We start from the raw sequence: 55573 nt of genomic DNA on the forward strand, positions 1-55573 counted from the left end.
AGCGTCACCGACCCGGTGGCCAACATCACCGCCGCCGCCAACTACGCCGCACACCGCTACGGCTCCATCGACAACGTCAACTCCGCCTACTGACGTAAACCTTAGGGCCGGGGGCCGACCGCGGTGACCGACCCATAGCCGGGCCGGCACCCAAGGCAGCACCGGTCGGCCTTTCATGTCCGGTGCGCGGGCCTCCCGCCCGGCCCGCCCGGCCTGCCACTGCCCCTGCAGCCGGTCCTGCTCCTCTTCACCTTCTGTGGCGGTGGATGAGACCTTCCGGATGATCTAGGTGTCGCGGGCCAAGACGTTGATGTCAGCGGTCACTTGCTACTGATCAAGGGCTACGGTCGTCGACCGCGAATTCCTCACATCGGATGATCAAGGGTCGCGGACGAATGTCGCGCAGTCCGCGCACTCCTCGAGGTACCGATGGCGACACTCGACGGTGTGCCGGAGGAAGGTGATCGCTTGCTGTCTGCTGCGGACCTCACTTTCGAGCGCAGCGATCTTCGCGCGCACGACCTCCTGCGCTGCGGACTTCTTCGGGGACATCGCGGCGGTGACCTCCGGCAACGAGAGCCCGACTTGTCGCAGTTTCAGCACGGTTCGTGCCTGCTCCAGGACGTCGTGGTCGTAGAGGCGGTAACCGTTCGCGTCCCGGCGCACCGTGAGTGCTCCGACGTGCTCCCAGTGCCGTAGGACATGGGCCTCGACTCCAAGCTGCGCGGCCGCCTCGCCGATCGTTATCGCCATTCACCCTTGCCTTGATGTCGACCTGAACCTTTAGCGTCCCCAGCATGCCTGACAGTTCTCCCACCCCGCCTACTCCTGCTTGTTCCCGATCGATCCTGGTCACCGGAGCGACGGGCAACCTCGGCCGTGAGCTCCTCGCCCGGCTGCAAGCGCGCGCAGCAGCTGTGCGGTGCCTCGACCGTCGCCGTGTTGGCCCGCGACCCGGCATCGAGTCGGTGCGCGGTGACCTGACCGACGCCGACTCCGTCCGTGCGGCGCTCGACGACATCGACACCGTCTTCCTCATATGGCCGCTGCTTGACTCCGCCCCCGCCGAGCCTCTGATCGCAGAACTCGCCGCAGCAGCGCCGCGCGTCGTCTACCTCTCCTCGACTGCGATCGATGACGCCTCTTCTCGCCAAAGCGACCCGATTGTGCAGGTACACGCGGACATGGAACGCCGGCTCCGTGATGCCGGCCTGCATCCCACCGTGCTGCGCAGCGACACGCTGGCGTCCAACACTCGGGGCTGGGCCGCACAGCTGCGCGCAGGCGACGTGGTCAGAGGTCCGGACATAGCGCGCACAGCAGTCGTGGACGAGGGTGATGTCGCGGCCGCGGCCGCGGAGGTGCTCCTTCGACGCCAGGACGATTCGGATCGCACCCCCTACCTGCTGACCGGGCCCGAGCCGCTCAGCAGGGCCGACCAGGTCGGAATCCTCGGTGCCGCACTCGGACGAAACTTGCGCTTCGAGCCGGCCCCCGCGGATATCGCGCGCGCACGAATGCTCGCGGACGGCCGTCCCGAGCGGCTGGTCGATGCCCTCATCACGGCGTCGACGCGGCGACCGGAATCACGCCTTGTCACCGATGATGTCGAGCGCCTGACCGGCGTGCCGGCCCGCCCCTTCGCGCAGTGGGCCATCGACCACAGCACCGAGTTCGGCCAGCAGCCGTGACCACACACATCAGTCAGCCTCTGACCGGTGTGATGACCGCCGAAGATCGCTTCCCCGCCAACTTCGTAGCCGCCACGGGAAACTGCCCATGAGGCACGCCAATGCTCCACTGACCGTCGAAGGTCGACGCCGACTTGTCGAGCGCTGCCGGACTCGTCCAATAGCGCACGTCGCCGCCGAGATGGGGATCTCCCGCGCCTGTGCATCGAAGTGGGTCAACCGCTACCGCCGCTACGGGGAAATCGGCCTGCTCGACCGTTCTTCGACACCACACAGCCAACCCGCCGCGACAGACACCAGGGTCGTGGCCCGAATCGCAGACCTCCGGCGCAGCCAGAAGTGGTCAGCGTCGCGGATCGCGTTCGAACTCCAAGCTCAGGGCATCACTGTCGGCCGCCGCACAGTGACCCGGCACCCGGCGAGGCTCGGGCTCAACCATCGCAAGTTCATCGACCCGAACGTCGAACAGAACCGGGAGCCCCGCAGGATCAGCGCCAGGTGGCCAGGCCACATGGTCCACGTCGATGTGAAGAAGGTCGGCCGGATCCCCGACGGCGGAGGTTGGCGTGTCCACGGCCGTGGGAGCGAGCGGGCCAAGAACGCCGACCGGCTGAAGAAGAAGAGCAAACGCGGTGGCTACGTGTATCTCCACTCCGCAGTCGACGGGTTCAGTCGGCTCGCATACACCGAAGCGTTGCCCGATGAGAAGGCCGTCACCGCGATCGCGTTCATGCACCGTGCCCGCGCACGGTTCGCCGCCCACGGCATTACCCACATCGAGCGGATCGTCACAGACAACGGAGCGTGCTACCGCGCCGACGCATTTGCCCGAGCACCACTCGGGTCACGCCACCAGCACGCCCTACACGCCGCGGCACAACGGCAAGGTGGAGCGCTACAACCGGATCTTGGCAGAGGAGTTCCTTTACGCCCGCGAATGGGACTCCGAAGACGAACGAGCAACCGCCCTCGGCGTGTGGAACATCCACTACAACTACCACCGGCCTCACGGCACCGCTGACGGCCAGCCACCAGCGTCACGACTCCAAAGCGGTGTCACCAACGTGCTGGCCTCCTACATCTAGGCGCCCCTCAATAGAATTCACCAGCACTGCAGCCGGCCTGGAGCCGGGCCCGGGGTTGCGCACAGGCGTTCAGTCAAGGGTGCGGCGGTAGCGCAACTTGCTCAGAGATGCTCCACCGGTGGTGTCCTCCACGACTGCGCCGTCCGCGCGCCAGCCGGCTGCTTCGTAGAAGCGCCGGGCTCGTTCATTGTCTTCCAGGACCCACAAGGTGGCTTGCGCGTAGTCGGCCTGTTCGAGAGTCGCCATCGTGGCCTGCATCAACTGCTTTCCGATCCCAGCGCCCCAGACTTCGGGTACCGCGTAGAGCGTGCCGATCTCCGCGATGGCAGGGGCCACCTCAGACGGACCGAAACCTGCCAATCCGACGATGCCCGCCTCGGTCTCGGCCACCAGCACTCCCGACGACGGCCACCGTGCTTCCGTGATGCGTGCCTTCCACTCGGGCTCTTCTCGACCCGGGGTCATGGCGTCGAGGTAGTGCTGGGGAACAAGACCGGAAAACGCCGCCTGCCAGGAACGCACGTAGACAGCAGCAACCGCTGCTGCGTCATCAGGCCATGCCTGCCGAGTCTGCATGGCCGTCATTCTTCAAGTCTCCGCAAGGCGGGCCAAGTTCTTTTCCCAGTCCGGCAATGGGTATCCGCCGGGGCTCAGGTGGTCTCACAGGATGTCGCACAGTGCTGCCGACGCAAAGACTCGGCTCAACGGCTCGGAAACAGGGCCGGGAGTCTGAACATCAGGAGAGCCTTGGTGCTCGCTCGCCCAGGCAGGAACGCATGCCCTCCTCGGCCCGTCCTCCTCTCGGGACCAGGACGATCATGCCGGTCCCTCTGTGACCACGCCTCGTGTCGACGACCGCGGTCGCACCGCACCGCAAGCCGCCGCAAGACGAGGAGAATCGACCATGGCCACCGACAAGCACAATCAGGCTGACGGCCCCCACCCCCAGGCGCCGTGGTGGTGGGGGATCGGCCCGGTGAGTGCCCTGGCCCTTGTCCTTGTCGGGGTCGCCTTGGCGCTGTGGGCATTCTTCGGTCCGTCCGAGGCCGCGGATCACCCGATGATGGGCTACCAGGCGAGCAAGGCCATCGCCATCGGTCTTGTCGTGCTCGGCAGCGCCCTGTTGGAACGCCTGCGCAGCCGCACGTCGGCCACAGACCAGACGAACGACCAGGACAACGGTCAGGGCCGGCGTCGTTGAAGGCGTCATCGCGCGCGCCCACCAGTTGGCTACTGCCCGCTACTGCACCACTTGGTGACGAACCGTTCGACGACACTGGCGTGCTCGCACAGGACTGCTTTCTCACCGCTTCAGTAGGCTGACCGGATGACTGATCACGGCATCGAACTTCCGGCTTTTCGTCTGCACGTGGTGCCGGCGGTTCTCGCCCTGGCCAGTCCTGCTCGGCAGCGCGATGTGTGGCTGCAGCCGGAGGAGTTCGAGGACTTGGACTACGTGGTCCATGTCCTGTTCGATGACTTCTGCAATGCTGACGACCCCGCTCCGTGGCTGGGCAAGAGTCTGCGGACCGAGCAAGAAGTGGAGCTCATGAAGGAGCTGGGCACGGTCTACTCGGCAGTGCAGGAGTCCGTGGGCCGCCGCGCCCCGGACCAGGCCTATCTCGATGCTCCGGGGTGGGGCAACGTGATCACCGTCGCTGCCGAACTGGCTCAGGTGATGGTGAGCAACGACCTTCAAGCTGCTCACAGCCCTGAGGGCGGCGTGCATTGGCCCGGGCCCCAGCCTCCGGCGGCACGACGCGGCGGCGGTGGTTCCGTTCAACTGACGAGCAAATCCACGCGATGAACCGTCTGGTGAGTGACGAGACGAGCTGGTACCAGATCGTCGTCCCGGTAGGACCCGAGCGTGAACTCTCCGCCATCCACCGCAGGTACGTGCGCAACGCGGACCGTCTGGCCGACGCACTACTTGATCCCGAAGTGTAGAGCGGCGTCATTCCGATCCGAGTCCTCAGGGGCCGAGGGGGCTCCAGTCGAACCATCCACGAGAGGTGTCGTAGACCGTCGTGGGCTCGTCGCAGGTCTGAGATGCCGAAATCTGGGCGGCGACGGCATCCGCGCGCGCCGCGTACCCGTCCGCCGAAATCACCAGGACCACAACCGCAGACAGGGCGAGGACCGGAAAGATCCGCCAGCGGCGTACCCGCGAGAGGACCAGCGCCGCCACGGACAGCACCAGTCCCGCCAGTAGAAGCCACCGGCTCGTACCCGTCTCGCGGTCGAGCCTTTCCGAGAGCCCGACAACGTCATCGCACAAGACATACGTCTGCGGGCCGCCCGTCACCGACAGGAAGCGCTCCAACAAGGCCGCCAGCACGACGAACATCCCCAGAACGGGGAGAAGACTCGGATCCTGGCGCGGCTTGGCTCTCATCTCGTACGCAAACCCTCTCATACCGACTCAGCGGACTCCCGCGCGACGTATGACTCGGGCACGTCGAGCTCGCACGGGTCATCACGCGGCCCGCGCCGACGTGGTTCCAGCACTTTGCAGCACGGGTACGGCTCCGCCCGCACCCGAACGACTCGCAGCGGTCGGCGGTGGCGACCAGGCGATGAGGTCGCCGACCAGGACGGGCGCGCCTGGCGGTTCGACGCAGCCTGGGACTGGCACCCTTTCGACGAAGCGCAGCCCAGCACCCCGGCCTGGCCACTTGCGCTGCTCTCCCGCAACGGCGAGCCCACACCCGAGGAGGCCGCCGCGATCGCCCGGGCGACCGCGGCGGGCAGCCATGTCGAGGAACTGCACCGGTGGACCGAACTCACTCTCGCCGGGCCGGCCACCAGTAACCTTGCCGAGACCGGACAAGATCGGGTGGTAAGGAGCCGCCAGCACGATCTCGGGGTTCCAGTCAGCCAGGCGATCCGCAACGGTGATCATCGTGGACCCGCGGGACGGGCTCGGCGTGAGCGGCGTAGGGAACGGCCGCCGGTTCCACCTTCACGGACCGTTCGTTGACGACGTCGGCGTCCGCCTGTTCGGATATGCCCCGGACTCTCCTGCATGGAGCCGGCCCCAGCGCCCGGACGGACTCCGTCGCGCTGCCAGCGCCGGACCGCGCATCGCGGCCGCCGGTTTCTTCGCCGGGGGTTTCGTGCCCCGCGCCCAGCGCGAGGAGGCCCGGCAGGTCACCATTCCGCTGCAGTTCCTGCTGCAGTGGGACGACGAAGGGAACGACCGGCAGCTGGACCCTGGACCTGTTCGACGCCTTCGCCACCAAGGAGAAGACGCTGCACGCCAACATGGGCGGGCACGCCGGCACCCCGTGGTTCGAGGTGGACGACGGGAACCGGTTCTTCGCCCGGCACCTGAAGTGAGACCGGGCCGTCAGGCCCCCAGCAGACGGTAGGCGGTGTGGTCGTACGCCTCGTGCACGGCGAGTCCGGGACCGAGCCTCCCACGGCTTCCCGCTGCCAGGATGCCGCTCATCGAGGACAGGCCCCGCCCCCTGGATGGCGGCCGCCAGCAGACGCACAACCGCCCCGATCGCAGCGGTACCGGCCATCGCTGGTACCGCTGCGATCGGGCGCGGCGCTCGGTCGTCGTGGTTGTCGCGTACCGATGACCAATCGACTCCGTGGAGATGCAGCAGGGACTCGTACACGGGCAACGCCGGCGCGCCGGAGAGGCTCGAGCGCGTGCGGTGGACAGGAACGCGGTCGTACGAGGCCTGCTCCGTCGGGTGGTAAGGCGTCGCTCAAGTGCGGCAGAGGGCCGGGACACGCGCGGGGAAAGCGGTGCCCCCTTGCGCCGTGCCGACTCCGCGGCCACGGCGGTCACGCTCTTGTCCGACCGCACAGGCCGTCGGTTCGGTCCCGCACCCCTGGATCAGGCCGTGGCCTCGACCAGCCGCTTCATGTCCGGCTGGTCGGTCACGCAGCCCACCAGGCCCAGCATCCGGGCCAGCGCCAGGTCGCGCTCGTCATTGACGGTCCAGGCCATCACGTCGATGCCGGCGGCGCCGCACTTCTCCACGATGGCCCGGTTCAGCTGACGCAGCTCCACGCTGACCAAGGTGGCACCGACCTTCTGGGCGCGGCCTACGAAGGTGTCGTGATGCGCGCTGGGGCCCGCCACCAGCACGGTGGGAACGTGCGGCAGCAGATTGTGGATCTCGATCAGCGCCACGTCGTGGAACGACAGCACCGAGACCCGGCTCAGCAGGTCCCGGTCGGTGAGCACCTCGGCCAGCGACCGGGCGGCGGCCACGTCCTTGATCTCCGCCTGGATCGGCAGCGTCGGCCCGACGGCGTCCAGGACCTCTCCGAACGTGGGGATGCGCTCGCCGAGGCCGGCGTCGAGCTTCTTGAGCGTCCGCAGCTCCTGGTCGGCGATGGGACCGGAACCGTCCGTCGTGCGGTCCAGGGTCTCGTCGTGCATGACGACCAGCTCGCCGTCCTTGCTCAGGTGCAAGTCCAGTTCGATGCCGTCCAGCCCCTCGCTTTCGGCCCGCAGGAAGGAGCGCAGGGTGTTCTCCGGCTCGGCGGCCATGACGCCGCGGTGGCCGATGGTGAAGAAGGACACTCGGTTGCACTCCTTGAGTGTGGTGGTGCGGGACCGCCGCGGGCGGCGGGCGACCGCCCGTCGCAGCGTCCAAGCCTAGTCCGGCTGCGCTCCGGTCCCCAGGATGCGCATGAGAAGAAGGCCGTCATGCACCTCACGGGATGGCGAGGCTACGAGCGCAAGGTGTTCTGTCCGGCCCTCGAGGCGAGCTCCGACTACCCCACGGTCGACTACGGAGCCGTCGACGACGGGGGCTTGAAGGAGGAGTACAAGAGGCTGGGCCTGGAGAAGCAGTCCCAGTACATCGCTGAGGCCTTTGCGGCTTGGTGGAAGAGGGACGAGACGGCGACCATCCAGGTCTACGACCGTCGTGGCGAGTACGCCGCCGGCACATCCTGCATCCAGCCTGACACCGTGAAGCACGAGGGAGCCTGCCCGCTCCTTGTCTGCCAGAGCGTCGGCCTGCAGGCGCCGGCCGAGGGCCCGGCCGTGGACTGCGAGCCGGGTGAGGAAGGCGTCGGCCTGGGTGATGTGCCGGCGGACATCGGCGGTGTGCGAACGTCTCAGCGGTCCGGCGACGGCCTTCGCCCGAGGACGCCGCAGGTCGATGCCGGGTGGCGAACCGGTGCAGGAGCCGTGGGTCATGCTGCCCATGCCGAGCGGAAGCGGTACTCGCCTGCTGCATCTCTTCGCCAAGGGGCGTCGCGCGAGCATGTCGCGTCCTGGATGTCCGGGCGGAGAGCGCCGTCGAACGGTCTGGTCTATGCCTCCTCGGCGAACATCCGGTCCAGGAAGCGGCCCGGGTGGTTGACGAACGCGCGGGTCAAAGCGACGGGCTCGGCCTGCTCATAGTGCACCTGCTCGATGGTGCCGTCGCTTTCGATCTGCAGGATGCGTGCGCCGGGCATGGCCAGCAGGATCGGCGAATGCGTGGCCACCACGAACTGACACCCTTGTTCGAGGAGTTCTCGGATGTGGACCATCATCGCCAGGCATCCCTGCACCGACAGGGCTGCCTCCGGCTCGTCCAGCACGTAGAGACCGTTCGGGCCGAAACGGTGCTGCACCAGGTCGAGGAACGACTGGCCGTGGGAGCGCTCGTGCAGGGACCGGCCGCCGTAGGCGTGCAGCAGTTCCCCCGAGCCTTCGTCCAGCCGCTCGATCTCGGTGGCCACGTTGTAGAAACTCTCCGCGCGCAGGAAGAAGCCGTTGCGAGGTCTACGGTTCCAGCACACAGTCAGGTGATCACCCAGATCGGACTCGTCGGCCCGGCTGGCGAACCGGAAGGACCGGGAACCTCCCTCGGCGTTGAACCCGGCGGCCGTGGCCAGCGCCTCGATCAAGGTGGACTTGCCCGAGCCGTTGTCACCGACCAGGAACGTCACCGCCGGGTCCAGATCGAGCCTGTCCATTCCGGCAAGGCGGGTGACGACCGGCAGGCTGAAGGGGTATCGGTCGGTCGCCACGCGCGAATCGAGCGCGATATAGCGGACAAATCCCCGGTCACGGCGGGTCATCGGGTCCCCGTCCTCGTCCAGTCCGAGGCAGCAGGGTCTGTCGAAGTCATGCCCTGACCATAGATCCAGGCACTGACAGCCTGCGGACTACGGCAGCATCCCGACGCCGCCTCGGCAGGAGACCCGCGCAGGAGGCCGGCTCCGCTCGTCCGGCCCCTTGGAACCGATCACCTAGGCTGGAGCGGTGACTGATGAGCAGGAGCAAGTGCAGCCGTCGGGAGTGTGGGCCACGGCGGTGGGGGTGGCCAGGGTGCGGGCGCTGGAGACCGAGCGGGAGAACGCGCTGTTCCGCGACCCGTTGGCACAGGCCTTCGCCACCGCCGGCGGCCTGTGGCCCTCCTCGCCGCCGCTGCCCGACGACGAGGCCGCGCGACGCCGCCGGCTGGCCGTGTCGTTCTCCATCGTCATCAGGACGAAGTTCCTCGACGACCTGTTGCAGCAGGCCTCCGCGGCCGGGGTCCGGCAGGTCGTGCTGCTCGGCGCCGGCATGGACAGCCGGGCCTTTCGGATGGACTGGCCCGAGGGCACCCGGCTGTTCGAGGTCGACACCGCCGTCCCACTGGACTTCAAGGAATCGGTGCTGCGTCAGGAGCGGGCCGTCGCACGCTGCGAGCGGATCACCGTCGCGGTGGATCTGCGTGAGGACTGGCCAGGCGCGCTGGTTGCCGCAGGGCACGACCCGGCTGAGCCGACCGCGTGGATCGCCGAAGGACTGCTGATCTATCTGCCCGAGGACGCGGTCGAGCTGCTGCTGGCCCGGATCAGCGCGCAGTCGGCGGCAGGCAGTCGGATGGGGCTGACATTGGGCTCGCGCGGCGTGATCGAGCGCTTCGGTGCGGACGCCGAGCCGGGATCGGCGGCGTCCATGTGGGTCTCGGAGATGCCCGACGACCCGGTGGGCTGGCTGGCCGGGCACGGCTGGGAGGCCGAAAGTCACACTTTGCGTGAGCGCGCTGCCGCCTACGGCCGCCCGATCAGCACCCCGCCGCAGCGCGAGGAGCGGCCCGGTGGACTGATCTCTGCGGTCCGCCGGTAGAGCGCCTCCCGGTTCCCTGGATGATCGATCCCAAGGGGGCCTGGTGAGTGGAGCCAGGGTCATGCGCGGCCAGCCAGTCCTGCGCACACTGACCGCCTACGACCAGATCGGTCGAGGTGATGGACAGGGTCGTCCGGGCCGAGGCCTGTACGACGCAGGGCGGGCGGCCTGTCCGGGTGCGGGTGCCGGCCGGGGCGAACACACGGCTCGTACCTGCGATCCGTGGCTGCTTGCGTCCCGCGCCGGCCCAGCCCTGAGGAACCTGCCGCGGCGGGTCGGCCGGTCACTGCTGGAGCCGACCGACATGGAGAGCCGTCCCCGTCTCGATGAGGACGGCGCACGTTTTGCACGTCTGCTCCAGGCAGACGGAGCCCCTGCCCGGTGACCAGGGGCTCCTCCGTTCTCGCAACACGAGCGCGGGAACGAGGGTGGCCGCCCTGCTCACGCGCCGGCCTTCCACCGGATTGAGCCGCAGTCATGACGAGGCCGGTGTCTACCAGCGCACCGGCAGCTCTCGCAGGCCCCGCATGAGACTGGTGCGCCACTGCGGTGTGCCGTCACCGTCGAAGGCCAGGCGGGGGAACCGATCCAGCAGGATGCGCAGGGCCAGAGTCGCCTCCAGGCGGGCCAGCGGGGCGCCCAGGCAGTGGTGCAGGCCGTGCCCAAAGGCGAGGTGGGCGCGGGTCGCGGCCGGGTCGCGGCGGATGTCGAACAGTTCGGGGGCGGGGAAGCGGGCGGGGTCGCGGTTCGCGGCGGCGATGGAGAGTACGACACGCGCGCCCGCCGGTATCCGGACGCCGCCTAGGGTGATCGGCTCGGCGGTGTAGCGGTAGGTGCCCGCCGGCACGGGCGACTCGAAGCGGAGCGTCTCCTCCACGGCGCCCTTCACCAACTCGGGGTCGGCACGGAGGGCGGCTAGTTGCCCGGAATGGCTGAGCAGCAGGTGGACGGCGTTGGCAATGAGGTTGACGGTGGTCTCGTGCCCTGCGACGAGCAGCAGGAAGGCCATGCCGAGCAGTTCCTCCGGGGTGAGCCGGTCGGCGCCGTCCCCGTCGTGGGTGCGGACCAGGGCGTGCAGCAAGTCACTCTCCGCCGCGTCCCGCAGCCGCCGTTTCTCCTCCGCCAGCCCCGCGAGGTACGCGGCCATCTCCTGGCTGGCGCGGGCGGACTGCTCGGCATCGTCGAGGGCGACGACCTTCGTGGACCACGCCCGGAAGGCAGCACGGTCCACCTCGGGCACACCGAGCAGTTCACAGATGATGGTGAGCGGCAGCGGATAGGCATATGCAGCCACGAGGTCGGCACGGCCGTCGGCGACCACGGCGTCCAAGAGCGCACTGGCCGCCTCCTGAACGCGGGGCCGCAGTGCTTGGACGCGGCGGGCGGTGAACTCACGGGCCACCAGCGTCCGCAGGCGGGTGTGATCGGGCGGATCGACCTGGAGCATGTTGCGGCCCACGGCGTACAGGCCGTCGTCCTCGAAGTCGGCGGAGTGCCGCACGTCATTGCGCAGCCTGGGGTCGACGAACGCGGCGCGCACTTCGTCGTGCCCGAGCACCAGCCACGACTCGTCCCCGGTGGGGAAACACACGTGGTGGACAGAGCCGCGGGAACGCAGCGCGGTGAAGGCGGAGTAGGGGTCGGCGGTGAAGTCGTCGGTCAGGTCGGAGAGGCGGACGGTGGGGTGCTGGGTGCGCATCGGCGGCTCCCGAACAGAAGTGGGGATGATTCCCCGTTTAGGCGTCAGGGGTGACCGTAGCACGAAGCGGGGAATGGTCCTCGTTTTGGACTGGGGCCTGGACGGTGTGGAGTGAGCCGACGCCACCTTCCGGCGGTCGGCCCCTCGCGTCCTTCCGAAGGTGGAGGGCCGCGTGCCCGTCGCCCGACCGCGCGCTGTCACGCGGCAGGGCGTCCAGTGGGTGATCAGAATGGGAATAGTGCTCCTGACCTGAAACGATGGGACTTGTCCAGGGTCCAAGTCGTCGCAAGGCGGCCCGTCGGTGCTGCCGTCCTGCGGTGGGGCCCAGTGCGGCGCCGATGGGGCCGAGCCGGTGGACGCCGGCCCAGTCCAGCGCACCCTGGCCGACGACAGGGGCGATGGAGGCCCCGACGTAGAGCGTCGCGGAGGGGAGGCCCGTCAGCATCGGGGCAGCCGCCGGCATCACGGATGCCGGTTACCAGGGTCCGGGTGCGCGGACCGGCGGGCGGCTCGCGACACCACCGCACCGCAAGTTCAAGAAGAACGCCCGGGACCGGTACGAGGAAATGCACGAGCGGCAACGCAAGGCCCACTCGTCACGCCGCCTCCGAGTCGACCACGGCATCGCGCAGTTGAAGAACCGCGGGCGCCGGCCCCCCCACCTCGGCCGCCGCGAGCGCATGAGCGACACCGTCCAAGCCATCGCCGGACGGCGGTCCCCCCAACAGACCATGGATCTGAGCTCGCACGGCAGATGTGACCACCGAGCCAGATCAAGGGCCTCGACGCCTCACCGTCAACCATGCACGGGCTCGTCAGACGGCCATCGCTTCCTGGAGCCATCGGGCGACGCGGTAGGGAAGCCACCACACGAGGTCGCCGGCCGTCAGGACGAGGTGCTCCGCGGTGAGTTCCTCCAGGATGTCCGCGGCGACGTCCGAGCGGTGGGCGCCCCGGTCGAGCCGGGCGACGGCTGCGGGATAGCGCGGGTCGTCCGCGGTGAAGCGACGCAGATCGCCCCAGCGCCGGTCGCGGATCTGCAGGAACCCCGGGCCCTTGCGCCACACGAGTTTGCAGAGGTAGTGGCGGGTCCGCCAGGCCCGCAGGGCGGTCTCGGGGTCGGTGAGGCCGCTGGCGGTACGGGGCGGCTGGAGGTGGGACAGGACCTTCCAGGTCTCATCGCCGTGGCTCGCGGGCAGGCGCAGGTCCCAGTCCACCTGGACGGCCCGTGCCGTCAGGTCGCGGACCAGGCAGAGTCGGTCGATCGCCGCCCGGGCGGCCACGGGCCCGGACGTGACGAGGTCCACTGGGCTGTCCAGTTCGGCTCGGCGCGCGCCCATGGACCACAGGCGCTCGGCGGCGCCGGGTTCCGGGGCGAGCGGGATGCGGCCGAGGGACATGCCCGGCAGTGTCCGGGCCTGGGCGTCGTGGTCACGCCAGGCCAGGACGGCCGGGGGCGGGGTGCTCGGGGGCATGGCGGCTCCTTGTGGTCGGCCGGGAGACGGTGCGGCGTCGGGGCGTGAGCGGCGTGTCGGTCTGCGGCGGGCGTCAGGGCAGCGCGGGAGCGGGGGCGGGTCGGGCCGTCGGTACGGGGTGCGTGGACGGTTCGGCGGCGGGACGGCCGTGCAGGTGGTTCATGTAGTCGAGGCGCAGCAGGTCCTGGTTGACGGCCGCGGGCGCGATGTGGACGTACTGCCCGACGTCCGTGAAGGTCACGCCCAGGACCGTCCACTCGTCCAGCAGGGCCTGCACGTCCCGCAGGGTGCGGTCGGCGAAAACGGGGTCGGCCGTCGCCTTGCGGTGCAGGGCGGTGGGGGAGTGGGGCTGGTCCAGGAGCCGGAAGAGCGTGACGCCGAACGGGTCGGTCAGGCGCATCGTCCGCCACTCGAACGACTGCCGCCGGCTGACCAGGACGATCTCGTCACCGAGGTCCGTGTGGGTGAGCCGGGCGTCGGTGTGGTGCTTCTTCCACGCCGCTATGGCGTCGTTCAGCCGGGTCACCGTGTCGTCGCCGATGCCGCGCTCCGGTGCCTGGAACACGTAGGCCATGTCGTGCAGTTCGGCCTCCGGCAGGTCGTACGTGAACAGGTAGTGCTCCTCCGGGCGCAGTCCGGTGAAGCCCAGTTCGGGCTGGTTGAAATAGGGGCTGAAGCGTTCGATGGCGATCCGGGCGGACAGGTCGACCGGCGGGTTCAGGTGTTCCAGCGCGGGCAGTTGGCGTATCACTGGGTCGTAGTCGGCGGCCGTCTCGCCGGGGAAGCCGTGCAGATAGTTCCAGGACACCGACAGTCCCGTCTCGGCCGCGTCCCGCAGCATGCGCACGTTCTGACAGCCGCTGACCCCCTTGTCCATGAGGTCGAGCACCCTGCTGTTCAGGCTCTCTATTCCGGGCTGGACGTAGATGAGCCCGGCGTCGGCGAGGGTCTGCAGCTGCGGGCGCCGCATGTTCGCCTTGATCTCGATGTGCATGCGCAGGTCGTATCCGCTGTCGATGATCCGGGGCAGCACCGTCGAGAGATAGCGCATGTCGAGGATGTTGTCGACGACGTACATGTCGAGCACCCGGTGGCGCTCGGCCAAGTCCATGATCTCCTGGTAGAAGGTCTCGGGGCTCTTGCTGCGGAACTGCATGAACGAGCCGTTCAGGCCGCAGAAGGTGCAGTGGTGCTTCTCTCCCCACCAGCAGCCGCGGGCGCCCTCGACGACCAGCTTCGGCTCCACCCAGTTGCGTGCCACGGAGGCGGCGAGGCGCTCGAAGTAGCCGCTGTAGTCGGGGGGCAGGATCGCGGCCGGGGGCAGCGGGCCGGTGGGCATCGGGTTGGCGACCGAGGTGCCGTCCTCGCGGTGGCACAGCCCCGGGACCCCGGCCAGCGCGTCGGGTCCCGATCCGTCGCGCAGCGTCTCCAGCAGCCGGGGGAAGGCGTCCTCGCCCTCACCGCGTACCACGAAGTCGACGAACGGGAAGTTACGGTGCACGGCGGCACCCTGTTCGGCGTCGCAGTTGGCGCCGCCCATGACCGTCACGATGCGCGGGTCCAGCCGCTTGATGTGCCGGGCCGCCGCCAGTGCGGCGGTGTTCTGCTGGAAGGTGGACGTCATGCCCACGACGTCGGGGGCGAGGTCCACCACGCGCCGCGCGATCAACTCCACGAACTCGGGGACGACGGCGTGCAGTTCACGGGTCATCCGCAGCCGTGAGGAGCGCAGCTTGCCGGACATCGACGCGGTGAACTCGTCGTCCATCCACCGCGGGTCGTCGTACAGGGCGCTGGAGAACACCCAGTCTCCGCAGCCGAGGAAGTAGGAGGACAGCGCGTAGTACTCGTAGTCCTCGGCCGAGAACTCGGTGCGCCCGGTGATCCAGTCGGTGAACTCGAGGTTGGCGTGCAGCACTTCGCACGTCGCGCCGTCGACCCGCTCGTCGACACTGCGCTTCAGGATGCCCAGCGCCAGCGAGGGCAGATCGATGGGTGACCACGGCATGTTGAGGAGGAGAACGCGCACGGACGGCTCCTTGGATACGCGCGAACGAAGGGGCGGCAGGGCGGGCGAGCCCGGCCGGCCCGCGAGCACGCGGACCGGCCGGACCGGGAGTCACTCCTCGTTGTCGTCGCCCTCGTCGGCGTTGCGGAACGGGACGGTGATGGTGATGCCGATGCCCGGCTTGCGGTTCTGCTCGTCGCCCGCGAGCGGGTCGTTGTGGATGATGTCCTTCTGCACGGTGCCTCTCCTTCTGTGAGTGGTGTGGTGCTGTGCACACCCGGTCCCGCTGTTGCCTCAGTGGGACCGGGGCCCTCCCGACGGTGTGGGAGGACGTTCAGGGGCGCGGGGCGCCGGTCGGGGCAACCGCGCGCGCAGGAAGGACAGCGAGCGGCGCAGGACCGCGACGTGCGCCGCGCCGTCGTAGCCGTCGTGACCGGTGTCGAGCCACATGGCCTCGTGCGGCACGCCCGCGTCGGTCAGGGCGTCGAGGTAGCCGCGGATCTGCCCGGGAGGGCATTTGGTGTCACGGGTCGCGCCGACGACGAGCAACGGCGCCGTGACCGAGGACGCGTAGGTGAGCGGCGAGGCGCGTGCGTAGCGTTCGGGCACCTCGTCCGGGGTGCCGCCGAACATCCGCACGTCCAGGGCCCGCAGCGCCGGTGTCGTCGCCCGGTGGGCGGCCGCCCAGTCGGCGACCGGTTTGACGGCGACACCCGCCTGCCACAGCCCGGGGCGCAGGCCGAGGGCGAGCAGCACCAGGTAGCCGCCCCAGGACACGCCCCACAACGCGGTGGCGTCACCGGCGATCAGCCCTTCACGTACGAGGTCGGCGCGCACCGCTTCCAGGTCCGCCACCTGGGTGTGTCCCACCCCGGCTGGGAAGGCGTTCCGCCAGCGCGGCCCGTAGCCGGTGGAGCCGCGGTAGTTGACGCGGACGACCGCGTAACCCGAGGCGACCAGTGAGTGCACCGTGGCGTCGTAGGCGTCCCGGTCGTGGTCGGCCGGACCGCCATGGACCAGGAACACCGCGGGCGGCGGCGCCGCGCCGCCCGGTTCGGGCAGGCTCAGCAGGGAGTGCACGCGTCCCGAGCCGGTGGGCGTCCAGCGGTCGGTGTGCCGGCCCGGGACGAGGACCGGGGGGCCGGCCGGGGGGAGGGCGATGCCGTCAGTGGCGCGCAGGAGAGGTGGACGGTCCGTGCTGGTCCACAGGTAGTCGACCGCTCCCGAGGCGCCCGGCGCCGCGTCCAGGACACTGCCCGCGGGTGTCGGTACCCGGTGGCGCCGCCGGGACCCGAGGTCCACGCGGTGCAGCAGCGAGCGGCCGTGGCGGTCCTGGCGTACCAGCACGTGCCGGCCGTCCGGGTACCAGCGGGCGCTGATCTCGGTGTCGAACGCGCACCAGTGCCGGGTGCGCAGGCCCTGCTCCGCCGTCCACGTGGCCAGGACATAGCGGTCGCCGAGATCACGGACCAGCAGCAGTTCGCGGTGCCCGGGCAGGGTGGAGAAGCCCTGGCACCACAGTCCGGGGCCGGGCAGGGTGGCCACGGTGCGGCCGTCAGGCGTGAGGACCGTGACGGCCACCGCGTCGTCGGCGGACGCGGCCAGCGCGATCAGTGCGCCGTCCGGGCTGATGCCGCCCAGCCGGCACGGCCGGTCCGTGCGCAGCACCTCGCGGGGGACCTGCCCCCGTCGGCCCATCAGCGCCACGGTCCGCTGTTCGGCGGCCACGACGGCGGCTACCGTGCCGTCCGCGGTCACGGCCAGCCCGCGGGCCTGCCCGGCCGGGGCCCCGGGCAGGCCGGGCAGCCGCGGCCCACCGTCGAAGTGCCGGAACCACCAGCGGCCTTCTTCCTCCCCAGCCCCGCCGCCGTTCCCGTCCTCGTCGAACCACCACACGTACCCGTCGGCGTCGATCGCGCGATGCGCGGTGCCCCCGCGGCTGTCCGTCACCTGCCGGGCCTGGCAGGTGACGGCGTCCCAGGTGAAGACCTCGCAGCGGCCGGCGGCGTCCGCGGTGAAGACCATGCGGCGCCGGTCCGTGGGGCACACGTCGGGCAGGGCGGCGACGAACACCTGGTAGGCGGGAGCGGTCATGACCGTCCTCCCGGGGCGGAGTCCGTTGCGGGGCCGATGCATTCGGGCCCGCCGTCGGCCCCGGCCGGGCGCAGCACCGTGACCGCGGAACGCTGGGTGTGCAGCGCCAGAACGGCGAGCAGGACAGCGCAGCCCAGGGCCGGGGCCCGATCGCCGCCCCGGTCCACCAGTGCGGCGGCGCACGCCGGCGCCACGGCGGCGGTCACCGCGGCACCGGCGCCCAGTACGGCTCCGGCCCGCGACTGCGCCTCCTGCGGTGCGGCGAGGACGGCCGCGGCACCGAGCACGACGGTGACCACGGGCAGCACGGCGCACAGTGCGGAGAAGCACACCGCCCACAACCATGGCTCCTGGGACACCGCCAGTGCGGCGCAGGGCGGCAGGAGCAGCCAGGTGGCCGCGGCCAGCGAGCGGTGCGCCCCCAGTCGCCGTACCACCAGGGGCGCCGCCATCGACCCGGCGAGTCCCGCGGCCCCGGAGGCCGCGAGCACCCCTCCGGTCACCACACTGCCCGAGCGGCCGCCGAGCACGAACACGGCGGTGTAGAAGAGCAGGGCGAGCGCCCCGCTCGCCGCGGACGACCACAGGAACACGAGCCGCAGCACGGGGGAGCGGACCACCGCGACCAGGCCGGCGCGCAGCGCCCCTGTGAACACCCGCCGCCGCGCGGCGGCGTCGACGGCGTGCTGCCCGGCCGCTCCGGCGGGCCGCGGCACGGTGGACGCCGGTGAGTCGAGGGGGCCGCGGATCGCCCGTACGCCCGCGGCCGCCACGGCGTAGGTGACCGCGTCGACGGCGAACGGCAGGAAGCGGCCCACGCCGAACAGGACACCGCCCAGCACGGGGCCCAGCACCAGCGCCGCCTGATCACCCGCCTGTACGCCGGCCACGGCCCGCGGCATGTCGTCCCGGGAGGCGAGCCGGTACAGCGCGCCGCGCGCGGCCGCCTCGTACGCCGTCGCGCACAGACGCTCGGTGAACGCCAGGCCCAGCAGGGCCCACAGCGGCGGATGCCGGAGGCAGCAGACGGCCAGCCCGGCCATCGCCAGCGCCGCCGCCACCGCCGACACGGTCATGACGGTGCGCCGATGTCCCCGGTCGGCCGGCACGGCGACCAGTGGCCCCAGCACCACGCCGGTGATCGCGGCAGCGCTGGCGAACGCGCCGGCCGTCCCAGGGCCTTGGCCCAGATCCAGGAGCAGGAGGGGGAGGACCAGCCCGGACGCCTGACTGCCGAGACCGTCGACGGCGTTGATCCACCACAGCACGGCCGTGTCGCGACGACTGCCGGTCGCGGGCCCGGCTTCCCGCCGGAACGGGACGGACACCGGCGCGGGCGACTCGCCGTCGGCGTGCCACGGGACACCTGACGTGTCGATGTCCCCCACCCCCTGACCGCCCGGCGCCCACCGCCGGCGGCGACCGGCGAGGCATGCGAAAGCACCTGGCGTCTCGGAAAAATCGATCGCCATGTGTGGAAAGTGTGTACGAAATGCGAAAGCGAGCCGGAGCCTAATCACCGCTCCGTCGTGGGAACAAGGGCCCTGAAGTCCCCCGCGGGCCGTCCGCCACCAGGAATGTGGCCGACAGTCGACTGGCCCTACAGCCCGAGGCGCCGGCGTGCGACGACGCCGGAACACCCGTCCCCGCGGGCCGTCCCGGATCGGCCGGGTGCGTCGCGACCGCGTGCCACGTAGGTGTCCGGAGCCATCCGGACGGCTCCTCCATGACACCGCGCGCCGGTGAGGACCGCACGGCTGACCTGCCCCGGCGGCCCGTCACCACCACGTGCCGACGGCCGTGTCCAGGCGGTGCGCCTGTGGACGCCGGGGCCTGCGGCCAGACGCGAGCGCCCCCTCCGGTGGCCCGGTGGAAGGTGAGCACGGCCCCCCGACACGTGCCGCCGGGGCGGCGGGGACGCCTCTGCCACTTTGGCCGACAATGCGCCCCATCGGACGCCAAAGAAGAAGCAAGCCTTCCGCCTCCGGCACGCGCCCGCGGGGGCGGCTTCAGGAGCCGAGGCTCGGTGCCGCAGGCGCCGCGACCGCCGGGGTGACCGGCATGCGGCCGCCCTCCAGCGCTGATGCTGCTTCACCGGCAGCGCGGCCACATCCCTGGACCGGACTCCGGTGCATGCCCGGCGAGTCCTTTCCCTGCTACCGGTTCCTCGGGGAGTTCCGGGAGTTGGAACTCGGAAGCCCCGACGGGCCCGCACTTCGTGGATCCGTCCGTGACCAAGCGTCCCGATCTACTCCTCGTCGTCCTCGTCGTCGTACCAGCCCTCCAGCATGCCCAACAGCCGCTCGTCGACCGGATTCCCGACCTCGTCCTCGTCGATCAGCAGACGTCGGATCATGTTCAGCGGGAACCAGTTCTCACCCGGGCGTGCTCCGGGAAGGCCCACGCACGGGGTGTCCAGCACCCCGACGGGCTCCTCGGCGGCGAAGAACGGCGCCAGTCGGCCGGTGTCGAAGTCGGGCTCGTACTTCCACACCATGCCCCTGTGGCGGCAGAACAGCTCACCGAGGTACCACACGGCGCCCTGGAGAAACGGGGTGCGGCGCTGTTCGGTGACATCCTCGGGGGTCTCGAAACCCTCCCGGATGAGCTCCTCCAGACCGTCCAGTGAGGCGGGGGAGAAGTCGAACCGGCTGCTCCCGCCGGCCTCTTCCGCCCACCGTTCGAAGCCGGCTTGCCGTTCGGTCAGCCATGCCAGCAGGTCAGGGTTGCGAGTCGGGTCGTAGGGGTTCTCCGAAGGTGCAGTCATGCCCCGCACCGTAGCCGACGCGTCCGACAACACCGCACCGGACGTTGGCGAGTTGACACACCGCCACATCAACAACCCTTTGCACATTGACCCTTGAGTACCTCTAGGGTGGGGGCCGTCGGCGGACGGAGACATGACACGGGGGCCCCACCTCCCGCCGCCCAACCAACACTCGTCCCGTGGCCCCCAGGACCAGGGACACGTACGTGAGAACACCGATGCACACCCGCCTTCCGAGGCGCCTGAGGAGCGCGCTCACTCTGCTGGCGGCCACCGGCATGATGCTGGTCGGGCTTCCCGCCACCGCACATGCCGCACCCGGTGACTACGCGAAGATCACGACGGGCAAGCGGTGCGACGAGACGCACCTGAAGAAGACCTACCCGACCACGCCGCCGCTGTCCGGGGCGCCGATGCCGGACGCGCACTGGGTCGCACCCGGGCCGGACGGCGAGTACTACTACAACAACGAGTTCAAGGGCTTCGAGAACGTCCCCGCCCCCACCCAGGCCGACCTTGACGCGGCCGGGTCCAGCCGGGCGGAGATCGATGCCTGGGACGCCAAGTACGCCAAGTCCCACAACATCGATGACATGAAGAACGCGATCTATGCGCGTTACAACCGCCACAAGAAGACGTCGGCAAGCCCCAAGCCGTTCCGGGACTGGGTTCCGCGTTACCTGATCAACGGACAGGCCAACAGTTCCAAGGGCGGTGTCTTCGAGAGGAAGACGGTCCAGGACTTCAACCTGATCGGCCCGGACTGGCTGTGCGAAGTCACGATCGAGATCCGTGACAAGGACGGCAAGCTCATCGCTTCCCGCCGCTACGACGCCTACAACCAGCGCAGTGGTGAGCTCGGCGAGTTCAAGTCGAACGGCAAGTACAAGCCGAACCAGTACAAGGCCGACCAGGTCATCCTTCGCCACAAGGACGACAAGTACGACTTCACCAAGTCGCGGATGTCGATGTTCGCCGGTGAGAAGGCTTCCGACACGACCGTCAAGCGGTACAACAGCCTCAACAACGCGCTGAAGAGCGAGCGGAGCACCGTCAGCAACCAGGTGCGCATCGTGGAAAAGCGCGCCACCGCGCGTGCCCTGTGGCCGCAGACGAAGTGGACCAAGACCTACCCGGTCTTCAACCCGCGCCCCAACACCGGCACCCAGGGACCGATCAACGACATCGCCTGGCAGTCCGGGCGCACCCCGGCCGAGGGCCAGCGCATCCAGAAGGACTTCAACAAGATCAACACCCGTAGCGCGCTCGGCCGCGGTCCGGGCGGTGTCGACTTCTCCACCCTCCAGCTCCAGTACGTCGGCAACCCGGTCAAGGGTAAGGCTCTCGACTACTCCTTCAAGGCCGACTTCACGCCCGACGAGGACACCGATCCGGGCTGGGGCGGGAAGGCCAGTCTTCAGCTCGCGAGTGATTCCATGTTCACGTGGCTGGCGCTGACGCCGGACAAGTTCTGGGTCAACCTGAACCCCGACCAGCCCGACAAGATCATGGACTCCACGTTCGCTTCCACCGATGCGGGCCGCATCCTGCTGGAAGCCGACCTCGCCATGAAGGCTGACTTCGCCCACCAGATGAACCCCGACAAGAACCCGGAGGCGAAGAACTTCTGGGACGGAGAGGTCAAGGACAAGGACGGTATCCCCTGCTTCCCCGAGGTGCGGCTGTGGATCGAGCCCAAGCCGGCGAAGGTGCGTGAGCAGGACGGCGGGATCTACATCCTGGACGCCCCGCTGAAGGTGTCCACCGAGTGGATGGACATGGCCTGGCACGCGCCGGGCGCCCGTACCTGCACCTTCACCGAGGACCAGAAGCGCCAGTCGGAGCGTCTGCTGCGCCAGTACGTCATGCCCGGCGTGGACAAGGCCGTCAACACCGGCGACGCCTACAAGGACCTGCGCCGCGTCTACGCTTCCCGGGTCGCGGCCGAGTGGATCCGTCAGCAGGACGCGAAGAAGCCGACCGACTTCCACCCCATCATCAACTCCAACAACGTCAAGCGCTGGCCGCTGCGCGCCCCCAACGCGACGTGGACCAAGCAGTCCGTCTACGACCGGTACATGAAGTCCCTGCGCGAGGGCATCGAGTGGTTCAAGCTCGAATACGGCGGCCAGGCCTACAACCAGGGTGTGGGCGGCGTCGACTTCTCCAAGGCGCCCAAGCGGAACGTGACCCGCGTCGAGTTCACCACCCAGCACCGCACGCTTCCCCGCACCACCAAGGACTCCGTACGGTCACAGACCTCTGCCCGCGACTCCGACACCACCTACCTCGGCGGGAGCGGCAGCATCGACACCAGCGGCGGAGGGGGCACGCCCACACCCCCTCCCACCCCGGCTCCGACCCACACCGGCGGCGGGGGTAAGCCCAGCCCGCAGCCGACCGGCACGTCCACTCCGGCACCGCAGCCCACGGCGACCCTGAGTCCCACCGGCGCACCGAAGCCGCCCAAGGACGATGACGGCGGCGGTCTCGCCGACACCGGCACCCAGGTGCTCACCGTCGCCGGGATCGCCGCCGCGCTCCTCGCGGCCGGGGCAGCTCTCGTCTGGTGGCGCCGCCGCCACACCACCGACAGCTGACCCCACCGTCTGACGGCACACCACGCGGCCCCCGCCCCCTCTCCCGACCGGAGAGGAGACGGGGGCCGTTTGGATCGCGACTTGCCGGTGTCCTTGGTGGAGGTCGGCTCGGCGTTCGTAGCGGGTGCGGAGGCGCTTGAACTGGTGGAGCCATGCGAAGGTCCGCTCGACGCCCCACCGCGTGCGGCCGAGCCCGGACCCGTGGGAGACGCCACGGCGTGCGATCAGGGGCTTGATGCCGCGCTTCAAACAGGAGGCGGCGGTACTTGTGGAAGTCGTAACCGCGGTCGGCGAACAGCCGTCGGGGCCTATTGCGGGGTCGTCCGCGCAGGCCCCGAATGCGGGGTATCGCGTCCAGGAGCGGGATCAACTGCGTGACGTCGTGCCGGTTTCCGCCGGTCACGGACACGGCCAGCGGCGTCCCGTGACGGTTCACGATCACACGGTGCTTGGAACCCGGCCGTGCGCGGTCGACGGGCGAGGGGCCAACGCGGTCCCCCCTTTGAACGCCCTGATGGGGGAGCCGTCGATTGCGCAATCGCCCATGTCCAGGCGGCCGTTGGCCCGCAGCTCGGCCAGCAGGGCCTCGGGCAGCTGCGGCCGGACGCCGGCCTCGGTGCAGTCCCGTAGCCGGCGCCAGGCAGTCACTCCTGAGCAGCCCACGGCGTCCGCTGGAACGTCGCGCCAGGCGACACCGGTTCGCAGCACGTACATCACGCCTGCGAGTGCTGCCCGGTCCGGGACACGCAGTCGCCCGGGATAGCGCCGACGCCGCTCGGGAGCGGGCGGCAGCAGTGGAACCACACGCTCCCACAGATCGTCCGGAACAAGATCAGCACGCGCTCGGACACCCTGCCGACCAAGATCACCCAAGCGCAAGACCCTCAGCCCAAGTCATTCGGAAACGATCAATAAGGCGGCGTACCGGCCTGTCCGGCCCTCGAGGCGATGAGCCGGCAGACGCGCAGGGCCTCCTCGATCCTGGCCACGGACCGCGGTTCCTCCTCGAACGCCGCGACGAACGCCGCGACACGGACGTGCCGACACGCCGTCACATCGTCAGCGGAGGCGGGGGGTAGCCAGGAGGTCGGTGGCGCGCCGGGTCTGCTGGTACAGGACGTGTTGTCCGGTGCGGGTGCGGGTGATCAGTCCGGTGCGGTGCAGGATGCCGAGGTGGTAGGAGACCGTGCTGGGGGAGAGGAAGTGCCGCTCGCTCAGCTCGCCGGTGGTGCGGGCGGTGTGCAGGTCGGACAGCAGGCGTGCCCGGGTCACCCCGAGCAGGGCGTGGACCGTCGGCCCGGGGCGGGTCTGCGGCCCGGGCCGACAGGGGTAGGCGAACATGGGCTGCCGCGTGGCAGGTCCCGGCACCGAGTCGATGACCACGCGCAAATCCGCGGTGAACACCGAAGGAGTCAGGACCAGGCCGGTGCTGCCGGAGATCCGGCCTCGGAAGCGGCTGACCAGACTCAGTCGGTCGTCGCTCCACAGCACCCTGGGATGCAGGGTGGTCAGCATGCCGGACAGGCCGTGGCGGGCGGTGGTCCGCGCCCGGTGGGTGATGTCCTCCTCCATGCGGGTACGCAGGTCCGTCCACCGCGGGGCGACGGCCAGCTCCCACAGCCGGTGCAGCTCCGCCGCCACCCGCTCGGCGAAGTCCCGCTCGCCCCGCTCCAGGGCATCGCGAAGGACCACGGGAACCACCCGGCCCGCCAGCCGTTCCTCGTCGACCCCCTGGGCCATGACCTGCAGCTCCCAGCTCAGACGGGCGCGATCCGTGGTGGCGACCGCGTGCAGTTCCTCCTGCAGTCCGTTCTCCGGGGCCTGCGGCTGCGGTGTCAGGAAGTCCGGCACGTAGTCCCACGAACCGCTGAACAGCGAGCCCAGCAGAACGAGCTTCCGGTCACGGACGGTCTCCTGGACCCTGCACCGCCAACCTCCGCCGCCCGGCCGCTCGTCGTCCCGCAGGAGGCGGAGCGCGCCGATTGCGGTGCTGAGCGGCGAGATCGCGAACCGGGTGTTCGCGAGTACGGCGCGGTCCATGTCGAGGTGGAGCACGACACCCCCCGAGGTCAGCTGTCGGCCGCCCGAGCGGTCGGCGTCACGAGTCTTCGAACCTGATCGAATCACTCGAGGGGCAGGCCCGTCATCCGGTTCCCTGGAGTCGGGGAACGGGCCTCGCCCAAGGACGCGGCGGTGTCCACCGCCACGCTCCACGACGACACCCTTCCCGGCACCGGCACCTGACACCTCGGGGGCTCACCCACGAATGCCCCCGGACCTCGAAGAACGACCTCGACTTCCAGAGCCCACGAGCGGGTGTCCGCACTCGGCACCCCCGGTCACGACGGGTCGAGGCAGTCAACCACCCGACACCAGGAGACACTCATGATCAGGAAGCGCACCGCCGTCCGCCTCGGCGCTCTCGTCGTCGCCACCACCGCCGGCCTGGGCCTCAGCGCCGGGATGGCGTCGGCCAGCACCACCTACACGGCCAACGTCCCCGGTTGTGCCGGGGGCATGGTGGTCTCGTTCCACGACGGGCACGACTACGTGCAGGGCTACGTGACCTCCACCACCGGTGACTACTGCAGCGTGTACCTCCGGCAATCGAACGGCGGGCACTCGGGCGCGTCGACCACCGGTGCCACGGCCTGGACCGCAGAGCTCCTGGACGCCGGAATCACCTCGTACGTCGTCGTGTGCAACGGGAACACCGGCCGGTGCGCCACCAGCGCCTCGTACTGACAGGCCCGGCCGGTCCCGTCGTGGTCCCGCCTCGGGGGCCCGACCACGACGGGACCGTGCCGCACCCCGGATGGTGAAACGCGCGCCGGCCTGTACCGGCGCTGGGCCGAGGGCCGGGCGCCGTCCGCCGAGGAGCTGGCCGAATTCAGGTCGTCGGGGCCAGGATCTCGATCCCCGGCCAGTAGGCCAGCGTCAGCACGAGGACGGTGTCGTCGAGCACCCGCCGGGGCATCGCGGTCCACACCCGGTCGGTGCGGACGTCGCGGCGCACGGCGGTGGTGCCGGGCTGGAACAGGTCCGTAGCGGTCACAGTGGCGGCCTTCCCGGCTCCGGGGCCGGGAAGGCCTGTGGAAGCGCGGCATCAAGCCCCTGATCGCACGCCGTGGCGTCTCCCACGGGTCCGGGCTCGGCCGCACGCGGTGGGGCGTCGAGCGGACCCTCGCATGGCTCCACCAGTTCAAGCGCCTCCGCACCCGCTACGAACGCCGGGCCGACCTCCACCAAGGACTCCTCGAACTCGCCGCCAGCATCATCTGCCTCCGCCGACTCCAAAGATCATTCTGAAACGATCAGTAAGACGTTTTTTCTCGTGCTACGTCGGAACACGCACGCTGGAGGGCAGCGAAGGCTACGCCGGCGGAGTCGGCAGGGAACAGCCGCAGGACGGTGGCTCGGTTCGGCGTCGTGATGATGTAGTGCCGCGCCAGGTAGGAGAGATCTCCCCAGCTTTCTCGGGCATGGGCGCGCATGAGGACCTGGCCGCATCTCACGCAGGCGATCCAGGGGACGAGGACGAGACCGGCCAGATTCTGTTCGGCCCTACCTATAGCCTCGGGGACGGTGCTTGCGTCGACTTCGATCAGCTTCAGGTGGCCCGATGTGCCGTCATCACGGCACTGAAGGATCCGCGGTGTGAGCGTCTCCCGCTCGCCCCAGGTTTCCGCGAGGACGGAGATCTGGGCCCTGACCGTCTCACTGATCGGCACCTGGTGGCCGAGGATGCCGGAGACGAGCAGGCCAAGTCCCGCCTCCTGCTCTCCGATGTCCCAGCAGTCTTTGACTTCCTGGGCCTCGGCCTCCGGCAGCAAGGCGGCGAGCTGGTTCCAGATGACGGCGTCGTCGGTCACCTGGCAGACGCTACCGGCCGGCGCTGACACCGAGACACCGCAGGCGGATGAGCATGACCGCGATTGCAGTGAAGCCATTGAAGTGTTCGCGCTTCCGCTCGTAGCGCCGGTGCAGCCGACGGCACCCGGACAGCCACGACATGGTCCGCTCGACCACCCAGCAGTGACGGCCGAGGCGGGCTGAGCCGTCGCCCCCCGATGCGCGATTCGTAGGACGATGCCCGCGTTTGCGCAGCCACTTCCGCAGGTGGTCGTAGTCATTGCCCTTGTCGCCGTGAAGCTTGGCAGGCCGCCGACGGCGCGGTCCCCGGCGGGATCGAAGGGGCGGGATGCCCATCACCAAGGGTTCCAGGGCCTGGCTGTCCTGCAGGTTGGCGCCCGAGATGGCGACCGAGTTCGGCAGGCCGTTGCGGTCGCAGATCAGATGAATCTTCGATCCGTACTTACCTCTGTCAGGCGCACGATGTGGGTCACGAACGCCGCGCGTGCGGTGCTGCAGTGCGCCCGGCGTCCACGTCGTCCTCGGCGGCGAATGCGCAGACGGCATGCCGGCCGCCTGGTCCGGTCAGCCAAGGTCCGTCGTCGGCTCGGGGGCCGCGTCTGTCCGGGCATGTCGCACAACCTTCTTCAACGGCCTGGTCCACCTCGTACCGCACGGCCTCGGCGGCTCAGGCGTGTGTGGTGACGGCTGCCTGGACGGTCTCGGATGCCGGGGGCCCGGATGATCTCCTCGGGGGCGACGCCGGGGTGTCCGCCGACCCGTCCGCGGGCGCGGGCGGCGGCGAGGCCCTCCTGGGCGCCGATCACGATGAGTTCGTGAGTGCAGGAGCGAAGATCCCACGTGCTTGACGGCCGATTCCGGACGGCCGAAAAAACCCCTTGCCCAATGGTCAAGAAGTGTTGACCATTGGGGTCATGCCTACCGATGATCTTCCAGAGACGTTCCACGTCACCACTGACGAGCAGCTACGCGCCGTTTCCAATCTCACGCGTCACCGGATCATGGCCGTGCTCCGCTTCGAGCCCGCGACGATTACGCAGATCGCCGAACGAGTGGGCCTGGCGAAAGGGAGTTCCAGCTACCACGTACGGCTGCTCGAACGGGCCGGCCTGGTGAAGGTGGTGCGAACGCGGAAGGTCCGGGGGGTCACCGAGCGGTACTACGCAATGGCCGCGCGGGCGATCGTGCTGCCGGATCCGGGCGAGGGAGGCCCTGATGTGCTGATGCGGCACGCGGTGGCGGACCTGGAGGCAGCGCCGGTGGATGCCGAGCGGCACGTGCGGATGGCCCATCTGCGGCTCACCGAGGAGCAGTTCGCGGAGCTGGGGGCGCGGCTGCAGGCACTGGCGGACGAGTACCGGGAGCTGTCCGATCCGTCGCTGCCGGACGCGTCACTCGTCTTCGCACTGTTCCACCCCGCATCGCTCAAGCCGGCCGAAGGGGACGCCAAGTGACCTCAGACGTTCGGAAGCTGCCGACCGGGTTCGGACGACTGTGGACCGCACAGGGGGTGTCCTCGCTCGGCGACGGGGTGACGCATGCCGCGCTGCCGCTGCTCGCGTTGACGTTGACACGGGATCCGATGGCGCTCGCCGTAGTCACGGCCGCCGGAACGCTGCCGTGGCTGCTCTTCGGGGTGCTCGGCGGTGCGCTGGTGGACCGCTGGGACCGCCGGCGCACGATGTGGGTCACGGACGCGGCGCGTGCCGTGCTGCTCGCGATGCCGGCGGCAGCAGCCGCGCTCGACGTGCTGAGCATTCCACTGCTCGCGGTCGTCGCCTTCCTCCTCGGCCTCGGCGGACTCTTCTTCGACACGGCCGCCACGGCCTATCTACCGGATCTGCTCGGCCGTGACCCCGCGCTCCTGGAGCGCGCCAACTCCCGCCTGCGCGGCACCCAGACCGCCGCGTCCGGCTTCGCCGGGCCGCCCGCGGGCAGCGCCCTGCTCGCGCTCGGGAGGGCGGTCCCGCTGCTCGCCGACGCGGTGTCGTTCGCGCTCTCCGCACTGCTCGTACGCTCGCTGCCTGCCGCACCCCGCCCCGTACCGCAGGCCCGCGAGTCGCTGCTGCGGCAGGCCCGGGCCGGCGCCTCGTACGTATTCCGGGACCGGTTGCTGCTCGGGCTCGCGCTGCGTCCGGCGGTCGGGAACATCGCCTTCCTCGCCGTGGAGACCGTACTCGCCCTCTTCGCGCACGACCGTCTCGGCATCGGCACCTTCGGCTTCGGCCTGCTCCTCACGGCGGAGGCCACCGGAGGTCTGCTCGGCGCGGGCATCGCCTCCTTCCTCGGCAGACGACTGGGCACCGGCGCCGCGCTGACCTGCACGGCCGCAGTCGAGGGACTCGCCATCCTGGGCCTTGCCGCCGCCCCGAACCCGTACGTCGCCGGCCTCGCGCTCGCCGTCTGTGGCGCAGGCATGGGCGCCACGATGGTGCTGGGCCCCTCCCTGCGACAGGCGATCGTCCCCGCCCACCTGATGGGCCGGGTCGCCTCCACCTCCCGCATGCTCGCCATGTGCGCCGCCCCGTTCGGCGCCTTCCTCGGCGGCTGGCTGGCCACCACCTACGACGTACGCGCCCCGCTCTACACCGCCGCCGGCCTCCTCCTCACCATGACCACCGTCACCGCGACCATGACCAGCAACCGCCGGGTCACGGCGGCGCTGCGTGCCGCCGCCCCGGCCGATGATTCCGATCACCAGGAATCCCGGGATCCCGTTCAGGAGCGTGCCCTTTAGGGCTGCGCGAGGTCGTTGAGCCAGCACCAAGCCCAGCTCGGCGATCCTCGCCTCGGCCCCGGAGCGTCAGGCGCCTGGCCTCCACGGCATGCAACGAATGGCCCAGCGTGCCGGGTGTCCGCCGTCGATCCGGCGGGCCACGTCCTCGTCCCTGATGTCCTGGCCCTCGGCGCGGAGCTGGGTGACGGCGGCATCCAGGGAGCGGGTGTTCCACAGGACGACGGCGTTGAGTACCAGACCGAGGGCGGCGAGCTGGTCCCCCTGGCCCCCCGGTACGCCTGGCGGATCTGGCCGCGGCCGCCGTGGCGGATCGCGCGGGACGGCCGGTGGCGGGACTCCTGCACGGTGAGCTGCCGGTTCATCCAGCCGCGGTGGGTGTCATCGACCGGGTCGACCACGGGATCGCCACCCGATGCATCTCGGAGCTCACAGGCCCATCCTGGGATGACTGGATTCGAGTGGTTCATGGCCGGACCGAGGCGGCGCCGAGGGCCGCGTGGTCGGCACCGTGGGGAACGGACGCACGGTCCACTCGAAACACATCGCATCGGAAAGCACGGACACCATGACCGACATCATCGCAGGGGCGGAAATACCGGAGACCTCGGCCGTCGCGGACGCCACGGACTCTTCCTTCCCGGTTTCCGCCGTACGTCCATGGTGGAGCGCATCCTCGATGCTCCCTGGCCGCGGCGACCCGGCAGCGGCCAGGTCGAGTCGATGCAACCGCCACTTCTTGCCGTACCGCCTCTCGTCCGAGCCGACGTGCCGCCTTCGTCGTGCCGACGGTCACCACCGTCGTACTGAGGGCGGCCGCGAGTGCGCCCTCACCCCTCTGCTCCCTGTGCCGGGAATCTCTCACCCCACACCCAGAAAGGAATGCTCGTGCGAGCCATCACTGTCCGGGACCGTGCGGCCGGGATCACGGGGATGACCCTCGAGGACCTTCCCCGTCCCCACGCCGCCGAGAACGACGTCATCGTGCAGGTGCACGCCGCGGGCTTCACCCGGGGAGAGCTCGACTGGCCCGCAACCTGGGCCGACCGAGCCGGCCGCGACCGCACCCCGAGCGTGCCCGGTCACGAGGTCTCGGGGGTGGTGACGGAACTCGGCTACGGAACGACGGGCCTCACCGTCGGCCAGCGGGTCTTCGGACTGACCGACTGGACCCGCGACGGCTCGCTCGCCGAGTACGTCGCCGTGGAGGCCCGCAACCTCGCCCCGCTCCCCGCCGACATCGACCACACGGTGGCAGCCGCACTGCCGATCTCCGGACTGACCGCCTGGCAAGGCCTGTTCGACCACGCTCGACTCACCACCGGCCAGACCGTCCTGATCCACGGCGCCGCCGGCGCCGTCGGCTCGATCGCAGTCCAGCTCGCTCACGAAACGGGGGCCCGCGTGGTCGGCACGGGCCGCTCCGCCGACCGGAACACCGTCCTCGAGCTGGGCGCGCACGCGTTCCTCGACCTGGAGGCCGACCGGTTGGAGGACGCGGGCCGGGTCGACGTCGTGTTCGACGTGATCGGCGGTGACATCCTGGACCACTCGGCCGCCCTCGTGCGCCCGGGCGGCACGCTCGTCACCATCGCCCACCCGCCCACCGTGCGCCCCGACGACGGGCGGGCCCTCTTCTTCGTCGTGGAACCCGACCGCGCACGCCTCGCCGACCTCACCCGGCGCCTGCGGGACGGCCGGCTTCGGGTACGGGTCGGCGCGGTTCGGCCGCTGGCCGAGGCGGCCGCCGCCTTCGCCTCACGGCAACGCGTCCCCGGCCGCACGATCGTTCGCGTCGCAGAGAACTGAGGGCGAGACGGCGAGCCGACCGAGCAGCATCACCGCTCGTCGGGCCCGCCCGCGACCGGGCACGGAGGTCGATGGACTGCCGTGCCGCAGTCGCGCCGTGCCACAGTCGCGCACTGCGACGCCGGTCCCCTGCCGGCCGTGTCCGCGTGCGTCACCCTGTACGGGCAGCCGGTCCGTGCCGGGTCGTCGGGTGTCAGAAGCCCCACGGGCTGAGTTCGACGATGGCTGCGAACAGGTGTCGCGCCGAAGTGCAGCCACGAGGCGAACTCCACCCGCGTCACCTCGGCTCCGTCGAGAATCGTGACGGCCTGGGCATAGGCCTCGCGGCCCCCTCCACCGCCCGCGGCGGGCAGGTCCCGAAGGGCCTCGGCGCCGGCAGCGAGCAAGGCCGCGGGGAGGCGAACAGCCTGTCGAGATCGTCGCGAGTCATGCGGACATGCTGCCGGCCGCCACTGACAGCATGTCCGCAGCGTCGGACCGGTTCGAGAAGTGCTGCGAGGCCGACCGAGGAAGTGCTCGGCCTTGCGCTCGTGGCGACGATGGAGGGGCGGCCGCATCACCGCTCGGTGCCATCGCGCTCCATGGCGTATCGGGGCGCTGGGTCGAACTCCCAGGCCCCACTGAAGTCCAACGGGCGGATGATCGTATCGACGCCCCCGGTCATGAGCCGACTTGTCCCGGCATGGGCACGGCGTTGGTGATGTCCACGGCCCGGCGAATGACCTTGGCGAGCCTGACGGCATCGCCGACCGCCCAGTAGTGGACGAAGAACAGGCGCGGCTCGTCGGTGAGGTTGTGGTGGTGCAACTCGACGAGTTCGACCCCACCGCGTCGAAGGGCCACGAGGACGGGCTGGACCTCGTCGGCGATCATGACCAGGTCACCGCTCAGGGCGGCTCTTCCGCCGCCGAGAGGCTGGAAGTTGACGGAGGTGGTGGCGCCCAGTCCCGGAGGCAGGATCACGGGGCCGTCGACGACGGTTTCGCGGCGGACGTAGGTGCTTTTGTAGATCTCACCGTCGGTGGAGCCCTTGACGCCCATGACGGCGTCGATCGCGGCGGTGTCCAGGTCGACGGGCGGCGAGGGGGTGGTGGGTTGGGCGGGAGGGGTGGCTGTGCAGTCGAATGCGGCGCGCAGACCGCGGGCGACGGTGACCGGATCATGGCCGTGCGCGTGCAGATGGACCCACCAGACATCCGGCTTGTGGGCGAGCAGGTGCTTGTGGATCGCGGTCTGCATGATCCCGTGCTCGTGCAGGACGTCACTGAAGTGCTGCAGTTCGCCTTCGGTGACCACGGCGTCGCCCATCATGAGCGTGCTGTGGTCTGCGTACCGGACGAAGGACACGTGCGTGCCCAGGGCGAGGGCGGGATTGATCCGGATGCCGTGGGAGAAGACCGTGAGGTCCCGGCGCGGCAGGCCCGTGTGGTACATGAACCGCTTCATGTCACCGGGTCGGCCGAGGGCCGAGCGCACATCCGCCCAGTCCGCCAGCGTGGTCATGACCGGTCGGGCCGGGGCGCGGCCCTTCGGTCCGGCGGACAGGGCGCGGGCTCCGGCCGGCGCACCGGTGAGTGCGGGCGCAAGGGCGGCAGCGGCCAGTAGCCTGCGCCGGGTTGCCGTGGGTCGGGAGTGGGTGTCCTGCTGCCGCGGGTCAGCCATGGTATGTACCTCCTGGCGCGATGGAAGCACGGGAGGGCCCGTGGACCGCGTTGAGCGCTGACCGGCGCACTCACAACCCGCCGGATGGGCTAGGGCCTGGCTCAAAGTCAGGCTCATTTGACCCTGTGGCAAGATCGCTGGATGCTACGACTAACCGACTTCATCATCGATTGCCCGGACACGATGAAGCTGGCAGCCTTCTACTCCGAGGTGATGGGGCTCCCGGTCAAGGAGGGCAGTAACGAGAACTGGGCCGGTATCCAGTTCGGCGAGATCGAACTGGCCTTCATCCAGGTGGAGGACTACCGCGCCCCGCAGTGGCCCGACAGCGAGCACCCCAAGCAGTTCCACCTCGACTTCGAAGTCGACGACATCGAGGCCGAACAGCGCCGCGTCCTGGCCCTCGGCGCGACCCTGCAGCGGGACTGCACCGGCCCCGACGGCTACGGCTTCCGCGTCTACTCCGATCCCATCGGCCACCCCTTCTGCCTCTGCCGCAACAAAGGTGTCATCTGGACCGATCAGGGCCTCATCTGGCCCAAGCGCGACTAGGTCGTGTCAGCAAAGTGCCGGCGTCGTTGGTTCGTTCGTGGTGCGTCGTCATCGACATTCATAGCCTTGATGAAGCGGGCTGCGCTGCCTTTACCTCGACCAACACTGCGCCATCATCCTCGGTCGGTCCGCCGAGCGCCTGCGGGTGCTGAGTGGATCAGGACCTGGCCGGCTTTCGAGCCGTGTCTCCCAGAGCCGTCCAGCACAACTGCCTCTCGTCGGTCATCGACTCGAGACCCTGCGTCTTCATCAAAGTCACCGCGAAGAACGTACCGGCCTCACAGAGGCGCCGCCAAAGGCGTTGAAGAGCATGTTCGGCCGAGCAGTCCCTGGAGACGCTTGTCCGGTCAGGCAGCCAAGGTCTGGGTCGCTTGGGAGGTCGCACGGCGATCCGCGCGGAACCGTTCCAGGAGGGCGTCGGCGGCAGTGAGGGCCTGCTCTACCGACTGCGTGCCGGTCATGACGCACAGCAGGTGGGAGGTGTCTTCCAGTTCTCGGCTCGAGCGGCCGGTGGGCTGCAGGTCGTGGCGGAAGCGGGCATCGGCGAAGCGGGCCAACACCGCGCGCAGTTCCCTCTCCTCAGGCAGCAGCACAGCGACAACCTCTCTCGCAGGGCGGCCCGTTTCATCGGGCCGCGACATGTACGTGAGCGCACCCCCGCCAGGTGACACCACAGGGGAGCGGGAGCACGAACTGCCTCCGGCAAGTCGTGTGCCCCCGCAAGATCGCCATATGCACACCAAGTTCCCTGAGCTGGACCGACGGAGAAGCAGCGCCCGTGAGGGCGGAGCGCCTCGAGAGGGCTGGACTGCCGAGCACGACGCGCTCGGCGTGATCAGCTCGACACCGCCTGCGAGCTGTGCACGCTGGGGACGGCTCGGCCGGTGTGTGACAGGCGAGACGGTCAATCCGCCCTTTGGTTCTACGGTCCCCGGGCCGTGCCGCTCTCGTGCCGGAACGGACGGCAACTCTCGTGCGCTGCTGTTCGCGGAGCGGTCGGCCCCCGGCCCGGCCGCGGTCATGCGGGTGGCGGCCGGCGCGGCGACGCACCCGACGGCGTCGGTGATAGAAGAGGCTGGCGCGCAGGCCGTGCTCGAAGCGGGCCGATCCGGCCAGCAAGGCGCCGAAGACCGCGACGGCGAGGGCTGCGCCGACCTGGCGGCGGTGACCGGCTTCACCGTCAACCCGGTCGTCACCTCCCTCGCCGTCCGCTTCGCCGGCGACGCCCCACCCTCACCTCGGCCCTGACACCGAGACACCAGCGACGACCATCCGCTGAACCCCCGCACCGCGCAGAGCACGCCGAACACGACGTCACTCGACTCCTGCCGCTGCGGGACGTCGGGCCTCATCCTGAGATGATCAGTCGGATACGCTGAACCACCCCGGCCGCACCTCGGTCAGAAGAGGTTGCAGCGACTGCACTGCGGACCGCACGTCCTGATCGGTGAGGTCAAGAGGCTCCGGCAGACTCAGGCCATACCAGCGCAGCCGCCAGAGGTCGAAGATCGCCCTCCCGTCGGCTGCGAAGTCCACATCGACCGCAGTGCCGTTGCCGCTGACGAAGCGGCACCCCGCCCCATGGACCTTGCAGAAGTAGGTGCCGATGTGATCACTGCGGCAGATCCGGCGGGTACGGGCCAGGCCGACGATGTCCACCAGCCGCTCAAGGGAGGGGAGCGCCACCTTCATGGCCTCATCAATCGCCTTCAGAGCGCGGACGTAACCGAGTACGAGATCTCGCGCAGACTCTGCCCGTTCCATCTGGCGTCATCCCCCCTGGGCCCGTGATCGAACGTATCGTTGCATGGGCCCGACGTCTCGGGCGGACGGCTTTGTGAAAGATCACTGGGCCGGGGCCGGGCACGTCGAGGAGGAGACCGGTCCGCAGGGAGGCGGTCACCCGTGGAGCGAGCGGGCTCCCGGGCTGTTGCCCTTGAAGCGCTGGCCCGAGGCGATCTCGTCGCCGACCACCGACCAGGCTGTCTCGTCGTCCTGGAAGGGGAGCGGGTCGATGCTGTGCGTCTCCTGGCGGATGCGTTCGACCTCGCGTTCCAGGCGCTCGAAGCCGGCTTCCTCGTCGCCGTAGTCGCCGCTGAAGGTGAACTCCTCCAGCAGGCGCTGGAACCGGAGGGTGACCTGGATGAGGGAGGAGATGTCGGTGTGGAGTTCCTGCCTGGTGTCCGCGTCCGCGTCGAAGGCGTGCACCGTTCCGGAACGGGGGTCGAGGGCGAGGTGGGCGTTGAGCAGCCAGCCGATGACGGGCCATCGGCCCGTGTCCTCCGAGGCGTCCTCGAAGTCCTCGGGGTCGACGACGTCCTGGAGGAGGGGCAGTCGGCCGGTGTCCTCGTCGGGCTCGCGCAGGTGAAGCGTGCCGGTGGGGACACCGACGGTCTGCAGGAGGCGGGCGCCCTCAGTGCGCGCGGTGAAGGGCGGGAAGGCGGCGGCGGGCAGGGTCGCGATGCGGTCCTCGCCGAAGATGTCGGCGAGTTCGCTGCGGGTGACGTCGAAAAGCACTGCCGGAACTCCGAACTCCACGGCGGCACGGGCGCCGTGGGACTCTCAGTGGACAAGAGGGGTCACGCTGACAGCGTTGCGGATCGGAGCCGCTTCCCGCGACTCCGATCCCGCGCCGCCCGCTCAGCCGCCCGCTCATGGAAGGAACTTACTGGCCCGGACGGCCGACGGCCCACGTCAGCCGATGACAGTGGGCGGTGACCCCGGTCGGCGACTTCGAGACTTGCCCGGTTCACTCCGAAGCCATGATTCACCTGGCCATGACCGGCCTGACGGCCCGCCGTATCACCAGTGGAGCCACGCCTGGCAGTTGCCATCCGGGGTGTTCTGCGGTCTGGGCGCGCACTGCGTAAGACGGGGAGAGCCTGTCTGCTCCTGCGAGAGCGGCGGGCGTACGTCTGGAGCGCCCGGGCGCACCGGCTTCGTCAGTGGCGGTAGCAGTATGAATCAGAGGAGGCGTCGCCGCCTTGCAGGCGCGTCTGGTGCACACGCAAGCCGAGGAAGTCCGAGCCGTACGGGAAGAAGCGGCTGTCGACCGAGAGCCCTCCGCGCGAAGTGTCGGCATCGAGTTTGACCATCCACGGATCAATGCCCGCGGGATAGAACTGTTCGTCCCATGCGGCGTACAGGGAGTTCGTCAGGTATACGCGCCGTCCGTCGCGGCTGAGCTCGACCATCTGCGCTCCGCCCGTGAGCGGCATGTCGGGTGCGGCGGGGTGCGGCTGCCGGCCGACGATGCCGCCGAGACGCACGGCCGCGGTCTGCCTCGGGCGGAAGGGGTCGCTCACGTCGTACTGGATCAGGTCGCCGGTACCCCATGCGGAAACGTAGAGCCACTGGTCGTCCACCGACAGGTCGATGTCGGTGATCAAGGGGGGCACGGCGCCGAACGGCTTCAGCGCCGGGGGCAGGTCCTCCGGTGGCGCGGGCTCGGCCGGGATGGTGATCACCTTGTGGACCAGGAAATCCTGGCCTTCCCGGTTCCACAGCCACACCGATGCCGACAGGTCCTCCACGTTGATCACGGTGTCGGTGAACCCCCACGTTGCCTCGGGGTCGTGCGCAGGGCGCAGTTCCAGCACCATCTGGTGCTCGTCCCCGAGGTCGACGCGCTGGAGGTGCCGACCGGAGTCGAGCTCCCAGAAGTGCAGGCAGTGGCCGTAGCGACGACCCAGCAGCAGTTCGGGGACAAGGCCGTCCTCGATCATCGCGGGCGTGCCCCACTCGCTGGTCACAGCGAGATTCTGGCGCAGATGCCACCAGACGTCGTAGGCGAGCCGCTGCGGCCCGCGGTCGCTCTCCCAGCCGCGCAGCACCTCAAAGCTCTCATGGTCCAGGAGCGCCACGCCGCCAGGCCCGTCCGCGCCGTCGGCGCCACCCAGGCAGGACAGGAAAACTCCGTCGGGACCACAGTGCAGGGTGTGCGGACGCGAATATCCGGCCTTGGCGGCCAGCTCCTCGGGCGCGACCACCTTGACGAGGCGAGGGCGGACGGGATCGGGGACGGTGTCGAAGACGTGCAGCCGGGACGAACGCAGCCCCGGAACGATGAGGTAGCGCCGCGCAGGGTGGTGATGACCGGCATGCGCCAGCGCGCTCGAACAGGCATTCCAGCCGAAGTGGTGCAATTCATTGCCCGGGTCGGGCGTCTCGGCATGGGACACCACGCGGCCGTACGTCGGGGATTCGGGGTCTGTGTCGACGGTGAACAACGCGTCCGCGTGCCGTGCGGTCGGGTCGAATCCGACGACGTAGGCGAGCTTCTCCGGGGGTGCGGCGACGGCGTCCGCCGGGGTGCGGTACAAGGTCGGGTCGCTGTGTCCGTCGCTGTCGTGAATGTGCTCGGTGGTCCTCATGGTTGTTCCTTGTTCCCGAGCGGAAGTCAGGATCGGGACTCCGGTAGACAGGCCGGCTCCCTCGTGCGCCATCGTCTGGCAGTGCAGGCCGGATGTGCCACTGATCGAGCGTTTCACAGCCCTGGGAGCTCTGCCAATGTGGCAGCGCGACGGGGGCGGCGGCTGAGCCAGGACCGACCTCCGGGTGCCGGCGGGTCCGCTGCCTCGGGCGGGTCGAACCTCACGCGGCGTCCGCGACTGCCTGCGGCGGGGGCGGCGTCGCCCCTGGCGGCCGGCCAGGACGACGACGACCTCACGGCCGCTTGGTAACAACTGTTACCATGCCGGTATGGCGAAGACACAGCTGGGCGCGCGGGTGGACGAGGACGTCGCGGAGCTGGCGAAGAAGCGCGCCGCCGACCTCGGGCTGAGCGTCGGTGACTACCTCGCGAGGCTGGTGCAGGATGACGCCAGCGGACTGCGCGTCCGTGCGCTGGACGCGGCCGCGCGCTTCCTGGCCGAACACCAGGCGGTGTTCGACGAGGCAGAGGAAGCCCAGCAGACGTCTCAGGGATCGCGCGCGGCCTGATGGAACTGCACATCGACGTTCCCTGGATCCTGCAGGTCACCGAGGCCGCCGGGGCCAACGATCCGGCCCCTGACGACTTCGGCGTTCCCATCTCGGCAGTCGCCCGCCACCGGGCCGAACTGTTCGAGCACCCCGTCTACGACGGCCCCTACGCAAAAGCCGCCGCCCTGGTGCACACGCTGGGCCGGTGCCGCTGGCTGGAGCGCTCCAATCTCGCCGTTGCCGCCGCTACCGGCGTCATGTACCTCGAAGCGGCGGGAATTCCCGTCAAGCCCGCCCGCAAGGACGCCATCGCCCTCAAGGACCTGCTCCTCGACCCCGCCTGCACCGCCGGGAAGATCGCCGCTCTGCTGCGGGCATGGCCCACCGTCACCTGACGTTCCCCGGTGTGCCCCGCTTCCCGGGCGCCGTGAGAGGCATGCAGGGCTGCATCAGCGGAGCGCCGCGGTCTCCCGGCGCGATGATGTAGCCTCAGAGCACTGGAAGTAGAAACGTGTGTTCACTGCTGGGCATCAACACCGGTTGATGGAGTAGGGGCCACACGCGCATACGCGGTCTCGGACGAGCCGCCACTTCTTCACACCGAAGGAGTGCGCAGTGAATGTCCGTCGTAATGGGGCTGCCGAGAGCGTCGGCACCGCCACCGGAGCCTCTCCAATGCCGCGCTCCCTGCGCGAAGCAGGGGTAGCCCTCGCAGGGCTTTCAGCGGTGTTCCTGTTCGAGATGCTCGACAACTCGGTCCTCAACCTCGCATTGCCGACCATCGGCCGCGAGCTGTCGGCGTCGACGACGGTGCTGCAGTGGGTCACGGGCGTGTATGCCGTTGTGTTCGGAGGGCTGATGCTGGCCCTCGGGGCGTTGGCTGACCGGGTCGGCCGCCGCAAGGTCATGCTGGTCGGGCTGGTGCTCCTGGGCGTGGCAAGTCTGGGTATCGCGTTCGTCACCACGGCGGAGCAACTCATCGCGATCCGCGCGGCGATGGGCGTCGCGGCCGCGATGACGACGCCGGGTTCACTCGCCTTGGCGTTCCGTCTGTTCGACGATGACGGGCTCCGCGTCCGTGCGACAACGCTGATCTCGACCGTGGGCCTGGTCGGACTCGCGGTCGGGCCGACGGCAGGTGGCTTCGTGCTCACGGTCGCTCCGTGGCAGGTGCTGCTGCTGGTGAACGTGCCGGTCGCCGTACTCGCGTTCATCGGCATTCGACGCGGTATCCCCGCTGACAGGGCGGACGAGTTGCACCGCGACCCGATCGACGGCGCGGGTGCCCTGCTGGGCACGGCCGCGATCGTCCTCGCGCTGGCAGCACCCACGCTGTTCGTCGACACAGGTACCGCGTCGACTCTCCCGTGGCTGACCACGGCAGCGGCCGTGGTGATGGCGCTGCTGTTCGTCGTCCGCGAGCGCTCCGCCCGCCATCCACTGCTCGACCTCGAGCTCGTCGCTCGCCCGCTCGTGTCGAGTGGCCTGGCGTTCAAGGCCGCCGCTGGACTTGCGACCGCCGGCCTCGGCTACCTCGTGACCCTGCAGCTCCAGCTCGACTGGGGCTGGACGCCCGCCGAGGCAGCTCTGGGAATGTTGCCGCAGGTCGTCGTGCTCATCGTCGGCGGCGCTCTCATCGGTCCGCTGGTCACGCGCGTCGGTCTCGACAAGGCCGCATGGCTCAGCGCCGGGGCTGTCGTGTGTGGGCTCGCCGTCTACGGACTGCTGGGCCGCTTCGGGTATGTGGGGGTCGCCGTCGCGCTCGTCCTGGTCGCCATCGGCATGCGCATCGTGGGGGTCGTCGCCGGGACCAACGTGATGCGAGGCCTCCCGGCCAACCGCACCACCGTCGGCGCGGCGTTGGTGGACACCGCCGGCGAAGTCGCGACCGGAATCGGCATCGCTGTCAGCGGGACCATCCTCTCAGCGCTCTTCACCGGCGAGATCGCCACGAGGAGGTGGAGCACTGGCCAGACGACGGCGTTCCACGAGGCGATCACCTGGGCCGGCCTCGCGCTCACCGTCTTGACTGCGGCGCTGGTGAGATGGGGCATCATGCGTGGCCGCCGCGTCGCGGACCGCACGACGCCATCGCCGGCGGCGGATGCGGTCGACGAGTAGGCGGCGACGAACGAGCCACTGGCGGAGCAGATCCAGCTCGAGGGCGACCGGAGACACTGTCCCGAAACGGGTCGGCTGCGCGGCCGCTTGTGCCCGGAGAGCGGAGGTTCTGTCACGGGCGCGCAACGGGCGCCCGCACGGCGTGCAATGCTCACCTAAAGTTCCGGTCATGAGCATGCCTATCACTGCCATGTGGCCCAGCTCGTCCGACGTACTCGCCCTGGGCGGTCGGCGCGGCGGCTACCACAGCAGCTACCACCACTACGGGAGCCACGGATCCGGCGGCGGTGGCGATGTGTGGGTCTGGGTCATCATCCTGCTCGTGGTGGTCGTCGTGGCCCTCCTGGTCTGGAACGCCAAGCGCGAGCAGTGAAACGGACGGCTGTTCACCACGGTGGCCGACAGGCTGCCTGTCGGCCACCGTGGTGAACGCTGTCGCGCCGTCCGGCGACACCGCGACCCCAGGTTCGACGTCGTAGCACAGCCGGGCCATCAGCCGTCAGGGCACCTGCGGTGAACGGCTTTTCTGCGGTCGTGGGACCCGACATCCATCACCGGTGTTCTCGGACCGGCGACCCGTCGGCATCCCTCCCGCACGGGTGACTGTCCTCATGGTGTTGGCGTATCACCGGTTCTGCGTAGCTCTGCCGGCAACCGCGGCCAGGTGGCCGCGAAACCCGGGTGCAGGCGCAGCCCGGCGATCTCTGTGGCGTCGCACCACCGGTAGGCGGTTCCTTCCCCGTCTCCACGCAGCGGGGAGAGAGGTCCCACGAGGTCCGCGACGACGGTGTGGTAGGCCCATCCGCCGTGGTCGTCCACGTGCGTCAGGAGGTGCCGTAGGGCCGGAACGGCGCCGAGTTCTTCGGCGAACTCCCGACGTGCCCCGTCCAACGGGCTTTCCCCGGCTCTCAGAGCACCACCGGGAATGCTCCAACTGCGGCCGTGGTGCACCCGCCAGGAGCGGCGTTGGAGCAGAATCCGGGAGCCCTTGCGCAGCAGCAGCCCAGCGGCACCGTGCGGACCCCAGTGACGGCACCCACGTCGGTCCCTGATGTATCCGTGGCTGCTGTCAGTCATGCGAATCCCCCTGTGCGGTGTCACCGAGAAGCCAGTGGCCGTGTCCGGCGATCACTTTTCGTCCGAGGCGATTCCACCCCAACCTGCGGTCCTGATCAATCCGTTGCCCATGGAACCCGGTGCGACGGTACGCCAAAAAGCAGCAGTCCGTGCGCCTTCCGTGTCCAGCGCATGCCGATGGGGGAGAGCTGCGCGGTCCGTTCCGGTTCGGCGTCGCGTCCCTGCTGCGCCGGTTCCCGTGCACCGAGCCGGACCTGCTGGTGGTCTGGCCCACGCAGGTAGGCTGCGGCGGTGCGTACGGTCGAGGTTCTGTTGAATGAGGCGGCGGAGTCAGCGGTTCGGGAGGCGTGGCAGCGGCTCGCGGACGCGGGGCTGCCCAGCCAGGCACGCCACCGCTCACCGAGCAACAGCCCGCATCTCACCCTGGCGGCCTGCCCAGAGTTGACCGCCCCGATCCGCTGGGAACTCGCTGAGGTGGCCGCCGGTCTGCCGCTGCCGGTGCGGTTCACCGGCGTCGTCCGCTTCGAGCGGCCGACCTCGGTGCTGGCGTGGGCGCTGGAGTGCGACTCCGCACTGGCCGACTTGCACCGCCGGGTGTGGGAGGCGGTGGCCTCGGACAGCCCGCCCGAGACCCTCAACCCGTTCCATGAACCTGGGCGCTGGAGCCCGCACATCACCCTTGGCCGTACCCGGCGCCCTGGCGCCTTCGCCGGCCGGCGGGTCCCCGAGTTGCTGCCGGCACCGCCGCTGTCGGTCCGGCTGATCACCCTACGCAGCTACGACACCGAGACCGGCGCGCTGGAGGTGCTGGAGCCCCGCCCCTGAGACGCTCCCGGCGCCGACCGGCCAGCCCCCGGGGGGTGGCTCGCGTCGTTGCGTCGGGGAGGGGCCGCGTGGGTGCCGGTTCTCCGTTCCCGGACGATCAGACTCTCGCGGTGCCGTCCGGCGCCACCCCGATGCGCCGCACGTATGCGTCCCACGGGTCCTTGCGTACGGCGCTGAGGACCACCGCCAGCATCTGCCCGGTTCCTCGGTCACGCGGAAGTCGTCCGGCTCGGCCGGGGCCCAGGCGGTGGCCGAACACCTGTCCGTCCTCGACCGGGCGGGGCCGGTACGGGCTCACCGGGCCGGGTGCGAGGTGCGCTACGAAGCCGACGTGCAACCGCTGAGCCAGGCAATGCGCTGGATGGACACCCTCGCCACCCAGTGGGGACAGCGCCCCGCCGCGATCAAGGAGCCGGCAGAAGGGACCACTCGGCCCCGAAGTCGCGCAGTGCCGCTTCAGGCCCGCGGCACGCTGCGGAGTGGCTGGAGGGTTTCTCCAGGACGGCGACCCGGGAGCGTGCCGGTCGCACCTCGACGACTGGGAAGCGGCCGGTGCTGCACCCATACGAACGACCGCCCCTGCACCCGCCTGCGACGGCACGTCACCGAGCCACAGAAAGCGCATCAAAGCCGAACGAACTGGCCGTTGACAGTCCTCATTCGTGCCGCCCTCAGCCTCCGACGTCCTTCCCCTCAACCGTCTGCTTGATCCGATCAGTCTGAAGCCTCGCGAAATCGTCGTAGGGCTCGCCCTCAGAAAGGCCCTTGCTCGCCACGCGGACCAGGGTCCCGCCGAGGCGCACGCCGCACTCTTGAGGCCATCGCGTGGAAGTACCGCACCAACTCGCCCTGGCGGGACCTGCCCGACGAGCTCGGCTCGTTCCAGACCGCTCACAAGCGGCTGATCAGGTGGGCCGTCGACGGTACCTGGGAGATGATCCTCGCCGCCGTCCTGGCGGCGGCGGACGCCGGCGACGACATCGACTGGACGGTGTCGGTGGACTCCACGGTCGTCCGGGCCCACCAGCACGCTGCCGGAGCGCTCAAAAGGGGGCGCTCTACCGCGGCGAGCCCGCCGATCACGCGCTCGGACGCTCCCGCGGCGGCCTGAACACCAAGGTCCACCTGGCCGCTGACGGCCGTGCACGGCCCCTCGCCTTCACCGTCACCGCAGGCCAGGCAGGTGATGCACCCGCCTTCGAGACGGTGATGTCGCGGATCCGCGTGCCCCGCAGGGGCCCGGGCAGGCCCCGGACCCGGCCCTGGCCGTTCTGGCCGACCGCGCGTATTCCTCACGCGCCATCCGCAGCCACCTGCGGCGCCGGGGCATCCGTGCGGTCATCCCGCAGCCGTCCGACCAAGTCGGCCACCGCCTGCAGCAAGGCCGACTCGGTGGCCGTCCGCCCGGCTTCGACAGCGAGGCATACAAACAGCGCAACAGCGTCGAGCGGTGCATCAACCGCCTCAAACAGTGGCGCGGCCTGGCCACACGAACCGACAAACTCGCCATCGCCTACCAGGCCGCACTCCACCTCGCGGGCATCCTCGTCTGGTCCCGACGCTGACCAAAGAGACAGAACCTAGCCCTGCGCGGCTGTAGCCGTCGGCCAGAGGCATGCCCTCGGGGCGGAGGAGGTGGCGCACCGTCACGTCCTACTCCTCCGGCTCCCACGCGCGCAGCAGATCGAGGAGATCTGCGTCTCCGTCGATCTGCAGGGACTCCGCCGGGATACGGTCGTACACGAAGAGGACCAGCTCACTGGCCGTGCCGCGAACGGAGACGCCAGCCGCGTTCGGGCCCTCGTCGGCAGCGGCGGCAGGCGTCGTGCCGGGCACGGAAATACGGGTGGAGCGTGCGCCGTCGCCGTCGACCGTGAGGCGCCAGGAGTGGCCCTCGGTGGCGTGGAAGTCGAAGGCAGTGGGCTTGTGCGGCCAGGCGCTCGTCGTTGCGACGCAGGTGAACAGGAACTCCTCGACACCGTCGAGTGCCACCTCATCCGGCAGCGGCTCCGGGGCACCCACAGTGACCTGGGCGTCGTAGGTGTGCACCGCGATCTGCTGGAGCTGGTGCCGGGCGACGGCGCCGCAGGTCTGCGGCGACTGGGACGCACCCCACCACGTCCAGCAACCGCGATCCGGGCCGGCCTCCCGCAGTGCGTCCAGCAACTCCTGCGTCGACGCGGCCAACCAGGCCGGCACGGCCTCGCGCTCCCGAGGCGCAGCCGGGGCGCCCTCCGGTACGGACTTGGCCGGAGCCGGCCCTGCGGCGACGGTGGCGGCCCAGGCGCGGCGCCCCTCGCCGATGTGCTGCGCCAGATCGAACAGCGTCCACTCGGGGCAGGTCGGTACCGGCAGATCGAGGTGGGGCGCGGAGGCGACCGCGGCGCGAAAGGCGGTCGACCGTTCGTCGATCAGTCGCAGCAGAATCGGGAACTCAAGAGTCGTTGTCACTCTGACTCTCTATCACCGCGTTCCGGCAATCGGACACCGATTTTCACAGCCGACGCGGGGAGCGCGCGGCATGGGCCGGGCGCCCTCAGATGACGCCATGTCCTGAGACGATCAGTAACTCAGGCCACGGCTCGACTCGGTCGGCGGACGTCAGGAACATCCGGGTGTGACGTCGTCGCACGAGTCCGCCCGCGTACATCGAGATCTGACGGATGGCCGTGGACGGCTGTCGAGGGTCGGGGCGGTCGCTGCTGGTACGTCGGTGTCATCGCCGTGGCTGGTGGTGGATGGCGCGGGACGGCGGGTCGAACCGGTCAGCAGCTGTCTCCGGGACTCCCTGACCGCACGAACACGCCTGTATCCGCCGATGGCGCCGCCCTGCTCCCGGCTCGGTGGTCGGTCTGCGGGTTCACGTGATCCGCGAGGTGGTGGCCGACGCAAAGTATGGCCCACGCCGAGCCGAACGTCGCCGGCGTGGTGAGGTTTCCGGGGGGGGGGCATCACCAGGTGCCCCCAACAAGCTTGGCCCGAGTCGTCGCACACGCCGCCCTCACTGTCGGCGAAAGGCTTCCGCTGACGAAGGCTCTGGTCCTATCGTCTGAGCTCGTGATCAGAAACGGCGATGCACTGCCCCCGACGGTCTACCCATTCGCCAAGGGACGCGTGTGGGCCATGCTGGCCGGCTCCCTGGTCTTCGTCGCTCTGGGCATCGTTTTCCTGGTCGTCCACAGCACCGTGAAGATGACAGTGGCGGGGGCGCTGGCCGTGCCCTTCTTCGGGTTCTGCTCGGTGATCATTATCCAGCGCCTGCTCCGCGGCCGACCGGAGCTGGTGCTGGACGACGCGGGAGTGGACCACGTGGGGCTGGGCCGGTTCGGCTGGGACGAGATAGCCGCCGTGCGGATCCGCGAGCAGCGGGTACGTAACACCTCGCAGCGGTTCATCGAGCTGGTACTGCACGACCCGGACGCCTATCTGGCTCGAGCACCCAAGCTCGTCCGCAGCACCGCTTCCATGAATGCACGTCTCGGCTTCGGTCCGGCCAACATGGCCACGAACACCTTGCCGGTACCGCCTGAGGCGGTCCTGGACGCGATGCGGCGTCATCGTCCCGGTCTCGCAGTGCAACGCTGACCGTGCATGCCCCGGCCTCGTACCGAAGGTCGGTCTCCGCGGCGCGGCAGTCATGAAGACCACGGCGGACATGACGAACTCGATGCCGGTGCCAAGACCAACTTCACGGCCTGCGGTGCTGCGCCCTTCCCCCCCGCCGGTCGCCGACCGAAGCGGAGCCATGGGAAACGACGGCGAGTCGCTTGCGTGCGCACAGGGCAGTGTCGCGCCAGGTGAGCACGGATCCGCATGCGCGATCTTCCAACTCCGCACGAGATGGCGAGCCTTCAGGACGAATGCCCGGATTTGGGGTGTTGACGTCATGTCTGCGGCATATGACGATAAGCGGAATGTGAGCGTCGGCTTGTCGCCCTGTGAAGCGTGCGGCGCTCCCGTCTCGGCCCGAAGGAGGGCGGCAATGAAGACATTCCGGAGGCGTATCCCGGGCAAGAAATCGGTGGTGGCGGCAATGACCCTTGGGGTGATCGTCTTGGTCGCTCCGGCGGCGACCGCCGCCGCCGAGAGCTCGAAGCCCCAGAGCCTCAAAACCGACCGTTGCGTCCACAGTGCTGGTCCGGCCGGGCGCTACTTCTACCCGGGCTACGCCAACGTCCCCTGCCTCTGAGTGGCGCAGCGCGCCAGGAGCAGCTCAGCCATGCTCGGCCGAGTGCTGCGGCGCTCGCGCAGGCAGCCCCAGGTGGTCGCGCTGAGCGACGAGCACCTGGGGTCCTTCCCGTGGCACGCCTACGCGGCGTCCCGTGATGCGGACAGCCAGGCGCGGTAGCGGCGCAGGGCTCGTCGTTGCTTTCGCCGCTCGGAGATGAGGGCGAAGGCCGGGTGGGTGTGGGGCGTGGGTCGGCTCCCGCGGGCGATGCGGCGCATCTGGTGGCGGACCTGCGCCATTCCGGCGGCCGAGGCGAGGGCCTTGTCGGACCAGGTCACCGGCCGCAGCTGCTCGTCGGCCTCGCGGCTCCGCCGCCAGCGGTCGGGCAGGTCAGGGGTGACGGCGAGGGCCGTGCCCATCCCGATGATGGCCACACCGCTGTCGAGGACCCTCTCCGCGGTGTGGCGCCGGGTGATGCCGCCGGTGAGCATCAGCGGCACCGGGCTGGTCTCGACCAGGTCTTTCGCCAGGTCGAGGAAGTAGGCCTCGCGGGCCTGGGTGCGCGCGTCGGCGGGGCGGCCCGACATCGCCGGGCTCTCGTAGCTGCCGCCGGAGAGTTCCACCAGGTCGACGCCGAGCGGTGCGAGCATCGCGATCACCTGGCGGGCGTCGTCGGCATCGAAGCCGCCGCGTTGGAAGTCGGCGGAGTTGAGTTTCACGGCGACCGCGAAGGTCGGGGAGACGGCGGCGCGCACGGCGCGGACGACGTCCAGCAGCATCCGGGCCCGGTTCTCCAGTGATCCTCCCCATTGGTCGGTGCGCTTGTTGACCAGGGGGGACAGGAACTGCGACAGCAGGTAGCCGTGTGCGGCGTGGACCTCCACGCCGTCGAAGCCCGCCTGTTCGGCGCGCTGGGCTGTGACGGCGTACCGGGTCACGGTGGCCTGGATCTGCTCGGGGGTCATGGCGACGGGGCGGCCGAAGCGGCTGCTGTGCTTGCCCAGGTCGACGGCGACCGCGGACGGGCCCCACACGACTCCGGGCATGTCGGATCCGATCTGGCGGCCTGGGTGGTTGATCTGCATCCAGATCGCCCCGCCGCCGGACTTGCCGGCCCTGGCCCACTCGATGAACGGCTCAAGCGGCGCGGCCTCGTCGAGCACCACGCCGGCGGGGCCGGTCAGTGCCTCGGCGTGGACCATGACGTTGCCGGTGATCAGCAGTCCGGTGCCACCGGCGGCCCAGCGCCGGTACAGCCCGAACAGCTCCTTGTCCGGGAGCTGGCCGTCGCCGGCCATGTTCTCCTCCATGGCCGCCTTGGCGATCCGGTTGTTCAGCACGTGCCCGGAGCGCAGGGACAAGGGCGAGAACAGCTCGCTGGTCATCCGAGTTCTCCTCTCAGTATCAGTCGCTTACGATGTATGCAGCGTTCACATTAGAGCAGCCGTGTAAGCAACGTAAACATGAGGGAGTGTGACCTATGCCGCAAACGGGCGGCACGTACCACCACGGCGATCTGCGCGCCGCCTGTCTGCGCGCCGCGCGGGAACTGCTGGAGGAGGACGGCAGTGCCGGACTGTCCCTGCGGGCGGTGGCACGGCGGGCCGGCGTGTCGGCGACGGCGCCCTACCGCCACTACGCGGACCGCGACGCTCTGGTCTCCGCGGTCGCCGCGCAGGGCTACCGCGAACTCGCCGAACATCTGGCCGCGGCGCAACCCTCACCCACGACTCGCGATGAGCTTGCGGCGGTCGCCGTGGCTTACGTCCGTTTCGCGCTGGAGCGCCCGGCGCTGTTCCGGGTGATGTTCGCGGAGCCCTGTGATCCGAACAGTGAGGAACGGGTTGCCGCGACCACTGCGATCGCGGAATACGTCCGCAGTGTCGTCCGCGGTGCCTTCCCCGGTGCCGATGCGGAGGCGCTGTCCACCACGGTGTGGGCCCTCGTCCACGGCCTGGCGTTCCTGCACCTGGACGGCAAGCTCGACACGTCCACCCCCGAGGTGGTCGCCGACCAGGTGCGGGCCGCCGTCCATGCGCTGTTCACCGCCCCGGCCGCGATGTCACAGACGGCAGCTGCACCGCACGAGCGGACGAAGGCGTAGCTGTCGCGCCGTATCGGTCCGGGCCGTCGGGGCTGGAGCGGCGATCCGCGCGTGCCGCATCCGGAGTCGGTGGCGCCGGGTGGCCGTGAGCTCCCGCATCGTCGGCCCCGCCGGAACACGCGCGCACCGGCCGCTCCGGGCGAGCAGGAGCCCTGCTCCCGGTGGCCAGGTCCACGCCGCAGAAGGAGAAGTTCGTTCCGGCGAAGTTCCTGGTCACCCCGCCGAACGAGACGCAGCACGTCACCCTGAAGTGGCCGTTCGGCGGCCAGATCCTCAAGCAGGACGGTGCCACCCACCCGGCCACGTACCTCGACCCGGTCGGACTGTGACCGACTGGACGTCCTCGTCTGCGGCTGGAACGCCTCCGGAGAAGGCCTGCCCGCCATGAGCTGCCAATGGGTCCAGGCCGTCTTTCTCGGATCATGCCTGGACAGCGTCGTCGTCCGTCCGCGCCCAGGCCAGCTGCGCGTCGCTCAGCGGCGGGTCGAACCCTTCTGGGAACATCAGCATGAGCGGCTGCGGCCACATGCTCTCCAGCCCGTGCTCTTGGCAGTACAGGGCGATGAGATGCGGTCCTTCCCCGCAGGACTCGTGCCGGTAGTGGCGGTCATGAGTCTGGCAGAAGTACCCGTACCTTGAGCAGCCGTCCTCATCGCTCGGCTCGTAGAAGCTGGGATCACGGACGATCTGGGTCACCGGCTCCTGCCGATTGAACCGGGGGATGGGCCGAGGATCACGCCACATCAGTCGTGGAGGAAGCACGCGCCCATCCTGCACCGAGGTCGCCCCACTCGTATCACCGGGTGGTCACGGATCGAGCCGCTGTTCGCGGACTCCGAGAGGCCATCTCATGTGGCGAGTCCCCGGGTATCGGATCAGGGTGCAGGCGGCGATGTCGGCCGCACCGCTCAGCTGGCCGAAGTGTCCCGTGTCGCCTCGCGTGCCTCGGTGAGGGCTCGCTGCCTGAGGTTGCCGCCGAACAACTGAATCGTGGTGGCGGCCAGGATGTCATCCCTGCCGATGGTCCGCCCGTCCCCCCTACGGGCGGACAGGGCCCGGAGGGAATCCTTGAGGAACGGGGGTGGGGCCGGTTCGCCCGGCATCACCAGGGTGGCCGTTCCGAAACGTTTGACCCCGCCCTCGCGGACGACCATGGCCGCGTCCCGGGCGAGGTCCGTCAGGAACACGCTCGCGATTCCGTCCAGGTCGCGGACCATCGCCGGGACGGCCGTCACCCCCTGGCTCCACAGCAGCTTCTTGACCCCGGCCTCGAACCTGTGGGCGCCGACCACAGCACTCGGTTTGCGCGACCTGCTGCGCTTACGAGAAGGCACGACGACACCCTCGGCGTCGTACAGGACACCGGTCAGGCCGTGAAACGTCGGGCTGTGGTCGTACCACTTGTCCCCCACCTCGAGCTCGACGTTCCGGTCGATCGCCGAGAGAAGGTCCCCGGGAATCAGCTTCTTCCGGGCCTGCTCCGCCGCCGCTCTCCTCGCGCCGCCGATGATCTCCGTCAGCACTGTCCGCGTCACCGACGCGGCGGCCCACGCGGCCGACCGAGAGACATGCATCCGGGTCACGTCCCTGAACACCGCTTTGACGAGAGAAGGCTTGAACGGCGAGACATCCATGACCGAGGCGGTCTCGGGACCGCTGTGCTCAGGGCGTGCGGGTTGTGCGGTCATCGGAAGAAACGCTCCCTGCCGTCGGAGTTGTCAGAAGCCCACACTTCACCACGCAGACCGCTCTCTTCCTCCCGTCCTCCGTCGAAGCGGCACCCGGTCCAGGGCTGCCTGACGGGCACATCCCGGCCCCGTTCTCCCCAGCCCCTGCCACCGAGGAGGAGCGGGCGGTGAAGCGCACGCAGGACGACACGTGGGCGGCCAAGCTGCGGGGCGGCGAAGGCGTTCCACCCGGAAACGGCGCCCACGGCGAACCGCACACCCATGGCCCGCGCCCAGCGCCGCTCCAGCAGCTTCAGCGCCGGATCTCATCCCATCTGAGCGCGGGCAGCGGAAAGATCCCCCTGGGTGGCGGCCCCGGCGACGAGCAGAACGGGCCAGGAACCGAGGGCTGCGGTGATTGCAAGCGGTCGCGGGCTCGGAGCCGCTGCGCACCGAACGGCGACGGGTCGCCCGCGCTGGGTGCGTGCAGGCACCTGGGAGCCGGGCCGACCGGACACGCGCTGCTCTGCCTTCTCGCCGAACGTCATCACCGTGACCCCGGCCGCACCCGCGAGGAGGCCCTGCCCCAGCGCGTGCTTCATGGTGCCGCCCCGGGTACCCGGGCTTGGCTGCGTTCACCAACGCTCCCCGACTGGCACGCGTACACAGGAGGCCCCAGGATGAATGCTCCCTCACCCTCGGACACGTCTCGACGCCTTCCGCCGGCTCGTGGCGCGGACATGAAGTTGCTCGGCATCTATCTCAACGACCATCTGGCCGGCGCCACCGCGGGCTCGCTGCGAGCCAGCTACCTGGCGCGGACCACCCGCGGCTCCGCCCTCGGCCGGGCGGCGGGTCCTGTCGCCGCCGAGATTGCACAGGACCGGTCGGCGCTGCTGGGCATCATGCGGGACCTGGGCGTTCCCGTCCGCCGCTACAAGGTCTGTGCGGGCTGGGCGGCCGAGAGACTGGGGCGGTTGAAGGGCAACGGGCGCCTGATGCGGCGCTCACCGCTCAGCACCGTGCTGGAGCTGGAGGCGCTGCGGCTCGCGGTGGAGGGCAAGGCGGCCGGATGGCAGACCCTGCGCCGGCTCAGCACCATTGAGCAGCGCCTTGATCCTGCACAGCTCGACACGTTGCTGGAACGGGCCCGGCAACAGCAGAACACACTGGAGGAATGGCGCACTCGCGCAGCCGAGGCGGCACTGCGTACGACGGCCGGGCCGGGAAGCGGAAACTCGCGAGGTGGCGGGCGGTCGGCTGGTCGAAGGGGGTGACGATCCCCGGCATCGTGAACGTGTCGTGTGGTCGGCGGTGATCAGGCCTCGGCCCGCAGCACTCCCAGCCGCTCCACACCGTCGGTGACGGCCACCCACCACCGCCCGCTCCGGCGCGCACCCGTCCTGTCCCGCTCTGCGAGCAGATCCACCCGCTGATAGGCCTCGCCGGGCAGGCTGCCTTGCACGGTGACTTCGTGACCGCCATCTCCCGCATCGAGCCCCGCCCGGTGAACTGGCGCAGCACCGTCTCCCGGATGTCCACCACGAAAACAGCCCCACGCCCCGCATCCCGGCCACAGCGGCGTACTCCGCGATCAGCACCGGAAGCTGCTCGAGCGTGGCTGTATGGCCGGCCTGCATCAGCACCACCGATGACTCCGCCGCAATCCTCTCAACCACGGAGGGCATCCCCGCATCAGCAGCCGCCCCCGGATCGCCTCGGCCGTGCCATGTGCGGAAGGCAGCGGGTTTGCCGCCAGGACAGTCGGGGCCGGGTGAGGTCACGGGACTCGTCTTCGGCGGTCGTCGACGGTGTCATCCATGCGCTCGCCGGCGACGTCCGCGCAGCACCACTCGCACGGTGATCAGGCGGGGATGCGTCCCGTCGACCGCAGGTGCCAGCGTCGTTCGGCGTACGCGAAGTCGTCTCGCCACAGGCGTCCCGCGGCGGCGCGGACGAGCGGGCGCAGCAGCGGGGCAGCCTTGCGGGCCAGGAGGAAACCTGTGCGGTCGGAGACTGCGATGACGGCCTCGACGACCGCCGTGCGCGGTCGGCCATGGTCGTCGGACCCGAGGGGGACGGCATGCGTCTCGACCACGGAACCCGTGCCCTCGCCGCGGGTGATGTGCATGACGACGGTGCGGGGTTCCGGCGTGGTGAACACCGCTCGCACCGGTACGACCAGTCGTCCCGCGACCTTGAAGGACACGTCGACGGTGAAGCCGTTGTCGCTCCCGTCAGCGGCACTTTCGGGCACCTCGACCACGGTGAGGTCGACGAACGAGTGGGGGTGGTACCAGGCGCCGTGCCAGGGGTCCAGGCGATTGGCCACGATGTCTTCGGGCTCGCACGTTGCCACGCCGACGTAGACGGCCGACACCGCACTTGCCGGCGTGGGACGGGACGGCAGCACGGGTGCCTCGAGTGGCGGTTCGCCGCCTACGTCGTCCAGGCGCACCCACACCAGCACGCCGTCGTCGTGGACCGGCAGGGGATTCCAGCCACCGAACGGGGCGCCGTCCAGGGCGAGTCCGTGCCAGTGACACACGAGGCGTCCGCACCGTACGGGACTGTCCCGCAGTGGCGCGCCCAGGTGTGGGCAGATGCCGGGGCCGGCGACCGGACGGCCGTCGGCGCCGCGCCAGACGACCACTTCGCGCCCCGCCACGGTCCGGGCCAGCGGCCGGTCCGCGTCGAGGCCGTGGGAGGCACCCACGACGTACCAGTTGCCGGACGGGCGTGCCTGCGCCCGCTTCAGCGCTTCGGCGATCACGGCGGGGCGCGCTTCGCGCCACGTGGGGTGCTGGCGGTCCCAGGACACCGGCCGCCTGCGCACGAGGAGGGGGAGGCGTCCGCCACCGAGGGCCGGGCGGGGCATCACGCGACCTCCTCGGGCACCGGTCGGCACGGTTCGCCGGGACACGCCAGTGAAGGAGGGGACGCAGGAGCGGGGCGCCTTGGGGCACGCAGGTGTGCGGCGGCCACCCGGAGGAGCCCGTCGGCGGCGACCGCGGCGCGGCGCACTCGGGGCACGACCGCGCGACGGTGCAGCACGGAGTAACCCTGCCGGGCCACGGCGTCCAGGATGCCGCCGTACAGGACGAACGCGGTGCGGATGCACGGGCGGGAGAGCGGGGCGAGCATGGGGAGCCCGGGTGCCGCCTCTCGGTAGACGCCGCGGGTGAGGGCCTCGAATTCGCGCAGCGCGGCGGTGATGCGCCGGTCGGTGCGGCCTGTCGTGCGGCTCCACTCGAGCAGCCGGCGGTCGGCGCCGTGGGCGTGCAGCAGGTCGGCCGGCAGGTACACCCGGCCCCGGTCGAGGTCTTCGCCCACATCACGGAGGAAGTTGGTGAGCTGGAAAGCCACACCGAGCGCGGCCGCGTGCGGGGCGGCCTCCTCACGCGGGACGACCGTGCCCAGGACGGGCAGCATCTGCAGCCCGATCACGGCCGCGGAACCGTGCATGTAGCCGCGCAGATCGGCGTAGGTGGCGTAGTCGGTGACCCGCAGGTCGGAGCGCATCGCGGTCATGAAATCGGCGAACAGACCGTGGTCGATGGCGTAGCGGCGTGCCGTGTCCGCAAGGGCCAGCACCACCGGCTCACGACTGTTGTGCTCCTGCAGGCTCGACAGCAGCTCGTGGTGGAGGTCGGACAATGCAGCGTCACGCCGGGCGGGACCGATCGCGGGATCGAGGGTGTCGACGATGTCGTCGGCCCAGCGTGCGAAGCCGTACAAGGCGTGCACGGCCGCTCGGTGCTCGACGGGCAGCAGCCGGGTGGCGAGGAAGTAGGTTTTTCCGTGGCGGGCGTTGAGCCGGCGGCATTGCCGGTACGCCGCACGCAGGGCCGGGTCGGCGATGCCTGCCGCATCGAGTTCGCGGTCGCTCATGCGGAGGCCTCCTGCGCAGGAAGGCGGCTGCCGCGCCTGGTGGCGGTGGCGCGTGCGGTGGATCCGGTGATCCGTGCCGCAGCGAGCTTCCCTGACAGCAGCACGGTCGGGACACCGACGCCGGGAGTGGTGCCGCAGCCTGCGAGGACGACGTTCTCCGTGCCGCGGACGAGGTTGCGGGGCCGGAACGGACCCGTCTGCGGGAACGTGTGCGCCACCGAGAACGGCGTACCGGCGCTGTGCCCTTCGGCGTGCCAGGTTGCCGGTGTGACGATGCACTCCTTCTCGATGGCTTCCTCGATGCCGTCGAGGCCGCGCCGCTGAAGTTCCCGCAGGAGCTCGCCGCGGTAGCGCGGGGCCAGGTCGTCCCAGGCGGAGGGCTGTGGACCGACGTCGGTGTTGGGGCAGGGAGCGAGGACGTAGTGCAGATGCCGGCCTGGCGGGGCGAGCGACGGGTCGGTGGCAGTGGGCCGGGTGATGAGCAGCGACGGGTCGCTCATCAGGTGTCCCGTTCGCGTCAGCTCGTCGAAGGTGTGGTGCCAGGCCGCGCCGAAAGAGATCGTGTGGTGCGCGAGCTGCGGCCAGGTGCGGGCGGTGCCCAGGTGCAGCACCACCGCGGAGGGCGAGTGCCGCAGCCGCAGGGGACGCCGGGGCGGCCGGCCCAGGAGCCGGTAGGCGACGGGCAGGTCGGGAGTGAGGACCACGGCGTCACAAGGAATGCGGTCGACCTCGGTGACGACGGCAGTGACCCGGCTGCCGGTACGTTCCAGGCACCTCACCTCTTGCGCGAAGCGCAGGTCGGCGCCCGCGTCGGCGGCGGCGTCCGCCATGGCCTGCGGCAGCGTGTGCATGCCGCCTCGGGGGAAGTACACGCCGGCGACGGTGTCCATGTAGGCGATGACTGCGTACGCGGCCAGGGCCCGCCTCGGCGGCACTCCCGCGTAGAGGGCTTGGAAGGTGAAGACGCGGCGCAGCCGCTCGTCCAGCAGGAATCGGCCGATGCGCGGCTCCAGCCGGCCGAACCCGCCGAGGACCGCCAGCCGTGCGAGATCGGTGGTGAGCAGATCCAGCGGCGAGTCGAAGTTGGCGTCGATGAAACGGCGCATCTGTACGCGGTGCAGCCGTTCGAGCCAGCTGCGCAGCCGCAGGTATCCGGCGGCGTCGCCGGCTCCGGCGAAGCGCTCGATCTCCGTGGCCATCGCTTCGGCGTCGGTGTGCACGTCGAGGCTGCTTCCGTCGGCGAAGCATGCGCGGTAGGCCGGGTGGAGCGGGACGAGGTCGACACGTTGCCGCAGACTGTCACCGACGGCGGCGAAAGGTTCGTCGGCCAGGTCGGGCATGGTCAGCACGGTGGGACCGGTGTCGACGCGGTAGCCGTCGAGGTCGAGGCGGCCGGCGCGGCCGCCCGGCAGCGGGGCACGCTCCACGACGGTCACCCGGCGTCCCGCGCCCAGCAGGTGCAGCGCGGCCGACAGTCCGGCGAGCCCAGCTCCTACCACCACCACGTGGTCGGTGCCTCCCGGCACCGTGCGCATCACCGTCGGACCCGCTCGGCGGTGGGCGGCACCCAGGCCGCAGGCAACGCCTGTGGTTCACGGTGACCGCCGCCTGCCGTGGTGCCGGCCGCGCGGCTCAGCAAGTCACGGAGCCGGTTGGCGCCTTCGGCCTCA

Annotated in this window: 53 protein-coding genes and 7 pseudogenes (1 of these 60 cut by a window edge); 27 read left to right on the forward strand and 33 right to left on the reverse strand. The window is 70.0% G+C overall.

Features of this window, described 5'->3' with window-relative positions; all coding sequences use genetic code 11:
* Positions 1–378 precede the first annotated feature (378 nt).
* Positions 379–753, reverse strand: coding sequence for a MerR family transcriptional regulator (locus tag ACIHEJ_RS39130; protein ID WP_365592447.1), 375 nt, complete (start codon positions 751–753; stop codon positions 379–381).
* A 44-nt stretch (positions 754–797) separates the two neighbouring features.
* On the opposite strand from ACIHEJ_RS39130, the gene ACIHEJ_RS39135 reads away from it, so the two are divergent.
* Both ACIHEJ_RS39135 and ACIHEJ_RS39140 read left to right on the forward strand, forming a co-directional pair.
* Positions 798–1691 (forward strand): NAD(P)H-binding protein, encoded by an 894-nt coding sequence (locus tag ACIHEJ_RS39135; RefSeq protein WP_400142621.1) that lies wholly within the window; start codon positions 798–800, stop codon positions 1689–1691.
* An 88-nt stretch (positions 1692–1779) separates the two neighbouring features.
* A pseudogene (locus ACIHEJ_RS39140) lies at positions 1780–2776 on the forward strand (IS481 family transposase).
* A 69-nt stretch (positions 2777–2845) separates the two neighbouring features.
* Here ACIHEJ_RS39140 and ACIHEJ_RS39145 read toward each other — a convergent pair.
* On the reverse strand, positions 2846–3361 hold the full coding sequence (locus tag ACIHEJ_RS39145) for a GNAT family N-acetyltransferase (RefSeq protein WP_400142622.1): 516 nt from the start codon (positions 3359–3361) through the stop codon (positions 2846–2848).
* A gap of 319 nt (positions 3362–3680) precedes the next feature.
* Between ACIHEJ_RS39145 and ACIHEJ_RS39150 the strand changes: the two genes are divergently transcribed.
* The 3 genes from ACIHEJ_RS39150 to ACIHEJ_RS39160 all read left to right on the forward strand — a co-directional run bounded on the left by ACIHEJ_RS39150 (position 3681) and on the right by ACIHEJ_RS39160 (position 4723).
* On the forward strand, positions 3681–3977 hold the full coding sequence (locus ACIHEJ_RS39150; protein WP_400142623.1) for a hypothetical protein: 297 nt from the start codon (positions 3681–3683) through the stop codon (positions 3975–3977).
* 126 nt (positions 3978–4103) lie between these two features.
* Complete coding sequence (locus ACIHEJ_RS39155; protein ID WP_400142624.1) at positions 4104–4583, forward strand: hypothetical protein; 480 nt, start codon at positions 4104–4106, stop codon at positions 4581–4583.
* Between the two features lie 8 nt (positions 4584–4591).
* Positions 4592–4723 (forward strand): hypothetical protein, encoded by a 132-nt coding sequence (locus ACIHEJ_RS39160; protein ID WP_400142625.1) that lies wholly within the window; start codon positions 4592–4594, stop codon positions 4721–4723.
* 25 nt (positions 4724–4748) lie between these two features.
* On the opposite strand, the gene ACIHEJ_RS39165 is transcribed toward ACIHEJ_RS39160, so the two are convergent.
* The gene (locus tag ACIHEJ_RS39165) at positions 4749–5123 is read right to left on the reverse strand and encodes a hypothetical protein (RefSeq protein ID WP_400142626.1); all 375 of its coding nucleotides are present in this window, start codon (positions 5121–5123) and stop codon (positions 4749–4751) included.
* A gap of 712 nt (positions 5124–5835) precedes the next feature.
* Between ACIHEJ_RS39165 and ACIHEJ_RS39170 the strand changes: the two are divergent.
* Positions 5836–6115: pseudogene (locus ACIHEJ_RS39170) on the forward strand (alpha/beta hydrolase); the annotation flags it as partial.
* 511 nt (positions 6116–6626) lie between these two features.
* On the opposite strand, the gene ACIHEJ_RS39175 reads toward ACIHEJ_RS39170, so the two are convergent.
* Positions 6627–7322, reverse strand: coding sequence for a glycerophosphodiester phosphodiesterase (locus ACIHEJ_RS39175; RefSeq protein ID WP_400142627.1), 696 nt, complete (start codon positions 7320–7322; stop codon positions 6627–6629).
* Positions 7323–7448: 126 nt separating this feature from the next.
* Between ACIHEJ_RS39175 and ACIHEJ_RS39180 the strand changes: the two genes are divergently transcribed.
* Positions 7449–8153 (forward strand): hypothetical protein, encoded by a 705-nt coding sequence (locus ACIHEJ_RS39180; protein ID WP_400142628.1) that lies wholly within the window; start codon positions 7449–7451, stop codon positions 8151–8153.
* Here ACIHEJ_RS39180 and ACIHEJ_RS39185 read toward each other — a convergent pair.
* Positions 8063–8818, reverse strand: a complete 756-nt coding sequence (locus ACIHEJ_RS39185) for an AAA family ATPase (RefSeq protein ID WP_400142629.1) — start codon at positions 8816–8818, stop codon at positions 8063–8065. The genes ACIHEJ_RS39180 and ACIHEJ_RS39185 overlap by 91 nt on opposite strands.
* A 184-nt stretch (positions 8819–9002) precedes the next feature.
* Between ACIHEJ_RS39185 and ACIHEJ_RS39190 the strand changes: the two genes are divergently transcribed.
* Positions 9003–9854: a class I SAM-dependent methyltransferase gene (locus ACIHEJ_RS39190; protein WP_400142630.1), complete on the forward strand. Its 852-nt coding sequence runs from the start codon at positions 9003–9005 to the stop codon at positions 9852–9854.
* Between the two features lie 493 nt (positions 9855–10347).
* Here ACIHEJ_RS39190 and ACIHEJ_RS39195 read toward each other — a convergent pair whose 3' ends face one another.
* The 7 genes from ACIHEJ_RS39195 to ACIHEJ_RS39225 all read right to left on the reverse strand — a co-directional run bounded on the left by ACIHEJ_RS39195 (position 10348) and on the right by ACIHEJ_RS39225 (position 19897).
* Entirely contained in the window at positions 10348–11553 is a 1206-nt protein-coding gene (locus ACIHEJ_RS39195; RefSeq protein WP_400142631.1) for a cytochrome P450, read from the reverse strand.
* A gap of 815 nt (positions 11554–12368) precedes the next feature.
* Positions 12369–13028: a DUF5825 family protein gene (locus tag ACIHEJ_RS39200; protein WP_400142632.1), complete on the reverse strand. Its 660-nt coding sequence runs from the start codon at positions 13026–13028 to the stop codon at positions 12369–12371.
* A gap of 73 nt (positions 13029–13101) precedes the next feature.
* Positions 13102–15057: a RiPP maturation radical SAM C-methyltransferase gene (locus ACIHEJ_RS39205; RefSeq protein ID WP_400142633.1), complete on the reverse strand. Its 1956-nt coding sequence runs from the start codon at positions 15055–15057 to the stop codon at positions 13102–13104.
* Positions 15058–15147: 90 nt separating this feature from the next.
* Entirely contained in the window at positions 15148–15273 is a 126-nt protein-coding gene (locus ACIHEJ_RS39210; RefSeq protein ID WP_362156174.1) for a hypothetical protein, read from the reverse strand.
* Positions 15274–15330: 57 nt separating this feature from the next.
* Positions 15331–17130 (reverse strand): alpha/beta fold hydrolase, encoded by a 1800-nt coding sequence (locus tag ACIHEJ_RS39215; protein ID WP_400142634.1) that lies wholly within the window; start codon positions 17128–17130, stop codon positions 15331–15333.
* Complete coding sequence (locus ACIHEJ_RS39220) at positions 17127–18518, reverse strand: MFS transporter (RefSeq protein ID WP_400142635.1); 1392 nt, start codon at positions 18516–18518, stop codon at positions 17127–17129. The genes ACIHEJ_RS39215 and ACIHEJ_RS39220 overlap by 4 nt, the downstream gene beginning before the upstream one ends.
* An 860-nt stretch (positions 18519–19378) precedes the next feature.
* Positions 19379–19897 carry a hypothetical protein gene (locus ACIHEJ_RS39225; RefSeq protein WP_400142636.1) on the reverse strand — a complete coding sequence of 173 codons (519 nt, stop codon included), beginning with the start codon at positions 19895–19897 and terminating at the stop codon, positions 19379–19381.
* A gap of 206 nt (positions 19898–20103) precedes the next feature.
* Here ACIHEJ_RS39225 and ACIHEJ_RS39230 point away from each other — a divergent pair, with 206 nt between their 5' ends.
* Complete coding sequence (locus ACIHEJ_RS39230) at positions 20104–22497, forward strand: LPXTG cell wall anchor domain-containing protein (protein WP_400142637.1); 2394 nt, start codon at positions 20104–20106, stop codon at positions 22495–22497.
* A 75-nt stretch (positions 22498–22572) separates the two neighbouring features.
* On the opposite strand, the pseudogene ACIHEJ_RS39235 reads toward ACIHEJ_RS39230, so the two are convergent.
* Together ACIHEJ_RS39235 and ACIHEJ_RS39240 are read right to left on the reverse strand one after the other, a co-directional pair.
* A pseudogene (locus ACIHEJ_RS39235) lies at positions 22573–23370 on the reverse strand (IS5 family transposase); the annotation flags it as partial.
* 186 nt (positions 23371–23556) lie between these two features.
* A complete protein-coding gene (locus ACIHEJ_RS39240) occupies positions 23557–24552 on the reverse strand; it encodes an ArsR/SmtB family transcription factor (protein WP_400142638.1) in 996 nt (331 codons plus the stop codon).
* A gap of 330 nt (positions 24553–24882) precedes the next feature.
* On the opposite strand from ACIHEJ_RS39240, the gene ACIHEJ_RS39245 reads away from it, so the two are divergent.
* Positions 24883–25242 (forward strand): hypothetical protein, encoded by a 360-nt coding sequence (locus ACIHEJ_RS39245; protein WP_400142639.1) that lies wholly within the window; start codon positions 24883–24885, stop codon positions 25240–25242.
* A 145-nt stretch (positions 25243–25387) separates the two neighbouring features.
* Here ACIHEJ_RS39245 and ACIHEJ_RS39250 read toward each other — a convergent pair whose 3' ends face one another.
* Positions 25388–25552, reverse strand: coding sequence for a hypothetical protein (locus ACIHEJ_RS39250; protein ID WP_400142640.1), 165 nt, complete (start codon positions 25550–25552; stop codon positions 25388–25390).
* 26 nt (positions 25553–25578) lie between these two features.
* Between ACIHEJ_RS39250 and ACIHEJ_RS39255 the strand changes: the two are divergent.
* Positions 25579–25806, forward strand: a pseudogene (locus ACIHEJ_RS39255) (transposase); the annotation flags it as partial.
* Between the two features lie 5 nt (positions 25807–25811).
* Here ACIHEJ_RS39255 and ACIHEJ_RS39260 read toward each other — a convergent pair.
* Both ACIHEJ_RS39260 and ACIHEJ_RS39265 read right to left on the reverse strand, forming a co-directional pair.
* The gene (locus ACIHEJ_RS39260; RefSeq protein WP_400142641.1) at positions 25812–26369 is read right to left on the reverse strand and encodes a hypothetical protein; all 558 of its coding nucleotides are present in this window, start codon (positions 26367–26369) and stop codon (positions 25812–25814) included.
* 10 nt (positions 26370–26379) lie between these two features.
* Entirely contained in the window at positions 26380–26916 is a 537-nt protein-coding gene (locus tag ACIHEJ_RS39265) for an IS5 family transposase (protein WP_400142642.1), read from the reverse strand.
* Between the two features lie 368 nt (positions 26917–27284).
* On the opposite strand from ACIHEJ_RS39265, the gene ACIHEJ_RS39270 reads away from it, so the two are divergent.
* Positions 27285–27824, forward strand: a complete 540-nt coding sequence (locus ACIHEJ_RS39270; protein ID WP_400142643.1) for an ArsR/SmtB family transcription factor — start codon at positions 27285–27287, stop codon at positions 27822–27824.
* Complete coding sequence (locus tag ACIHEJ_RS39275; protein WP_400142644.1) at positions 27821–29107, forward strand: MFS transporter; 1287 nt, start codon at positions 27821–27823, stop codon at positions 29105–29107. The genes ACIHEJ_RS39270 and ACIHEJ_RS39275 overlap by 4 nt, the downstream gene beginning before the upstream one ends.
* A gap of 132 nt (positions 29108–29239) precedes the next feature.
* On the opposite strand, the pseudogene ACIHEJ_RS39280 reads toward ACIHEJ_RS39275, so the two are convergent.
* Positions 29240–29505 (reverse strand): annotated as a pseudogene (locus tag ACIHEJ_RS39280) (Tn3 family transposase); the annotation flags it as partial.
* Between the two features lie 487 nt (positions 29506–29992).
* Between ACIHEJ_RS39280 and ACIHEJ_RS39285 the strand changes: the two are divergent.
* Positions 29993–30913, forward strand: a complete 921-nt coding sequence (locus tag ACIHEJ_RS39285) for an NADP-dependent oxidoreductase (RefSeq protein WP_400142645.1) — start codon at positions 29993–29995, stop codon at positions 30911–30913.
* Positions 30914–31573: 660 nt separating this feature from the next.
* On the opposite strand, the gene ACIHEJ_RS39290 is transcribed toward ACIHEJ_RS39285, so the two are convergent.
* Positions 31574–32575 (reverse strand): DUF1259 domain-containing protein, encoded by a 1002-nt coding sequence (locus tag ACIHEJ_RS39290; protein WP_400142646.1) that lies wholly within the window; start codon positions 32573–32575, stop codon positions 31574–31576.
* Positions 32576–32716: 141 nt separating this feature from the next.
* On the opposite strand from ACIHEJ_RS39290, the gene ACIHEJ_RS39295 reads away from it, so the two are divergent.
* Complete coding sequence (locus ACIHEJ_RS39295; RefSeq protein ID WP_400142647.1) at positions 32717–33127, forward strand: VOC family protein; 411 nt, start codon at positions 32717–32719, stop codon at positions 33125–33127.
* A 347-nt stretch (positions 33128–33474) separates the two neighbouring features.
* Here ACIHEJ_RS39295 and ACIHEJ_RS39300 read toward each other — a convergent pair whose 3' ends face one another.
* Positions 33475–33720 (reverse strand): DUF5133 domain-containing protein, encoded by a 246-nt coding sequence (locus ACIHEJ_RS39300; RefSeq protein ID WP_400142648.1) that lies wholly within the window; start codon positions 33718–33720, stop codon positions 33475–33477.
* A gap of 469 nt (positions 33721–34189) precedes the next feature.
* Here ACIHEJ_RS39300 and ACIHEJ_RS39305 point away from each other — a divergent pair, with 469 nt between their 5' ends.
* Entirely contained in the window at positions 34190–34375 is a 186-nt protein-coding gene (locus ACIHEJ_RS39305; RefSeq protein WP_400142649.1) for a hypothetical protein, read from the forward strand.
* A 114-nt stretch (positions 34376–34489) separates the two neighbouring features.
* Here ACIHEJ_RS39305 and ACIHEJ_RS39310 read toward each other — a convergent pair whose 3' ends face one another.
* The 3 genes from ACIHEJ_RS39310 to ACIHEJ_RS39320 all read right to left on the reverse strand — a co-directional run bounded on the left by ACIHEJ_RS39310 (position 34490) and on the right by ACIHEJ_RS39320 (position 37617).
* Positions 34490–34891 carry a DUF6896 domain-containing protein gene (locus ACIHEJ_RS39310; RefSeq protein ID WP_400142650.1) on the reverse strand — a complete coding sequence of 134 codons (402 nt, stop codon included), beginning with the start codon at positions 34889–34891 and terminating at the stop codon, positions 34490–34492.
* 135 nt (positions 34892–35026) lie between these two features.
* Entirely contained in the window at positions 35027–35644 is a 618-nt protein-coding gene (locus tag ACIHEJ_RS39315; protein ID WP_400142651.1) for an SUKH-4 family immunity protein, read from the reverse strand.
* Positions 35645–36069: 425 nt separating this feature from the next.
* On the reverse strand, positions 36070–37617 hold the full coding sequence (locus tag ACIHEJ_RS39320; RefSeq protein ID WP_400142652.1) for a selenium-binding protein SBP56-related protein: 1548 nt from the start codon (positions 37615–37617) through the stop codon (positions 36070–36072).
* 211 nt (positions 37618–37828) lie between these two features.
* On the opposite strand from ACIHEJ_RS39320, the gene ACIHEJ_RS39325 reads away from it, so the two are divergent.
* The 4 genes from ACIHEJ_RS39325 (at position 37829) to ACIHEJ_RS39340 (ending at position 40544) form a co-directional block, all read left to right on the forward strand.
* Complete coding sequence (locus ACIHEJ_RS39325) at positions 37829–38068, forward strand: hypothetical protein (RefSeq protein WP_400142653.1); 240 nt, start codon at positions 37829–37831, stop codon at positions 38066–38068.
* Complete coding sequence (locus ACIHEJ_RS39330; protein ID WP_400142654.1) at positions 38068–38445, forward strand: fic family toxin-antitoxin system, toxin component; 378 nt, start codon at positions 38068–38070, stop codon at positions 38443–38445. The genes ACIHEJ_RS39325 and ACIHEJ_RS39330 overlap by 1 nt, the downstream gene beginning before the upstream one ends.
* A gap of 331 nt (positions 38446–38776) precedes the next feature.
* Complete coding sequence (locus ACIHEJ_RS39335) at positions 38777–40171, forward strand: MFS transporter (protein WP_400142655.1); 1395 nt, start codon at positions 38777–38779, stop codon at positions 40169–40171.
* A 169-nt stretch (positions 40172–40340) separates the two neighbouring features.
* Entirely contained in the window at positions 40341–40544 is a 204-nt protein-coding gene (locus ACIHEJ_RS39340) for a hypothetical protein (protein WP_400142656.1), read from the forward strand.
* 236 nt (positions 40545–40780) lie between these two features.
* Here ACIHEJ_RS39340 and ACIHEJ_RS39345 read toward each other — a convergent pair whose 3' ends face one another.
* Positions 40781–41248 (reverse strand): NUDIX domain-containing protein, encoded by a 468-nt coding sequence (locus tag ACIHEJ_RS39345; RefSeq protein ID WP_400142657.1) that lies wholly within the window; start codon positions 41246–41248, stop codon positions 40781–40783.
* 291 nt (positions 41249–41539) lie between these two features.
* Between ACIHEJ_RS39345 and ACIHEJ_RS39350 the strand changes: the two genes are divergently transcribed.
* Both ACIHEJ_RS39350 and ACIHEJ_RS39355 read left to right on the forward strand, forming a co-directional pair.
* Positions 41540–42073 carry a 2'-5' RNA ligase family protein gene (locus tag ACIHEJ_RS39350; RefSeq protein ID WP_400142658.1) on the forward strand — a complete coding sequence of 178 codons (534 nt, stop codon included), beginning with the start codon at positions 41540–41542 and terminating at the stop codon, positions 42071–42073.
* An 802-nt stretch (positions 42074–42875) separates the two neighbouring features.
* A pseudogene (locus ACIHEJ_RS39355) lies at positions 42876–43638 on the forward strand (IS5 family transposase); the annotation flags it as partial.
* Between the two features lie 88 nt (positions 43639–43726).
* Here ACIHEJ_RS39355 and ACIHEJ_RS39360 read toward each other — a convergent pair.
* Positions 43727–44524: a maleylpyruvate isomerase N-terminal domain-containing protein gene (locus tag ACIHEJ_RS39360; RefSeq protein ID WP_400142659.1), complete on the reverse strand. Its 798-nt coding sequence runs from the start codon at positions 44522–44524 to the stop codon at positions 43727–43729.
* Between the two features lie 606 nt (positions 44525–45130).
* On the opposite strand from ACIHEJ_RS39360, the gene ACIHEJ_RS39365 reads away from it, so the two are divergent.
* Both ACIHEJ_RS39365 and ACIHEJ_RS39370 read left to right on the forward strand, forming a co-directional pair.
* Complete coding sequence (locus tag ACIHEJ_RS39365) at positions 45131–45658, forward strand: STM3941 family protein (RefSeq protein WP_400142660.1); 528 nt, start codon at positions 45131–45133, stop codon at positions 45656–45658.
* A 397-nt stretch (positions 45659–46055) separates the two neighbouring features.
* On the forward strand, positions 46056–46262 hold the full coding sequence (locus ACIHEJ_RS39370) for a hypothetical protein (RefSeq protein WP_400142661.1): 207 nt from the start codon (positions 46056–46058) through the stop codon (positions 46260–46262).
* 119 nt (positions 46263–46381) lie between these two features.
* Here ACIHEJ_RS39370 and ACIHEJ_RS39375 read toward each other — a convergent pair whose 3' ends face one another.
* Positions 46382–47626, reverse strand: a complete 1245-nt coding sequence (locus ACIHEJ_RS39375; RefSeq protein ID WP_400142662.1) for an NADH:flavin oxidoreductase/NADH oxidase family protein — start codon at positions 47624–47626, stop codon at positions 46382–46384.
* A 95-nt stretch (positions 47627–47721) separates the two neighbouring features.
* Here ACIHEJ_RS39375 and ACIHEJ_RS39380 point away from each other — a divergent pair, with 95 nt between their 5' ends.
* Together ACIHEJ_RS39380 and ACIHEJ_RS39385 are read left to right on the forward strand one after the other, a co-directional pair.
* The gene (locus tag ACIHEJ_RS39380) at positions 47722–48345 is read left to right on the forward strand and encodes a TetR/AcrR family transcriptional regulator (protein ID WP_400142663.1); all 624 of its coding nucleotides are present in this window, start codon (positions 47722–47724) and stop codon (positions 48343–48345) included.
* Positions 48346–48497: 152 nt separating this feature from the next.
* Positions 48498–48674, forward strand: a pseudogene (locus ACIHEJ_RS39385) (DUF4232 domain-containing protein); the annotation flags it as partial.
* A 91-nt stretch (positions 48675–48765) separates the two neighbouring features.
* Here the strand turns inward: ACIHEJ_RS39385 and ACIHEJ_RS39390 are convergent.
* Both ACIHEJ_RS39390 and ACIHEJ_RS39395 read right to left on the reverse strand, forming a co-directional pair.
* Entirely contained in the window at positions 48766–49041 is a 276-nt protein-coding gene (locus tag ACIHEJ_RS39390) for a hypothetical protein (protein ID WP_400142664.1), read from the reverse strand.
* A 212-nt stretch (positions 49042–49253) separates the two neighbouring features.
* Entirely contained in the window at positions 49254–50033 is a 780-nt protein-coding gene (locus ACIHEJ_RS39395; protein WP_400142665.1) for a hypothetical protein, read from the reverse strand.
* 659 nt (positions 50034–50692) lie between these two features.
* On the opposite strand from ACIHEJ_RS39395, the gene ACIHEJ_RS39400 reads away from it, so the two are divergent.
* Positions 50693–51289: a hypothetical protein gene (locus tag ACIHEJ_RS39400; RefSeq protein WP_400142666.1), complete on the forward strand. Its 597-nt coding sequence runs from the start codon at positions 50693–50695 to the stop codon at positions 51287–51289.
* A gap of 41 nt (positions 51290–51330) precedes the next feature.
* Here the strand turns inward: ACIHEJ_RS39400 and ACIHEJ_RS39405 are convergent, their stop codons facing one another.
* From ACIHEJ_RS39405 to ACIHEJ_RS39425, 5 genes are all read right to left on the reverse strand, one after another.
* Entirely contained in the window at positions 51331–51477 is a 147-nt protein-coding gene (locus ACIHEJ_RS39405) for a hypothetical protein (protein ID WP_400142667.1), read from the reverse strand.
* A 399-nt stretch (positions 51478–51876) separates the two neighbouring features.
* Positions 51877–52890 carry a DUF5914 domain-containing protein gene (locus ACIHEJ_RS39410; RefSeq protein WP_400142668.1) on the reverse strand — a complete coding sequence of 338 codons (1014 nt, stop codon included), beginning with the start codon at positions 52888–52890 and terminating at the stop codon, positions 51877–51879.
* Entirely contained in the window at positions 52890–53903 is a 1014-nt protein-coding gene (locus ACIHEJ_RS39415) for a phytoene/squalene synthase family protein (protein WP_400142669.1), read from the reverse strand. The genes ACIHEJ_RS39410 and ACIHEJ_RS39415 overlap by 1 nt, the downstream gene beginning before the upstream one ends.
* Positions 53900–55441, reverse strand: a complete 1542-nt coding sequence (crtI, locus tag ACIHEJ_RS39420) for a phytoene desaturase family protein (RefSeq protein ID WP_400142670.1) — start codon at positions 55439–55441, stop codon at positions 53900–53902. The genes ACIHEJ_RS39415 and crtI overlap by 4 nt, the downstream gene beginning before the upstream one ends.
* On the reverse strand, positions 55438–55573 hold the end of the coding sequence (locus ACIHEJ_RS39425; RefSeq protein WP_400142671.1) for a polyprenyl synthetase family protein. It continues 1169 nt past the right edge of the window; the window shows 136 of its 1305 coding nt (coding positions 1170–1305); the start codon falls outside the window, past its right edge — the gene reads right to left on this strand; it ends in the stop codon at positions 55438–55440. The genes crtI and ACIHEJ_RS39425 overlap by 4 nt, the downstream gene beginning before the upstream one ends.

It is taken from the genome of Streptomyces sp. NPDC052301, assembly GCF_044593395.1.
In the GTDB taxonomy this organism is placed as follows: domain Bacteria; phylum Actinomycetota; class Actinomycetes; order Streptomycetales; family Streptomycetaceae; genus Streptomyces.

Coding starts and splice junctions, on each gene's coding strand:
- ACIHEJ_RS39130 (WP_365592447.1), bottom strand. CDS start 753: ATGGCGATAACGATCGGCGAGGCGGCCGCGCAGCTTGGAGTCGAGGCC.
- ACIHEJ_RS39135 (WP_400142621.1), top strand. CDS start 798: ATGCCTGACAGTTCTCCCACCCCGCCTACTCCTGCTTGTTCCCGATCG.
- ACIHEJ_RS39145 (WP_400142622.1), bottom strand. CDS start 3,361: ATGACGGCCATGCAGACTCGGCAGGCATGGCCTGATGACGCAGCAGCG.
- ACIHEJ_RS39150 (WP_400142623.1), top strand. CDS start 3,681: ATGGCCACCGACAAGCACAATCAGGCTGACGGCCCCCACCCCCAGGCG.
- ACIHEJ_RS39155 (WP_400142624.1), top strand. CDS start 4,104: ATGACTGATCACGGCATCGAACTTCCGGCTTTTCGTCTGCACGTGGTG.
- ACIHEJ_RS39165 (WP_400142626.1), bottom strand. CDS start 5,123: ATGTTCGTCGTGCTGGCGGCCTTGTTGGAGCGCTTCCTGTCGGTGACG.
- ACIHEJ_RS39180 (WP_400142628.1), top strand. CDS start 7,449: ATGCACCTCACGGGATGGCGAGGCTACGAGCGCAAGGTGTTCTGTCCG.
- ACIHEJ_RS39185 (WP_400142629.1), bottom strand. CDS start 8,818: ATGACCCGCCGTGACCGGGGATTTGTCCGCTATATCGCGCTCGATTCG.
- ACIHEJ_RS39195 (WP_400142631.1), bottom strand. CDS start 11,553: ATGCGCACCCAGCACCCCACCGTCCGCCTCTCCGACCTGACCGACGAC.
- ACIHEJ_RS39200 (WP_400142632.1), bottom strand. CDS start 13,028: ATGCCCCCGAGCACCCCGCCCCCGGCCGTCCTGGCCTGGCGTGACCAC.
- ACIHEJ_RS39215 (WP_400142634.1), bottom strand. CDS start 17,130: ATGACCGCTCCCGCCTACCAGGTGTTCGTCGCCGCCCTGCCCGACGTG.
- ACIHEJ_RS39225 (WP_400142636.1), bottom strand. CDS start 19,897: ATGACTGCACCTTCGGAGAACCCCTACGACCCGACTCGCAACCCTGAC.
- ACIHEJ_RS39245 (WP_400142639.1), top strand. CDS start 24,883: ATGATCAGGAAGCGCACCGCCGTCCGCCTCGGCGCTCTCGTCGTCGCC.
- ACIHEJ_RS39265 (WP_400142642.1), bottom strand. CDS start 26,916: ATGCCGTCTGCGCATTCGCCGCCGAGGACGACGTGGACGCCGGGCGCA.
- ACIHEJ_RS39270 (WP_400142643.1), top strand. CDS start 27,285: ATGCCTACCGATGATCTTCCAGAGACGTTCCACGTCACCACTGACGAG.
- ACIHEJ_RS39290 (WP_400142646.1), bottom strand. CDS start 32,575: ATGGCTGACCCGCGGCAGCAGGACACCCACTCCCGACCCACGGCAACC.
- ACIHEJ_RS39295 (WP_400142647.1), top strand. CDS start 32,717: ATGCTACGACTAACCGACTTCATCATCGATTGCCCGGACACGATGAAG.
- ACIHEJ_RS39310 (WP_400142650.1), bottom strand. CDS start 34,891: ATGGAACGGGCAGAGTCTGCGCGAGATCTCGTACTCGGTTACGTCCGC.
- ACIHEJ_RS39325 (WP_400142653.1), top strand. CDS start 37,829: ATGGCGAAGACACAGCTGGGCGCGCGGGTGGACGAGGACGTCGCGGAG.
- ACIHEJ_RS39330 (WP_400142654.1), top strand. CDS start 38,068: ATGGAACTGCACATCGACGTTCCCTGGATCCTGCAGGTCACCGAGGCC.
- ACIHEJ_RS39340 (WP_400142656.1), top strand. CDS start 40,341: ATGAGCATGCCTATCACTGCCATGTGGCCCAGCTCGTCCGACGTACTC.
- ACIHEJ_RS39345 (WP_400142657.1), bottom strand. CDS start 41,248: ATGACTGACAGCAGCCACGGATACATCAGGGACCGACGTGGGTGCCGT.
- ACIHEJ_RS39370 (WP_400142661.1), top strand. CDS start 46,056: ATGAAGACATTCCGGAGGCGTATCCCGGGCAAGAAATCGGTGGTGGCG.
- ACIHEJ_RS39375 (WP_400142662.1), bottom strand. CDS start 47,626: ATGACCAGCGAGCTGTTCTCGCCCTTGTCCCTGCGCTCCGGGCACGTG.
- ACIHEJ_RS39380 (WP_400142663.1), top strand. CDS start 47,722: ATGCCGCAAACGGGCGGCACGTACCACCACGGCGATCTGCGCGCCGCC.
- ACIHEJ_RS39395 (WP_400142665.1), bottom strand. CDS start 50,033: ATGACCGCACAACCCGCACGCCCTGAGCACAGCGGTCCCGAGACCGCC.
- ACIHEJ_RS39400 (WP_400142666.1), top strand. CDS start 50,693: ATGAATGCTCCCTCACCCTCGGACACGTCTCGACGCCTTCCGCCGGCT.
- ACIHEJ_RS39410 (WP_400142668.1), bottom strand. CDS start 52,890: ATGCCCCGCCCGGCCCTCGGTGGCGGACGCCTCCCCCTCCTCGTGCGC.
- ACIHEJ_RS39415 (WP_400142669.1), bottom strand. CDS start 53,903: ATGAGCGACCGCGAACTCGATGCGGCAGGCATCGCCGACCCGGCCCTG.